Genomic DNA, 56,432 nt, shown 5'->3' with positions numbered 1-56,432 from the left:
GGCGCGCAGCGCCGGCACCGGGCGGGTGGTGATGCCGGCCGCCTGGAGGTCGAGCCGGTACTCGTCCTGCGCGCGGATGCCCAGCACCACCACGTCGACGTCGCGGAAGTAGGGACGTCGCCCCTCGATCGCGGCCAGGTCGGGCTGCCCCCGGCCGGTGACCAGCGCCAGGTCCTCCCCCGCCGCCGCGCCGACGTAGGAGGCGTTGCCGGGGTGCCGAAAGTCGGAGTGGCCGTCCACGAAGACCAGCCCGATCCGCCCGCCCACCGCCTCGCCGAGCCGGTGCATGGCCAGCGCCGAACCGAGCAGCACCGAGCAGTCCCCGCCGAGCACCAGCGGGAACTCGCCACGGTCGATGATCGCGCCGATCCGGTCGGCCAGCGCCGCCGAGTACGTGGAGATCTCCGGCGCGTGGCAGACGCCGTCGCCGGGTCGCCAGTCGCCGGGGTCGTACCGGGGCGGGGTGAGACAGCCGGCGTCGCGGGCGCGCAGCCGGGCCAGCAGGCCGTGGTCGCGCAGCGCGCCGGGCGCCTTGGCGCAGCCGGGAACGGAGCTGGCCGTGGGCGGGCGCAGCCCGAGGTTCGTCGGCGCGTCGAGGACGGCGATCCGGCGCATCATGGGCTCCCGTCCTCGGTGGTCGGGCGGGCCGGCGGCGCGCCGGCCCGCGCGGGCGTACGTCTGGTTCAGAACAACGCGCTGGCCAGTGCGCGTCGGGCGGCGGCCACCGCGGGGTCGTCCGGGCCGGCGATGGTGAACAGGCTGATCAGGTGCTGGCGTGCCCGGTCCCGCTCCTCGCCGGCGGTCCGGCGGACCACGCCGACCAGCCGCTGGTAGGCCTGCTCGGCCAGGCCGCTGAGCACCTCGATGTCGGCGGCCAGCAACTGGGCGTCCACGTCGTCCGGGGCGGCGGCCGCGGCGTCGAGCGCACCCTGCGGGTCGGCGCCGGACACCCGGCGGGCCAACCCGACCTGCGCCAGCCCGGCCTCCGCCGCCGCGTCGGCCGGGGACTCGGCCAGGATCTTGCGGTATTCCGCCTCGGCGGCGTCCAGGTCGCCGCTCATCAGCGCGTCGTCGGCCGCGTCGAGCCGCGGGTCCTCCGGCTCGGCCACGGTGACCCCGGCGGACTTGAGCACGGCCTGGAGCCACTTGCGCAGCTCCGACTCGGGCAGCGGGCCGCCGAAGGCGTCGACCGGACGGCCGCCGACGATGGCGTACGTGGTGGGCAGCGCCTGGAGCTGGAACATCTGCGCGAGCCGGGGCTGCTGCTGCACGTCGACCCGGGCCAGGAGCCAGGCTCCGGCGCCCTCGGCGGCCAGCCGCTCCAGCACCGGGGCGAACTGGTCGCTCTCCGGGTAGCCGGCGGCGCCGAAGAAGACCACGACCGGTGTGCTGAGCGAGCGTTCGAGCACCTCGGACTGGATGTTCGCCTCGGTCACGTCGATCACGGCGGCCGAGCCGGCGGGGCTGCCCGGCAGCCCGGTGGGCGGGCCGCCCTGGGACGGTGTGGCGGGAGAGGTGTCGGCCGGTGCGGGGGTGCGCAGCGCGCTGAGGTCGACCGCGCCGCGGGTGAAGATCGACGAGGTGATCCGTGGGTCGCTCATGGTTGTCTAGTCTCGCACGTGTCGCACCGAACTCCGCTCAGCCGCAACGGCGACGTTGCGACTCTCACCCCCTGCTCAGAGGTGCAAGGAGGGGCCCCCGCTTAACACACGTGTGTTAAGCGGGGGCCCCTCCTTGCACCTAGAAGCGGGCGGGCTCGCGGTAGACGCCCCACTCGGCGCGCAGCGCGTCGCAGATCTCGCCCAGGGTGGCCTCGGCGCGGACCGCGTCCAGCATCGCCGGGATCATGTTCTCCCCGGTCCGGCCGACCTCCACCATCCGGCGTACGGCGGCGCCGACCGCGGCGTCGTCGCGGGCCGACTTGCGCTCGGCCAGCACCCGGCGCTGCTCCAGCTCCACCTCGTGCGAGATGCGCAGGATCTCCAGCTCCTTGGCGACCGTGCCGGTGTGGCAGTTGACGCCGACGATCTTCTTGTCGCCCTTCTCCAGCGCCTGCTGGTAGGCGAACGCCGACTCGGCGATGTGCCCGGTGAACCAGCCGTCCTCGATGCCGCGCAGGATGCCCGAGGTCATCGGGCCGATCTTGTGCGGGCCGTCGCCGCCGAGCTGCTTGATCCGGGCGAAGATCGCCTCCGCCTCGGCCTCGATCCGGTCGGTGAGCGCCTCGACGTACCAGGCGCCGCCGAGCGGGTCGGCCACGTTCGTCACCCCGGTCTCCTCCATCAGCACCTGCTGGGTACGCAGGGCGATCTCGGCGGACTCGTCGGTGGGCAGCGCGAGCGTCTCGTCCAGCGCGTTGGTGTGCAGCGAGTTGGTGCCGCCGAGCACCGCCGCGAGGGCCTCCACCGCGGTGCGTACCACGTTGTTGACCGGCTGCTGCGCGGTCAGCGACACCCCGGCGGTCTGGGTGTGGAACCGCAGCCACTGCGCCTTCTCGCTGGTGGCGCCGTAGACGTCGCGCAGCCAGCGGGCCCAGATCCGGCGGGCGGCGCGGAACTTGGCGATCTCCTCGAAGAAGTCGAGGTGGGAGTCGAAGAAGAAGCTCAGCCCGGGGGCGAAGACGTTGACGTCCAGCCCGCGCGACAGGCCCAGCTCGACGTAGCCGAAGCCGTCGGCCAGCGTGTACGCCAGCTCCTGCGCGGCGGTCGAGCCGGCCTCGCGGATGTGGTAGCCGGAGACCGAGAGCGGCTTGTAGCGCGGGATCTCGGCGGCGCAGTATTCCATCAGGTCGCCGATCAGGCGCAGGTGCGGCTCGGGGTCGAACAGCCACTCCTTCTGCGCGATGTACTCCTTGAAGATGTCCGTCTGGAGCGTGCCGTCCAGCGTGGACAGGTCGGCGCCCTGGCGCTCGGCGGCGACCAGGTACATGCAGAACACCGGCACGGCCGGGCCGGAGATGGTCATCGAGGTGGTCACCCCGGCCAGGTCGATGCCGTCGAAGAGCACCTCCATGTCGGCGGCCGAGTCGATGGCCACGCCGCAGTGGCCGACCTCGCCGAGCGACTGCGGGTCGTCCGAGTCGCGGCCCATCAGCGTCGGCATGTCGAAGGCGACGGAGAGCCCGCCGCCACCGGCGCCGAGGATCATCTTGTAGCGCTCGTTCGTCTGCCGGGCGTTGCCGAAGCCGGCGAACTGCCGGATGGTCCAGGCCCGTCCGCGGTAGCCGGTCGGGTGCAACCCCCGGGTGTACGGGAACTCGCCCGGCCAGCCGATCCGCTCGAAACCGGGGTACGCGGTCCCCTCCGGCGGGCCGTACACCGGGTCGACCGACAGGCCGGAGAGCGTGGTGAAGTCCGCGTCGCGCTTGCGGGCGGCGTCGTAGCGGGCCTGCCAGCGGGCCCGGCCAGCGGCGATCTCGTCAGCGTCCATGCGCGGAGCTCCTCCTCGGGTCCTCGTGAAGACCGAGTGTAGAACGCCAGCCTGAACGATCGCTAAGGATGTGCGTACCGGCCGGTAACCCGGAGCAGCGCTCTTCGGCAGACCATCCGAAGATCGCAGGCATCGCCCGCGCTCACCCCTGCGGAGATCTTGGTATGAGATGGCCCCTCCAGGGGCGCCCCCGTACCAAGATTCACGCCTGGCGGCGGGACCGCCGGTCAGCGCACGGATTCGCCGGGATCGCCGATCGCGACGTCGTCCACCCGGATGTTGATCTCGTCGACGCGCAGGCCGTAGGCCTCGACCGCGGACGTGACCGCGGCCCGCACCCCGTCGGTGACCTGCGGGACCGGGTGACCGCCGTCGATCACGATGACCAGGTTGACCACGGCCGCGCCGTCGGTGACGTGCGCCGAGCAGCCGCGCCGGGCGTCGCCGAGCTGGTCCAGCCCGACCCGGTCGAACACGGCGTTGAAGAACCGGGCCACGTCGCCGCCCAGCTCGGCCACGCCGGGCACGGACTTCGCGGCGGCCACCGCGATCTTCTCCACCACCTCGTCGGCGACGTGCGTCGTCCCGCCCGCCGTGGCGTCCGGCGTCCTCGACAGCTCCTGCGTAGCCTCGTGCTCCACGCCTGATCCCCATCCCCTCGCCCGAACCGACCCCGGGAGCGTACAAGCCCCGGGAGCGTGGTGGGTCAGGAGCCGAGCTGGGCCACCAGTTCGTCGGCCGCCGCGTACGGGTCGGTGGCGCCCTTGGCCACCTGGGCGGCGAGCGTGGCGAGCTGCGTACCGTCGCGCAGCGAGCCGATGCGGTTCCGCAGCGTGCCCAGCGCGATGGCCTCGATCTCGGCGGCGGCCCGCGCCTCCCGGCGGCGGCGCAGCTCGTCGTGGCGCTCCAGCCAGTCGCGGTGCTTGTCGATCGCGGCCGCGATGTCGTCGATGCCCTCGGCGCGGGCGGCGATCGCGCGCACCACCTGCGGACGCCACTCCCCCGGCGCGCGCTCGCCGAGCGCGATCATGCCCTGGATGTCGCGCACGGTGGCGTCGACGCCGTCCCGGTCGGCCTTGTTGACCACGAAGACGTCGGCGATCTCCAGGATGCCGGCCTTGACCGCCTGGATCGCGTCGCCCATGCCCGGGGCGAGCAGCACCAGCGTGGTGTCGGCCAGCGAGGCCACCTCCACCTCGGCCTGCCCGACCCCGACCGTCTCGACCAGCACCACGTCGCAGCCGGCACCCTCCAGCACGCGGACCGCCTGGGGCGTCGCGGCGGAGAGCCCGCCGAGGTGGCCCCGGCTGGACATGGAGCGGATGTAGACACCGGGGTCGGTGGCGTGGTCCTGCATCCGGACCCGGTCGCCGAGGATCGCCCCGCCGGTGAACGGGCTGGACGGGTCGATGGCCAGCACGCCGACCCGGTGACCGCGCGCCCGCAGCGCGCGTACCAGCTCGTTCGTGGTGGTCGACTTGCCCACGCCCGGCGAACCGGTCAGGCCGACCACCTGGGCGTGCCCGGCGTAGGGCGCCAGCGCGGCCGCGACCTGCGGCAGCACCTCGTCGCCGGACTCGACCAGGGTGATCAGCCGGGCGACCGCGCGGGGGTCGCCCGCGCGGGCCCGCTCGACCAGCAGGGGTACGTCCCGGCTGCGGCGCACCGGACCGGTGGCCGGGATGGTCACGTCACTCACGCGTGCGACTCGCCGCCCGTCGGCACGTGGATGATCAGCGCGTCGCCCTGACCGCCGCCGCCGCAGAGCGCGGCCGCCCCGGTGCCGCCGCCCCGACGCTTCAGCTCCAGCGCGAGGGTGAGCACCAGCCGGGCGCCGGACATGCCGATCGGGTGGCCGAGCGCGATCGCGCCGCCGTTGACGTTGACCTTGTCCGCGCTGATGCCGAGGTCACGGCTGGACTGGATGCCGACCGCCGCGAACGCCTCGTTGATCTCGATGAGGTCGAGGTCGTCGAGGCCCAGGCCGCCCTTCTTCAGGGCGTGGTTGATGGCGTTGGACGGCTGCGAGTGCAGGGAGTTGTCCGGCCCGGCCACGTTGCCGTGCGCGCCGATCTCGGCCAGCCAGGTGAGCCCCAGCTCGGTCGCCTTGGCCTTGCTCATCACGACCACGGCGGCGGCGCCGTCGGAGATCGGCGAGGAGCTGCCGGCGGTGATGGTCCCGTCCTTGGCGAAGGCGGGCCGCAGCCGGCCCAGCGACTCGGCGGTGGTGTCCGGCCGGATGCCCTCGTCCTCGCTGATCACCACCGGGTCGCCCTTGCGCTGCGGGATGATCACCGGGGTGATCTCCTCGGCGAAGTGGCCGTTCTTCTGCGCGGCGGCGGCACGCTGGTGGCTGGTGGCCGCGAAGGTGTCCTGCTCCTCGCGGGTGATGCCGTGCCGCGCGCCGTGGCGCTCGGTGGACTCGCCCATCGAGCAGCAGTCCCAGGCGTCGGTGAGGCCGTCGAGGGCCATGTGGTCCTTGACCGTCACGTCGCCGTACTTGTAGCCGGAGCGCTGGCCGAGCAGCAGGTGCGGGGCGTTGGTCATCGACTCCATGCCGCCGGCGACCACGACGTCGAACTCGCCGGCCCGGATGAGCTGGTCGGCCAGCGCGATCGCGTCCAGCCCGGAGAGGCAGACCTTGTTGATGGTCAGCGCCGGGGTGGACATCGGGATGCCGGCCTCCACGGCCGCCTGCCGCGCCGGGATCTGGCCGGCGCCGGCCTGGAGCACCTGCCCCATGATCACGTACTGCACCTGGTCGGGTGCCACGCCGGCGCGCTCCAGCGCCGCCTTGATCGCGATGCCACCGAGCCTGGTCGCCGGGAGGTCCTTGAGGTTGCCCAGCAGGCGCCCCATCGGGGTCCGCGCGCCGCTGACGATCACCGAAGCCATGCCTGCCTCCGAGGGGGGTGCCGACCTGTACGCCTTAACGATTGTTCGGTCAGACTAGCGCCATGGCTGAGAACTCCTCCGTCGAGCCCGCTGCCGAGTTTGTCACAGACATCGGTCTGCGCCGCATCGACCACGTCGGGATCGCGGTCGCGGACCTGGACGCCGCGATCGACTTCTACCAGCGCACCTTCGGCATGCGCTGCGTGCACACCGAGACGAACGACGAGCAGGGCGTACGCGAGGCGATGCTGGCGGTCGGACCGGACGCCTCGGGCGGCATGGTGCAGTTGCTCGCCCCGCTCTCGCCGGACACCACGATCGGCAAGTTCCTGGACAAGCGCGGCCCGGGCATCCAGCAGGTCGCCTACACCGTGGCGGACATCGACGTGGCCTGCGCGGCGCTGCGCGAGCGTGGCGTCCGGCTGCTCTACGAGGCCCCCCGGCGCGGGACGTCGGACTCCCGGGTCAACTTCGTGCACCCGAAGGACGCCGGCGGCGTGCTGATCGAGCTGGTCCAGCCCGCCTGAGGTGTAAGGAGGGGGCCCTTGTTAACACCCGTCTGTTAACAAGGGCCCCCTCCTAACAAGTGGGAAGCCGCGCGGCCATGCGCGGTTTCACGTTCCCACGGACATCTCCACGCATCGGCCGATGCAGTTTTTCACAGAGGGCTTCCCGCCCAAGCTACCGTTCAGTAACGTCCCGCCCCACAGGAGCGCGACCGGTGCCGGATGTGTCGATTGCCGACATGGCGGTCCCGTCGCACCGGCGCCGACGATGGCAGCACCCCTGCCCCCGGTGCGGGTGCTGACGAACGGGAGGTCACCGTGCAGGACATCCTTGAAGCGATCATGGCGGCGGAGGGCTCGGCGCGGCCGGAGCGGGAACTCGCCGGCCTGGCCGGGCTTCCGGTGCCGGAGAGCTACCGCGGCGTGGTGGTCCGGGCCGAGGACACCCGCATGTTCGACGGCATGGCCACCCGGGACAAGGACCCGCGCAAGGCACTGCACGTCCAGGAGGTGCCCACCCCCGAGCTGGGCCCGGGCGAGGCCCTGGTCGCGGTGATGGCCAGCGCGATCAACTACAACACGGTGTGGACGAGCATCTTCGAGCCGCTGCCCACGTTCAAGTTCCTCCAGCGCTACGGCCGGCTCTCCGAGCTGACCCGCCGGCACGACCTGCCGTACCACGTGGTCGGCTCGGACGCGGCCGGCGTGGTGCTGCGGACCGGACCCGGCGTGACCCGGTGGAAGGCCGGCGACGAGGTGGTCGCGCACTGCCTGTCGGTCGAGCTGGAGGACGCCGCCGGCCACGACGACACGATGCTCGACCCGCAGCAGCGGATCTGGGGCTTCGAGACCAACTTCGGCGGCCTGGCCGAGCTGTGCGTGGTCAAGGCCAACCAGCTCATGCCGAAGCCGCGCCACCTGAGCTGGGAGGAGGCGGCCAGCCCCGGGCTGGTCAACTCCACCGCGTACCGGCAGCTCGTCTCGCACCACGGCGCCAACATGAAGCAGGGCGACGTGGTGCTGATCTGGGGCGCCTCCGGCGGCCTGGGCGGGTACGCCACCCAGATGGCGCTCAACGGCGGCGCGATCCCGGTCTGCGTGGTCTCCTCGCCGGAGAAGGCCGAGCTGTGCCGGAAGATGGGCGCCGAGCTGGTCATCGACCGCACCGCCGAGGGCTTCCGGTTCTGGTCCGACGAGAACACGCAGGACCAGGACGAGTGGCGGCGGTTCGGCGAGCGGATCCGCGAGCTGACCGGCGGCGAGGACCCGGACATCGTGTTCGAGCACCCGGGCCGGGAGACGTTCGGCGCCAGCGTCTACGTCGCCAAGAAGGGCGGCACGATCGTCACCTGCGCGTCCACCAGCGGCTTCCTGCACCAGTACGACAACCGCTACCTGTGGATGCACCTCAAGCGCATCGTCGGCAGCCACTTCGCCAACTACCACGAGGCGTGGCAGGCCAACCGGCTGGTCGCGCTCGGCAAGGTGCACCCGACCGTGTCGAAGACGTACCCGCTGGAGCAGACCGGCCAGGCCGCGTACGAGGTGCACCGCAACGCGCACCAGGGCAAGGTCGGCGTGCGCTGCCTGGCGCCCACCGACGGCCTCGGGGTTCGGGACTCCGAGCTGCGCGCCCGCCACGAAAGCGCGATCAACAGGTTCCGCGGGCACTGACCGTACGGCGGGGCCGGATTGCCTTTCCGGCCGACCGTGACGCCATTCGACTGGCGTGAAGACAGTCATGCGGACAAAGGGCCGCGGGTGCCGACCCGCGGCCCTTTCCGGTCACCGCCGCCGCGCACCCGCCGCGCCCGGGACCTGCCAAGATCGCCGGTTGGTCCGGTCCCACCGGTCGTGCGAGTTGACCATGTAAAGAGGACGCGAAAGCTGCCGACCACTCTTGCGAACCACCCTGGGGCGTCTGCGAGTATGTCCCAATGCCCCAGCAGCAGTCCTCCCCTCTTGCGTTCTTCGATAACGCGAACTCACAGCCCGATTTCACTGTTGGCCTGCGCGGATACAACACCAACCAGGTCGACGACTTCATCGGCCGGCTGACCGCCGCCCTGAGCCAGTCCGAGCAGGCCCGCGCCGAGGCCGAGCAGCGGATGAACGACGCCCAGCGCCGGCTCCGGCAGGCCGAGCAGCGCCAGGGCGCACTCGAGCAGAAGCTGACCGAGACCAACAAGCAGCTCGAGGAGAACAGCCGGCCGACCCTCTCCGGCCTGGGCACCCGCGTCGAGCAGATCCTCCGGCTGGCCGAGGAGCAGGCCAACGACCACCGCAACGAGGCCAAGCGCGAGTCGGAGGGCATCCTCTCCGCCGCCCGCCTCGAGGCCCGGGAGATCACCGACAAGGCACGCGCCGAGGCGGCCGCGATGAAGGCCACCGCCGAGCGCGAGGCCGGCAGCGTCCGCACCGCCGCCGAGCGCGAGGCCGCCGAGGTGCGCGTGCAGGCCCGCCGGGAGGCGGACACGCTGCGCGCCGACGCCGACCGCGAGACCAAGCAGCTTCGTACGGTCACCGCGCACGAGGTGGCCGAGCTGAAGTCGACCGTCGAGCGGGAGGTCGCCACCCTGCGCGCCACCGCCGAGCGGGAGATCACCCAGCAGCGGGCCAAGGCGGCCCGGGAGGCCGAGGAGAAGCGGGCCGAGGCGACCAAGCTGCTCACCGACGCCCGTGACAAGCGCGACAAGGACCTGCAGGCCCTGGAGCTGCAGCTCGCCGAGCGGCGCGAGAAGGCCGAGCGCGAGGAGTCGGCGCGGCACGCCGCCCAGGTCAGCCAGACCCAGAAGATGGTCAACGAGGCCGAGCAGCGGGCCCGGGCCGCCCAGGAGCGGGCGAAGGAGATCGAGCAGCGCGCCGAGGCCCGCCGGGTCGAGTCCGAGCGCACCGCCAACGACACCGTCGACAAGGCCAAGGCGCTGGCCGACAAGACGCTGAGCGAGGCCCGGGCCGAGTCGCAGCGGGTGCTCAACGAGGCCCGCACCGAGGCCGAGCTGACCACCCAGGCGGCCCGCCGTGAGGTCGAGGACCTCACCCGCCAGAAGGACGCGGTGACCTCGCAGCTCGGGCAGATGCTCTCCGGCCTGGCCGGCATCGTGCCGGGCGTGCCGGCGGGCGGCAACAAGGCCGAGGCGCCGAAGGCCGACGCCGCCGGGCAGAAGGTCACGGCCGAGTCGGCCGGCTGAGCCACCACCCGCTGACGGGGCATGAGCCGCGGCGCGGGGTGACACCGGGTCACCGGTGCCACCCCGCGCCGTCATGCTTTCTCCGGCCCGTTTCGCCACGAGGGTGAAGTAGGTCCCAGAAGGGGCGTCCGTATCGCCCCCACAGAGCCGGATGCGTGTGAGGATGGGGGCATGTCGCACGGCGAGGAACTGTTCGCGCTCGGCGGGGACGTGACCACGGAACCCAGCTTCGAGTCCGCGCTGCGGGGATATGAGAAACGACAGGTCGACCGCTACGTCGCCCGCGCGGAGCACGAGATCTCGGCGCTGACCACCGAGCGGGAGCAGGCGTACACCCAGATCCACAAGCTGGCCGGCCAGGTCGAGGTGCTGCAACGCGACCTCGCCCAGGTGCGCAAGCAGGTGGGCGTGGTCGACCGCGCCTCGTTCCGCCACCTCGGTCCCCGGGTCGAGCAGATCCTCACCATGGCCGAGGAGCAGGCCGACGACATCCTCGCCGCCGCGAACGAGGAGATCGAGGCCCGCCGGGCCGCCGCCGAGCACATCGTCGAGGAGGCCCGGGAGCAGGCCGCGCAGGCCCTCAAGGACTTCGAGATCGCGCTCGCCGCCCGCCGCGCGGAGGAGGAGCGGCACACCGCCGCCCGCCGGGCCGAGGCCGACGCCACGCTGAAGGCCGCCAAGGACGAGTCCGCGAAGCTGCGTACGGCCGCCCAGGACGAGGCCGAGAAGCTGCGCCGGACCGCGCAGGACGCGCTGGCCAAGGCCCAGCAGGAGGCCACCCAGCTCCGGGACACCGCCAAGGAGATCCACTCCCGCGCCCAGCAGGAGGCCGCCCGGTTGCGCGAGTCGGCCAAGGAGGCGCTGGCCAAGGCGCAGCAGGAGGCCAACCAGCTCCGCGAGGCGGCCAAGGAGGTGCACGCCAAGGGCCAGCAGGAGGCCAAGCGGCTCACCGACGCCGCCGCCGAGGCCGGCCGCGCCACCCACGCCAAGGCGCTGGCCGAGGCGAAGAAGGTCGTGGACGACGCGGAGGAGGCCGCCAAGGCCACCCGCGGCCGGGCCCGCACCGAGGCCAACCGGCTCACCACCGAGGCCGCCGAGGCCGGCAAGCGCAACCGCGCCGAGGTCGAGGCGTACGTGCAGCGGATGCGCACCGAGACCGAGGCGTACGTGCAGCAGTCCCGCGCCCAGACCCAGCAGGAGCTGGGCGCCTGGCGGGCCGGGGTGGAGAAGGAGGTGGCCGGGCAGCGGGAGAAGGCGGAGAAGGAGCTGGCCCAGCGCCGCGCCGCCGCCGAGCAGGAGTTCGCCAAGCGCCGCGACGACCTCGACAAGCAGCACACCAGCCGGCACGCGGAGCTGGAGCAGGCGTACGCGACCCGGCGCGACGAGATCGAGCGGAACGCGGCGAGCATCCGCCAGGCCGCCGAGGAAGACGCGCTGACCATGCGGCAGCAGGCCGAGCTGGAGGCCGCCGAGCTGCTGCGCCGGGCCGAGGCGAGCGCCACCGAGCAGCGCCGCAAGGCAGACGAGCACGTCGCGGCCTCGCGTCGTCAGTTCGAGGAGTACGCGGCCACCACCCAGCAGCACCTGGCCACCACCCAGCAGCACCTCGCCGCCACCCAGCAGGAGGTGGCCGCCGGCCGGCAGCAGCTCGCCGGGGTGATGCTGGAGATCGCCAAGGCGCAGCAGGAGCTGGCCGACCTGCGCACCGAGACATGGAAGTCCCGGCAGGAGTCCGACGACCTGGAGAACCGGCTCACCGCGTTGCGCCGGGACGCCGACTCGGCCGGCATCGCGGCCACCCCGGTCGACCCCGGTGACCTCGCCACCGCCGCCAACGGCGGCCGGCCGACGGGCGACGGCGTGCCCGTGGGCAGCGGGGCCCTGGCCGGCAGCGGCACGGCGAAGGGCACGGCCGCGGTGGCGGCCAACGGCGCCGGGCCGGACAAGGGCGGGGACCGGACGACCGGCGAGCCGGCGGAGGCCGGGCAGGCGAAGCCGATCGCCGAGCCGGTGACGACGATGGACTCGGCCGTCGGCGCGGGTGTCGACGGTGAGCCGACCGTGGCCGCCGTGCCGGGTGAGGGCGGCCGGGACGCCACCCCCACGAAGATCACCAGCACCGGCGAGAACGGCAAGCGCCCGACCAAGCCCACCACGGACGAGCGCAGCGCCAAGCCCAGCGCCGTCACCGTCGACAAGGACTGACCCGGCCACCTCCGAATTGATCAAGGAGTGCATGTCGAAGTCGATCTCCCCCAAGGACGCAAACTCCTTGATCACCCGCCCCCACCCACCCCGGCAGGCCCGCCAGGCTCCGTTGATCATGAAGTTGACCGCCTCGGGAAGCGCTTCCCGCGCCGTCAACTTCATGATCAACCGGGCTGAGCGGGCGCGGAGTGGTGACGGGATGGTCGGCGCGGGTGTCGGCCACTACCCTGCGGGGCGAGGGCCGCGGCGTCGGCAGCGCGCGGGCGGCTCAGGAGCGCTCCGCCGAGCCGGGCGGGGTGACGGGGAGCGGGGAGGCACGGTGTCGCAGGAGGGATCCGCCGCGCCGGAGGACGACGACCCGTTCGAGGCGTTGCGCGAGGAGCCGGGGCCGGCGCAGAACGACCCGGACCGCGCGCCGACACCGCCGGACGAGGCCGCCCCGGCGGACACCGCTCCCGCCCGGCCTCCGGGTTCCGGCGCAGCCGCCCACGCCCGCACCGGAACCGGCCCGGTGACGCCGGTCGGAAGCACCGGCGCCGCCCGCACCGGACCCGGCCCGGTGACCCCGACCGGAAGGACCGGCGCCGCCCGCACCGGACCCGGCCCGGTGACCCCGACCGGAAGGACCGGCGCCGCCCGCACCGCGCCCGGCCCGACAACCCCGACCGGAAGCGACGTCAACGAGGTCGAGCCGGGTGAGTTCGAGCCCTCCGGACGCTTCGGCGTGCCGGGACGACCGCTGCGGCGCAACAGCTTCCTGGTCGGGTTCACCGGCGCGCTCGGCGTGCTGCTGGCGTACGCGGTGTTCCTGGGCGTCCGCAACGCGGCCGGCATCCTGGTCCTGGTGGTGATCGCGCTCTTCCTGGCGGTCGGCCTGCACCCGGCGGTGGTCCGGTTGCAGCGCTGGGGGCTGCCGCACGGGCTGGCCGTGGCGGTGGTGACGCTGACCGTGGTGCTGCTGATCGTCGGCGGGCTGCTGGCGCTGGTGCCGCCGGTGGTGACCCAGTCCGGGCAGTTCGTCCAGCAACTGCCCGGGTACGTGGAGGACCTGCGCCGCAATCCCACCGTCAACGACCTCGTGGTCCGCTACGACGTGATGGAGCGGGTCCGGTCGGCGGCGAACGCGGACACCGTCGGCCGGGCGCTCGGCGGCGTGCTCGGCGGCGCGCAACTGATCTTCGGCACGATCTTCCGGGTGCTGACCGTGCTGGTGCTGACGATCTACTTCCTGGCCTACTTCGACAGGCTGCGCGACCTCGGGTACGCGCTGGTGCCGCGCTCACGCCGGGAGCGGGTGCGGCTGATCGGCGACGAGATCCTCACCCGGGTCGGCGCGTACATGGTCGGCGCGCTGGCCATCGCGGTGCTGGCCGGGGCGAGCACGTTCGTGTTCGCGGTCGTGGTCGGTCTGCCGTACCCGTTCGCGCTGGCCGTGGTGGTGGCGGTGACCGACCTGATCCCGCAGATCGGCGCGACCCTGGGCGCGGTGGTGGTGACCCTGGTCGGCCTCGCCACCGACCTGCCGGTGGGCATCGCCTGCCTGGTGTTCTTCGTGGTCTACCAGCAGGTGGAGAACTACCTGATCTACCCGAAGATCATGCGCCGGGCGGTGTCGGTCAACGAGGTGGCCGCGCTGCTCGCCGCGCTCCTCGGGGTGTCGCTGCTGGGCGTGGTGGGCGCGTTGATCGCCATCCCCACGGTGGCCGCGTTGCAGTTGATCCTGCGCGAGGTGGTGCTGCCCCGGCAGGACTCGCGCTGAGCCGTCAGTCGGCGCTGCGCTGGGCCGGGCCGGGGACCGGGGTGTCGGCGAACGCGGCCACCGTGCGGTCGGCGTACGAGCTGACGTCGCCGGTCTCCATCGGGCCGTCCCAGGTGGTCGGCAGTGGCAGCGGCGCGTCCGGGGCGACCCGCCGGACGATCTCGTCGAGCACCCGCTCCGCGTCGCCCACCCAGAGGTGCTTGGCGCCGTCCACACCGACCACCTCGGCCTGCGGAATCGCGGCGAACCGCCGGCGGGCCTCCTCCGGGCGCAGGTAGTCGTCGAACTCCGGCACCAGGGCGGTGAGCGGCCGGCCCGACTCGGCCCAGACCGTCAGGTCCTCCGGGGCGGAGAAGCGCAGCGGCGGGGAGAGCAGGATCGCGCCGGCCACCGCCGGGTCGCAGCCGTGCTTCAACGCCAGGTCGGTGCCGAACGACCAGCCCACCAGCCAGATGTTGGGCAGCTCGTGGAACTCGGCGTACTCGATCGCGGCGGCCACGTCGAACCGCTCGCCAACGGCGTTGTCGAACGCCCCCTCGCTGGTGCCCCGGACGCTGCTGGTGCCCCGGGTGTTGAACCGGAGCACGGCCAGGTCGGCCAGCGCGGGCAGCCGCCAGGCCGCCTTGCGGAACACGTGGCTGTCCATCATCCCGCCGTGGGTGGGCAGCGGGTGCAGGCAGATCAGCGTGCCGACCGGCTCGCGGTCCAGCGGCCGGGCCAGCTCGCCGACGAGCGTCAGGCCGTCGGCGGTGTGCAGCTCGATGTCCTCCCGGCGGCCGGGCAGGATCGACGACGCGCGGATCGGAGTGCTCACCCCGCCAGTCTCCCGCGTCGCCGGCCCGGCCGCCCGCCGGGGCGGGAACCGGGTGATCCAGATCGCTCAGCCGTGGCGGGGGGCGCCGCGCCCACGCTGGAGGTTGGGGGCGCGGCGTTCCCGGGCCCGCCAGCAACCGCTGTGCCAGTGCCGGCGGTCGGTCAGGTCACCCCGGTCGTCGGCCGGCCAGGCCACCAGGTGCGGCACGCCCGGTCGGATCTCCTGGTCACAGCCGGGACACCGGTACGTCTTGGCGGACGCGCCGCCGCTGATCGCGCGTACCTGCCAGTCGCCGTCGCGCCACTGCTGCACGGTCGGCACGCCGTGCCGGGCTCGTTCGGCGTCCAGGCCGGGGCCTTCTTCCCGGCGGGGCCGATTGCGACGGGGACTCACAGTCGCCAAGCGTACGGTTCGGGTACCCGCCCGGCCCGGGCCGGGCGGGTACCGGCCTCAGTTCCAGGTCGCCGGATCGGTGGGGTTCGACGCGACGTCCGCCCCGCCGAGGACCAGTGCGGCGTCCTGCCGGTCGAAGCCGGACTGCGGCCAGCCGAAGTCGGCCAGCAGGCGCGACTTCGGGAAACCGAGCAGCTCCAACCGGTCCCCTTTCGGATAGAGATAGGCGGGCCGCCCGCCGATGCTCGTGTTGCCGGGTGAGTAGGTCGGCGCGGCTTCGTCCGTGTAGAGGTACGAGACGGTCATCACCTCGTCGCCCGGGCCGCCGACGCTCAACCGGACGTTGAGCAGCTTCGGAAAGGTGTCGACGTCGACTGAGCAACTGGAGAGCCGCGCGCCGTCCGGAAACGCCGAGAGTCGGACCGGAGCGGTGCACCGACGGGCCTCGGTCAGCCGCAGCGCCTCCGCCGCGGTGGCGAGTCCCGCATCAGCGCCGGCCGAGATGCTGGCCCGCGCGTACAGACCAGGTGCGGGCTGCCACTGCCGGACCCAGAGCGGCATGCCCGCGACGGTCAGCCGGGTGGTACTGCCGTCGAACGCCCCCGCCACGGCCAGGCTGCTCACGTCGAACGGCACCCCCTCGGCGCTCGACAGCCGCAGCGCGTCCGGAGAGTTGGTCAGCTCGACGACGACCGGTCGTCCCTCCCCCACATCCAGGCTGACGCTCTCGATGGCACCCGCCACCTGCCACCTCAGGTAGCGCGCCTTGCGCGCGTCGATGCCGAAGTGCAGCACCCCGCCGTCGGTGCCGACCGCCGCCGGCGCCTCGGCGGCCCCCGGCACCGACGGCAGCAGGGGTGGAGCCACCCCGCCCGACCCCGTCGGGAGGAACGGTCGGCCCAGCCCGGGACCGACGGCCGCGGCGCCGCCCAGCAGTGCGATCACGGCGACGCCCACCGCCACCAGCGCCTGCCGTCGACGCCGAAGACGCCGCCCGCCGACGACCGCCCGGGTGGTCAGCCGGCGCATGTCGATCTCCCCGTCGGCGCGTTCCCGCAGCACCGAGGCGATCCGCTCATCGAGGTCGGTCACGGCCGGCTCCCCTTGGTCGTCGGGACGCCGCAGCGCTCCCGGAGGTGGGCGAGCGCCCGCATCGCGTGGGTGCGGACGGTGACCGGGGAGCAGTCGAGGATCTGGGCGATCGTGTGGTCGTCCAGATCCTCGTAGTAGCGCAGCACGAGCACGGCGCGCTGGCGGTCGGGCAGGGCGCGGATCAGCCGCCACATCTCGTCCCGGTCGGCCGCCTCGCCGTCCAGGTCGCCCCGGTGGGGCCGCTCGGCGAACGTGTCCACCGCCAGCTCGCGGCTGGAGCGCCGCCGCCACCAGGAGTTGTTGGCGTTGACCAGCATCCGGCGCACGTAGACGTCGGGCCGGTCCGCGCGGGCGATCCGCCGCCAGTGCACGTACGCCCGGGCCAGCACGTCCTGGGTCAGGTCCTCGGCGCGGTGCGCGTCGCCGGTCAGCAGCCGGGCCAGGCGCAACAGGGCCGGGCCCCGGCTGCCGACGTACTCCTCGAAGGTCACACCCTCACGACGCCGTCACCGGCGCGGGTTGTTGACCCGCTCAGCGGTTGGTGTGGTCGCGGAAGCCCCGGCCGCTCTTGCGGCCCAGGTAGCCGGCGGTGACCAGGTGCTCCAGCAGCGGCGCCGGGGCGAAGCCGGGCTCGCGCAGCTCCAGGTACAGCTCCCGCTGGATGGCCAGCGAGACGTCCAGGCCGACCACGTCGAGCAGCTCGAACGGGCCCATCGGGTAGCCGCAGCCGAGCTTCATCGCGTAGTCGATGTCGTCGGCGGTGGAGTAGCTGGCCTCCAGCATCCGCACCGCGTCGTTCAGGTACGGGAAGAGCAGCGCGTTGACGATGAAGCCGGACCGGTCGCCGCAGACCACGCCGGTCTTGCCCACCGCGGCGCAGACCGCGCGGGCGGTGGCCGACGTCTCGACGGAGGTGCGGATGGTCTGGACCACCTCCACCAGCGGCATGATCGGCGCCGGGTTGAAGAAGTGCAGGCCGATCACGTCGGCGGGCCGCTGGGTGGCCATCGCCACGTCGATCACCGGCAGCGACGAGGTGGTGGTGGCGAGCACCACGCCCGGCTTGCAGATCTCGTCCAGGCTGGCGAACAGCGCCTTCTTGACGCTCAGCTCCTCGACCACGGCCTCGACCACCAGGTCGACGTCGGCGAGGTGCTCCAGCGTGGCGGACCAGGTGATCCGCCCCATCGCGGCGTCCCGGTCGGCCTCGGCGAGCTTGCCCCGGACCACGCCCTTGTTGAGCGAGGTCTTGACCGCCTCGCAGACCTTGGCGGACTTCTCCGCGCCCCGCGTCACCGAGATGACCTCGTAGCCGGCCTTGGCGAAGACCTCGATGATGCCGGTGGCCATGGTCCCGGAGCCGACCACGCCCACCTTGGCGACCACCCGGGCGCCGTCGGCGAGCGCGGCGTCCGCGTTCACCGGCGTCTGCGCGTCGGGTACGACCTTCGGCGAGCCCGGCCGCTCGTAGGTGTAGAAGCCGCGCCCGGACTTCCGGCCGAGTAGCCCGGCGGTGACCATCTGCTTGAGCAGCGGGGCCGGGGCGTGCCGGCGGTCCCGGCCGCCGCGCCGGTACATCGTGTCGAGGATCTCGTACGCGGTGTCCAGGCCGATCAGGTCCATCAGCGCCAGCGGGCCCATCGGCAGGCCGCAGCCGAGCTTCATGGCGGCGTCGATGTCCTCGCGGGTGGCGTAGCGGGCCTCGAACATGCCGACCGCGTGGTTCAGGTAGCCGAAGAGCAGCGCGTTGGCGATGAAGCCGGCCCGGTCGCTGATGGTCACGTCGACCTTGCCGAGCCGCTCGCAGAGCGCCTCCACGTCGGCCACCACCTCGGCCGAGGTGACCACCGTGCGGACCACCTCGACGAGCTTCATCACCGGGGCGGGGTTGAAGAAGTGGATGCCGATGACCTGGTTGGGCCGGGTGGTGGCGACGGAGATCTCGGTGACGCTCAGCGACGAGGTGTTGGTGGCCAGGATGGCCTCGGGCTTGCAGACCCGGTCCAGCTCGGCGAAGATCCGCTGCTTGAGGTCCAGGTGCTCGGGGACCGCCTCGATCACCAGGTCCACGTCGTGCAGGGCGTCCAGCCCGACCCGGAAGTCGACCCGTGACATCAGGGCGTCCCGGTCGGCCTCGGCGAGCTTGCCCTTGGCCACCGCGCGGTCGGTCGAGCCGGTCAGCGTGACCCGGCCGCGCTCCAGCGCGGCGTCGGAGATCTCCACCGCGGTCACGTCGACGCCGTTGCGGGCGAACACCTCGACGATGCCGGCACCCATGGTGCCCAGACCCACCACACCAACCCTGGTGAACTCGCGCGCCACGACCGGCCTCCCTCGGTTGACTCCGCCGTTGCCGACATGAACGGCCGCTAAGGTTATGCGCCGGAGTCTGCCACGTGACGCTGTGTTGTCGAGACGCCGTGGGATATTTCACGCACCCCGCCGTCAGGCGGACGCGACCACCCCGGCGAGCGCCAGCAGTTCGGCGACGAACTCGGCCGGCCGCTCCAGGTGCGGGCTGTGCCCGCAGCCCGGCAGCGCCACCTCCCGGTAGGCGCCGCCGGCCGCCGCGTACCGGTCCAGCACCGCGCGGGTCTGGCCGACCATCGGCTGCGGCGGGCACGCGTCGGCGCCGGGCCAGCCCGGCACGATCCCGAGCTGACCGAGGTACGCCAGGTCGAACAGCGAGGTGTCCGACACGATCACGTCGGCGTCGCCGCGTACCCAGGTCACCGCCGGCTTGACCGGCACGGCGACCAACTCGTCGGCGAGCCGGAAGTGGGCCGGGGCCAGCGCGTTGAGCACGCCGCGCCGCCCGGCGGCGGTGCCCGGCCAGTGGGCCGAGCCGACCGCGGTGCCGGGGTAGTTGTCGTCCCCGGTGGCGGTGGTCAGCATGCTCTCCAGCAGCAGGTCCTCGTGCTCGCCGAGCGACGCCGGGTCGGCCACGTAGGCGGCGCGCAGCACGTTGCGCGGGCTGGTCGGGCCGTCGGCGCCCCGGTCGCCGGCGGCGAGCCGGGCCACGAAGTCGGGGTTCGCGCCGCCCGCCCCGGTGCCGGCGAAGTCGGGCGTGGTGGGGGCGCCGTCGAGGTCCCGGGTGCCGCCGAAGCCGTACGGCGAGACCGGCGCCGCCAGCAGCAGCCCGGCCACCCGCTCCGGGTGGTCGACGAGCAGGCGCATGGCCACCCCGCCGCCGAGCGAGTGCCCGACCACCACCGGCCGGGCGCCGGGCGCGAACAGCCCGGGGGCGTCGAGCAGGGCGGCCACGTCGTCGGCGAAGTCACCGAGCCCTCGGGTGGCGTCGACCGGGACGGTGTCGGTCTCGCCGTATCCGCGCAGGTCGGGGGCGATTACCTGGAGCGTCTCCGGCAGCCGGGGCAGCAGCGGCTCCCAGAACGCCGACGACGAGACGTTGCCGTGCACCAACAGCACCGGCACGCCGTCGACCGGGCCGGCCACCCGGACCGCCTGGGTGATGCCGTTGGCCTGGACCGTCTGCCGTGCGCTCCGCATCCGGGCATGCTGGCACACCAACCGGCCGGTCACCATGTGGCCGGCAGCCATGCCACGCGGTCCGTACCTGTGGCCGAGCCTCCGGTCAGCCGGCGTCGACCGGCTGCGCCTCGCGCGCCTCGATCGACTGCCGCGGGGCCGGCACGGGCAGCGGGAGGGTGGGCCGCTGGTCGCGGCGCGGCTGGCCGAAGCTCATCCCGACCGGGTCGGTGCGGGCCACGCCCGGGTCGTAGAGGCGCAGGTCGGTGCGGCCGAGACGGACCACGTCCCCGTCGGCGATCGGCACGCTGCCGGTGATCCGCCGGTCGTTGAGCCAGGTGCCGTTGGTGGAGCCGAGATCGGTGAGCAGCACCCCCTCGGTGGTGGCCTGGACGCTGGCGTGCCGGCGGCTCAGGTGCGGGTCGGCGAGCACGATGTCGGCGCTCGGCGCCCGGCCGATCACCTGCACGCCCCGCCCGACCCGGAAACTGAGCCCGCGCATCGCCCCGCCCGACACCGTCAGCAACGGCATCAGCTCAGGATGCTCCTCCATGGACAGTCGACCTCCACCCCACATCGCCCCGCGGCGTCAGCCTGCCACCTCACCGTAGTGGCTCCCACCGCCGCGCGGTCACCCCCGCGACCCCGGGTGGTCATCTTGCGTTCGCCGTTCGGACGGCCGGGAAGGGCGCGATCGGCCATTAACTGGTGTCGATATGACGTCCGTCGGTACGGCCAGCGTGCGGCCCCCGCGACACCTACCGGTGAGTAATATTCGGGTCTAGACTGCGGCCATGACCGCCGTGCATGTCCCCGGGAACCCGCTCATCTCCGACGGCCGCCTGGTGTCGACCAGCCCGGCGACCGGCGAGGAGGCCGGCCGACTCCCGGTCGCGACCGAGGCCGACGTGCGCGCCGCCGTCGAGCGGGCCCGCGCCGCCGCCGACTGGTGGGCCGGGCTCGGCTTCGACGTCCGGCGCGACCGGCTCCAGCGCTGGCGCGGCGTGCTCGCCCGGCGCATCGAGGAGCTGGCCGACCTGATGCACACCGAGGGCGGCAAGCCGGTCGGCGACGCCGTGGTCGAGGTCCTCACCGCGCTGGAGCACGTCGACTGGGCCGCGCGCAACGCCCGGCGGGTGCTCGGCCCCCGGCGGGTCCGCTCCCGGCTCATCCTCGCCGAGTTCACCGGCCACCTGGAATACCAGCCGTACGGCGTGGTCGGCGTGATCGGCCCGTGGAACTACCCGGTCTTCACCCCGATCGGCTCCGCCGCCTACGCGCTGGCCGCCGGCAACGCGGTGGTGTTCAAGCCGAGTGAGTACACCCCGGCCGTGGGCCAGTGGCTGGTCGACCGGTTCGCCGAGGTGGTGCCGGAGCAGCCGGTGTTCCAGGCGGTGCACGGGCTGGGCGACGTCGGCGCGGCGTTGTGCCGCTCCGGGGTGGCGAAGGTGGCCTTCACGGGCTCGACCGCCACCGCCAAGAAGGTGATGGCGGCCTGCGCCGAGACGCTCACCCCGGTGCTGCTGGAGGCCGGCGGCAAGGACGCGATGATCGTCGACTCGGACGCCGACCTGGACGCCGCCGCCGAGGCGGCCGTCTGGGGCGGCCTGACCAACGCCGGCCAGACCTGCATCGGCATCGAGCGGGTCTACGCCGTCGACCAGGTCTTCGACGCGTTCGTCGACAAGGTGGTGGCGAAGGCCGGCCGGCTGACCGTGGGCGCCGACGGGGCCGACCTCGGCCCGATCACCATGCCGTCGCAGATCGACGTCATCCGCCGGCACATCGACGACGCGGTGGCCCGGGGCGGCCGGGCGGTGCTCGGCGGGCCGGACGCGGTCCAGCCGCCGTACGTGCACCCGACCGTGCTGGTGGACGTGCCGGAGGACTCGGCCGCCGTGCGCGAGGAGACGTTCGGCCCGACGCTGACCGTCAGCCGGGTCCGCGACGTCGACGAGGCCGTCGAGCGCGCCAACGCGCTGCCGTACGGCCTCGGGGGTTCGGTCTTCGGCCGGGCGCGGGCGGTGGCGGTGGCGCGGCGGCTGCGCTCCGGGATGGCCTCGGTCAACTCGGCACTGACCTTCGCCGGCATGTCCACGCTGCCGTTCGGCGGCACCGGCGAGTCCGGCTTCGGGCGGATCCACGGCGAGGACGGGCTACGCGAGTTCGGCCGCCCCAAGGCGGTGACCCGCCGGCGGGCCCGTTCGCTGCTGCCGGCGATGACGTTCGAGCGCACCCCGGCCGACGTCGCCCGCCTGGTCAAGGTCGCGAAGCTGATGTACGGCCGGAAGCGCTAGAAGAGCGTCAGCTCGTCGCGCTCGATGCCGCGCAGCTTGTCGTAGTCGACCACCACGCAGCGGATGCCGCGGTCGGTGGCGAGCACCCGCGCCTGCGGCTTGATCTCCTGCGCGGCGAAGACGCCGGTGACCGGCGCGAGCAGCGGGTCGCGGTTCATCAGCTCCAGGTAGCGGGTGAGCTGCTCCACCCCGTCGATCTCGCCGCGCCGCTTCACCTCGACCGCGACCGCGCCGGCGTTGGCGTCACGGCAGAGCAGGTCGACCGGGCCGATCGCGGTCATGTACTCCCGGCGGACCAGGGTGAAGCCCTCCCCCAGCGTCCCCGGGTTGGCGGCGAGCAGCTCCTGCAGGTGCGCCTCGACACCGTCCTTGCGCAGGCCGGGGTCGATCCCCAGCTCGTAGGAGGTGTCCTGGAAGATCTCCTCCAGGGTGATGCGCAGCTCCTCGCCGGCCTTGTTGACCACCCGCCACACGCCGGGCGCCTCCTCCAGCCGGCACGGCGGGCTCATCCAGTTCAACGGCTTGTAGGCCCGGTCGTCCGCGTGGATCGACACCGAGCCGTCCGCCTTGACCATGAGCAGCCGGGTGGCCGGCGGCAGGTGAGCCGAGAGCCGTCCGACATAGTCCACCGAGCACTTCGCAATGACCAACCGCACCCGACGAGGGTAGCCGAGGCCCCGACCGGCGCCGACGAGCGCCACTGGCACGGCGGTGCCATATTGAGATCGTGCTCGAAGTCCTCACCGGATCCGGTCTCGCCGCCTCGGCGGGCCTCAACGCCTACATCCCGCTGATGCTGATGGGCCTGCTGGCCCGCTACACCAACCTGATCGAGCTGCCGAGCAGTTGGCAGTGGCTCGGCAACGGCTGGGTCCTGCTGATCCTCGCCGTCCTGCTGGCGGTCGAGGTGGTGGCCGACAAGGTGCCGGTGGTCGACCACGTCAACGACATGGTGCAGACCGTGGTCCGGCCGACCGCGGGTGGTCTGGCGTTCGGCGCCGGCTCCGGGTCGGAGACGGTGACGGTCAGCGACCCGGACACGTTCTTCTCCACCCACCAGTGGGTGCCGGTGGTGGTCGGCGTGCTGATCGCGCTCGGCGTGCACCTGCTCAAGGCCGCCGCCCGCCCGTTGGTGAACGCGACCACGGCCGGCTTCGGCGCGCCGGTGGCGAGCACCGCCGAGGACGCGACGAGCGTGCTCATGTCGGTCGCGGCGATCCTGCTGCCGGTGCTGGTGCTGGTGTTCGCGGTCGGCCTGGTGGCGTTCGTGGTCTGGTTGTTCCGCCGGCGCAAGGACCGGCGCCGGGAACGCGCCGCCGCCCGCGCGGCCGGCTTCCGCGTCTGAGCGGGGGCCGCCCGCTCAGGCGCTCTGGTAGGTCATGCAGTCGGCCATGTCCATGTCCGGGCCGACGGTGATGGCCGGGGCGTGGCACTCCAGGTCGGAGTTGTGCCGGCAGTCGGACCGGGAACACGCGCCGACCTGGGCGATCGACTGCTCGATGCCGCCGCGCACCGGCATGTCCACGTAGGTGTGGCAGTGCGCGTGGTCGCTGCTGCCGATCGTGATGGCGAACGCGTGGCAGTCGTTCGTGTGGTTGTAGGCGCAGGACCGGACGGCGCACTCCTGGACCCGGGGCATCTCCAACGACGCGGTCATTTTTCCGCCCTTTCGTGGTGTCTTGCCCCGACTTTAGGCTTTCCACCGCCTCACCGGGCCGGATCCGGTGTTAAGCAGGGCCCCCGCCACTACCGAATGCGTTAAGCGGGGCCCCCGCCTTACATCCGCTCGCGGATGACGGTGACCAACTCGTCGATGATGCCGGTAAGCGCGAAGTCCTTCGGCGTGAACACCCGCGCCACCCCGGCGGCCCGCAGCTCCTCGGCGTCGCGCGGCGGGATGATGCCGCCCACCACCACCGGCAGATCGCCCCGCCCGGCGGCGCGCAGCCCGTCCAGCACCGCCGGCACGGCGGCCAGGTGCGAGCCGGAGAGCACGGAGAGCCCGACCAGGTCGACGTCCTCCTCCACCGCGGCGGCCACGATCTGCCCGGCGGTGAGCCGAATGCCCTGGTAGATCACCTCGAAGCCGGCGTCGCGGGCGCGGACCGCGATCTGCTCGGCGCCGTTGGAGTGCCCGTCCAGCCCCGGCTTGCCGACCAGCAGGCGCAGCCGCCCGCTGCCCAGCTCGCGGGCGGTGGCGGCGACCCGCTCACGGACCGCCGCGAGGCCCGCGTCGCCACCGGCCCCGGCCGCGCCGGACAGCCCGGTCGGCGCCCGGTACTCGCCGAAGACCCGGCGCAGCGCGCCCGCCCACTCCCCGGTGGTCGCCCCGGCGGCCACGCACGCCAGCGTCGCCGGCATCAGGTTCGTCGTGGTCGCGGCGTCCGCACGCAGCCGGTCCAGCGCGGCGTCCACGGCCGCCGCGTCCCGGTCGGCCCGCCACTGTCGTACGCCGGCCGCGGCGGCCGCCTCGACAGCCGGGTCCACCTGCTCGATCGCCTCGGCGCCGGCCGCGGTCAGCGGGGACGGCTCGGTCTCGGTGAACCGGTTGACGCCGATCACCACGTCGGCGCCGGACTCCATCCGCCGGCGCCGGTCGGCCAGCGAGGCGACGAGCGCGCTCTTCAGGTAGCCGGACTCCACGGCGGCCACCACGCCGCCCATCTCCAGCACCTTGTCCAGCTCGACCCGGGCGCCGGTCACGATGTCGTCGACCAGCGCGGTCATCACGTGCGAGCCCTCGAACAGGTCGGGATATTCGAGCAGGTCCGACTCGTACGCCAGGACCTGCTGCATGCGCAGCGACCACTGCTGGTCCCAGGGCCGGGGCAGGCCGAGCGCCTCGTTCCAGGCGGGGAGCTGCACGGCCCGGGCGCGGGCATCCCGGGACAGCGTCACGCCGAGCATCTCCAGCACGATCCGCTGGATGTTGTTCTCCGGCTGCGCCTCGGTCAGGCCCAGCGAGTTGACCTGCACGCCGTAGCGGAACCGGCGTTGCTTGGCCTCGGTCACGCCGTAGCGGTCGCGGGTGATCTCGTCCCAGAGCGCGCCGAACGCGCGCATCTTGGCGATCTCCTCGACGAAGCGCACGCCGGCGTTGACGAAGAAGGAGATCCGCTGGACCACGTCGCCCATCCGCTCGGCCGGCACCTGGCCGGAGTCGCGCACGGTGTCCAGCACGGCGACGGCGGTGGCGAGCGCGAAGCCGACCTCCTGCACCGGCGTCGCGCCGGCCTCCTGGAGGTGGTACGAGCAGATGTTGACCGGGTTCCACCGCGGCATCTCCCGCAGCGTGTACGCGACGACGTCGGCGGTCAGCCGCAGCGACGCGGCCGGCGGGAAGATGTAGGTCCCGCGGGACAGGTACTCCTTGATGATGTCGTTCTGCGTGGTGCCGGCGCAGCGGCGCAGTTCGGCGCCCTGCTCGGCGGCGGCGGTGCCGTAGAGCGCCAGCATCCACATCGCCGGCGCGTTGATGGTCATCGAGGTGTTCATCTCGGCGAGCGGGATGCCGTCGACGAGCGCGCGCATGTCGCCGAGGTGCGCCACCGGCACGCCGACCCGGCCCACCTCACCGGCGGCCAGCTCGTGGTCGGGGTCGTACCCGGTCTGGGTGGGCAGGTCGAACGCGACCGACAGGCCGGTCTGCCCCTTGGCCAGGTTGCGGCGGTAGAGCGCGTTGGAGGCCGCGGCGGAGGAGTGCCCGGCGTACGTGCGCATCACCCACGGGCGGTCCCGCTCCGGCAGGCGTCCCGGCATCGCGTCGTCCATGGCGGGAGTCTAAGTTACCGTTCAGTAAAAAGAGCTGTGGAAAACCACACAGGCCCATGGAGCGGACCGACGGGCACGAACGGTGCCCGATGTGCGACACCACCACACCCCCGGCCGCCGCCGGACGCGTGACCATCGCACACTTGACGTCATGGAACACGAGCTCGCGATCTCCGTACGGGGACTGCGCAAGACGTACGGCGACAACGTCGCGGTGGCCGGGGTGGACCTGGACGTCCACCGGGGCGAGGTGTTCGCCCTGCTCGGCCCGAACGGCGCGGGCAAGACCACCACGGTGGAGATCCTGGAGGGCTACCGGCACCGCGACGCCGGCGAGGTCCGGGTGCTCGGCGTCGACCCGGCCAAGCCGGACGCCGACTGGCGCGCGAAGGTGGGCATCGTGCTCCAGGGCACCGGCGAGTTCGACGAGCTGACCGTCGGCGAGGTGGTCCGGCACTTCTCCGGCTTCTATCCGGACGCGGACGACCCGGCCAAGGTGGTCGAGCGGGTCGGGCTCGGCGCCAAGGCCAAGGCCCGTACGCACACGCTCTCCGGCGGGCAGAAGCGCCGCCTGGACGTGGCGCTGGGCATCGTCGGCCGCCCCGAGCTGCTCTTCCTCGACGAGCCGACCACCGGCTTCGACCCGGAGGCCCGGCGCGAGTTCTGGGAGCTGATCCGCGACCTCTCCGCCGCCGGCACCACGATCGTGCTCACCACCCACTACCTGGACGAGGCCGAGGCGCTCGCCGACCGGGTCGGCGTGATCGCGGCCGGCCGGGTGGTGGAGGTGGCGCCGCCGAACCGGCTCGGCAACCGCCAGGAGGCGCTGGCGACCGTCTCCTGGCGTACCCCCGACGGGACGCCGGGGTCGGCGGAGACCGCGACGCCGACGGCGCTGGTGGCCGAGCTGGCCGCGCGCTTCGGCGGCGAGGTCCCCGGCCTCGCGGTGAGCCGGCCGACCCTGGAAGACGTCTACCTGCGGATGATCGGACACTCATGACCACCACGACGAAGGCGGCGGCCCCGGTCGCCGCCGCGCCGGCCCGGCGACTCGGCGCGGGCGCCCTGGCGCTGCGCCAGGGCCGGCTGGAGATCACCCAGTTCCTGCGCAGCCGGGAGTCCGTCGTGTTCACGATGGGCTTCCCGATCATCATGATCCTGATCTTCGCGGCGATCTTCAGCGACGAGATCGCCCCCGGCGTCAGCTACACGCAATACTTCATCACCGGCATGATCGCGACCGGCCTGATGACGGTGAGCTTCCAGAACCTCGGCATCTGGATCCCGATCGAGCGGGACCGGGGCGTGCTCAAGCGCTACCGGGGCACGCCGATGCCGAAGTGGGTCTGGTTCGCCGGCAAGGTGCTCATGGTGGTGGTCATCGGCATCGCCGAGACCGCGCTCCTGCTCGCCGTCTCGGTGGCGCTGTTCGACCTGGACCTGCCGCAGACCGCCGCCAAGTGGCTGACGTTCGGCTGGGTCGCCGTCCTCGGGGTCACCGCCTGCACGCTCTGCGGCATCGCCATCTCGTCGCTGGCCCGCACCGCGCGCAGCGGCTCGGCCGTGGTCACCCCGGTCGCGCTGGTGCTCCAGTTCATCTCCGGCGTGTTCTTCGTCTTCACCAGCCTGCCCACCTGGATGCAGCAGGTCGCCGCGCTCTTCCCGCTCAAGTGGATGTGCCAGGGGCTGCGGTCGGTCTTCCTGCCGGACAGCTTCGGCGCCCAGGAGCCGGGCGGCTCGTTCGAGCTGGGCAAGGTGGCGCTGGTGCTCGGGCTGTGGTGCGTGATCGGGCTGGTGCTCTGCCTGACCACCTTCCGGTGGACCACCCGCCGCGACGGCTGAGGTGTTAAGGAGGGGCCCCCGCTTAACGCCTGGCGTATAGGAAGGGGCCCCGCTTAACACGAGGTGGCACACTCGCCGGCATGGGACGCACGTTGAGCCGGCGGGCACTGCTCACCGCCGGAGGCGGGATCGCCGGCGTCGGGCTGATCGGCGGGCTGGCCGCCCGGCAACTGTCCGGGCCCCGGCCCGGGGCGGGCCCCACCCTGCCGGACGCGCCGGCCGGCGACGAGCGGCTGATCCGCATCGCCTCCGCCGCGCGGGGCCGGGAGGTGGACTTCTGGACCGCCGTGCCCGAGGGCTACGGCGATGGCCGGGGCCTGCCCGTCTGCCTGGTCCTGCACGGCGCCTCGGCCACCCCACGCGACTACGGCCGGTTCGGGCTGGCCCGCTTCCTCACCGAGGCGGTACGCCGTGGCGCCCCACCGTTCGCGCTCGCCGGCGCGACCGGTGGCCGGCTCTCCTGGCGACGCTCCGGCGACGACGACCCGCAGCGGATGGTGCGCGAGGAGGTGCCCACCTGGTGCGCCCGGCGGGGCTTCGACAGCAGCCGGCTGGCCGTCTGGGGCTGGTCGATGGGGGGCTTCGGGGCGCTGCTGCTGGCCGAGACGTACCCGGGATGGTTGCGGATGGCAGCGGCCTTCTCCCCCGCGGTGCGCCCGGGGGACGCGGTCTTCACCGGGGTGGACAGGCTGCGCGGCACGCCGGTCGGGCTGTGGTGCGGCCGGCAGGACAACTTCCTGCCCGACGTCCGCGCGCTGGCCCGGGTGCTGCCCGAACGCCCGGTGCGGGCGGCCTGGGCCGACGGGCGGCACAACTTCGGCTACTGGGGCACCGTCATCCCGGACGCGTTCGCGCTGCTCGGCGCCGCGCTCACCCCGCCCCGGACGTGAGTCGTCCAGGGCGGGGCGGTCGCCGTGCTCAGTACGGGTAGAAGCCCTGCCCGGTCTTGCGGCCCAGGTCGCCGGCGGTGGCCATGCGCTGGAGCAGCTCCGGCGGGAAGAACTTCTCGTCGGCGGTGTCGGTGTAGATGTTGCGGGTGGCGTTGAGCAGCACGTCCACGCCGGTCAGGTCGACCGTGGCCAGCGGGCCCATGGCGTGCCCGAAGCCCAGCTTACAGGCGGTGTCCAGATCCTCGGCGGAGATCACGCCGGACTCGACCAGCTTGACCGCCTCCATGGCCAGCGCGCAGATCAGCCGGGTGGTGACGAAACCGGCGATGTCCCGGTTGACCACCACGACGGTCTTGCCGATCTCCTCGGCGAACGCCCGGACGGTGTCCATCGTCGCGTCGCTGGTCTTGTAGCCCCGCACCAGCTCGCAGAGCTTCATCATCGGCACCGGCGAGAAGAAGTGGGTGCCGACCACCGACTCCGGGCGCTCGGTGGCGGTGGCGATCTGGGTGACCGGGATGGCCGAGGTGTTGGTGGCCAGCACCGCGTCCGCCTTGCAGATCTTGTCCAGCGCGCGGAACACCTCGTGCTTGATCTCGATCTTCTCGAAGACCGCCTCGACCACGATGTCCGCGTCCGCCGCCGCCTCCAGCTCGGTGGTCGGGGTGATCCGGCCCAGCGTCGCCTCGACGTCGGACGCCTCGATCTTGCCCTTCTCGGCGAACTTCGCCAGCGACTTCCGGATGCCGTCGACGCCCCGCTTCGTGGCCGCGTCGTCGACGTCGCGCAGCGTCACCTGCCAGCCCGCCTGCGCCGCCACCTGGGCGATGCCCGAGCCCATCAGCCCGGCACCGACGACCGCGAGTCGACCCGCCATCTGCTTCTCCCTCGCCCGTGTCCTACAACGTCTGGGAGAACCCTACTTAACGACGGATAAGGGCCGTCAGATGGCCAGGTCGGGTTCCTCCGGCGCGGTGCCCCGCTCCACCCCGACGCCGAGCGCCCGCAGGTCCGCCACGAAGTCCGGGTAGCCCCGGTCGACGTGGTGCACGTGCGAGACCTCGGTGACCCCGTCGGCGCAGAGCCCGGCGATGATCAGGCCGGCGCCGGCCCGGATGTCGGTGGCACGCACCGGGGCGCCGGAGAGCCGCTCCCGCCCGCACACCAGCGCGTGGTGGCCGTCGGTACGGATCTCCGCCCCGAGGCGCATCATCTCATTGGCGAACATGAACCGGCCGTCGAAGATGTTCTCCGTGATCAGTGAGCCGCCCTCGCTGACCGCGGCCAGCCCGATCGCCATCGGCAGCAGGTCGGTGGCGAACCCCGGGTAGGGCAGCGTGACCACGTCGACGGCCGCCGGCCGGTTGTCCATCCGTACCCGGAAGGCGTCGCCGCGGGTCTCCACCAGGCCGCCGGCCGAGACCAGCTTGTCCAGCGCGACCTCCAGGAAGGCCGGGTCGAGGCCGGTCACGGTGACGTCCCCGCGGGTCATCGCCGCGGCGAACGCCCAGGTGCCGGCGACGATCCGGTCCCCCACCGTGGCGTGCCGCACCGGGTGCAGCTCGGGCACGCCGGCGATGTGCAACGTCGAGGTGCCGGCGCCGGTGATCCGCGCGCCCATCCGGCTCAGCATGGTGCAGATGTCGACGATCTCCGGCTCCCGGGCCGCGTTGTCGATCGTCGTGTCGCCCCGGGCCAGCACGGCCGCCATCACCAGGTTCTCGGTGGCGCCGACGCTCGGGAAGTCCAGCACGATGTCAGCGCCGTGCAGCCCGTCCGGGGCCTCGGCGATGACGAAGCCGTGCTCGCCGGAGATCTCCGCGCCCATCCGGGCCAGGCCGGCGATGTGCATGTCCAGACCGCGCGAGCCGATGGCGTCGCCGCCGGGGTGGGCCACCCGGACGTGACCCCGGCGGGCCAGCAGCGGGCCGAGCACGCAGATCGACGCGCGCAGCCGGCGGACCAGGTCGTAGTCGGCCTCCGCGCCTGGCCGCTCCGGCACGTCGATGACGACCGAGCGGGACCGCTCCCGGCCGCCGCCGGCGACCATCGGATCGACCGGGTCGTCCGGGCCGAAGCGTACGCCGCACCCGAGCCGCCGCAGCACCTCGCCCATGATCGCGATGTCGGTGATCCGGGGCACGTTGGTGATCACGCTGCGGCCGGGCGCGAGCAGCGCAGCGGCCATCAGCTTCAACGCTGAGTTCTTCGCGCCCACCACGTGCACCGTGCCGGCCAGCCGGGCGTTCCCGCTCACCCGGATGACGTCGACGTCGCTGAGCGCCGGGTCGCCGGCGTCACCCGGCCCCACCGCGGTCGGCCGGTCCGGCCGCACCGGGATGGTCAGGTCCGGTATCCGTAGGCTGTGCGTCATGGCCGTCCACCTCACGCGCATCTACACCAAGGCCGGCGACGCCGGCATGACCAGGCTGAGCAACAACGAGCAGGTGCCGAAGACCGATCCGCGGATCGCCGCGTACGCGGACGTGGACGAGTGCAACGCCTCGATCGGCGTGGCGCTCGCCCTCGGGCAGCTCCCCGACGAGCTGCGGACCGTGCTGGAATCCGTGCAGAACGACATGTTCGACGTCGGTGCGGACCTGGCGACGCCGGTGGAGCCGGACCCGAAGTATCCACCGCTGCGGGTCACCGAGGAGTACGTCGAGCGCCTCGAGGGCTGGTGCGACGAGTACAACGCGCGCCTGAGCAAGCTCGACTCCTTCATCCTCCCCGGCGGCACCGCGGGCGCGGCACTGCTGCACGTGGCACGGACGACCGCCCGGCGCGCCGAGCGTGCGGCATGGGCGCTGGTCACCCACGACCCCGATCGGACCAGCACCCTCCCGGCGAAGTATCTCAACCGTCTCTCCGACCTGCTCTTCATCCTGTCAAGAACGGCCAATCCGGGCGGCGATGTGCTATGGGTGCCGGGCGGTAAGCGCTGACCGTCGGCGGCCTGCACCACGTGGAGGTGTGGGTACCCGACCTGGCGGCGGCCAGACGTAGTTGGGGCTGGCTTCTCGGCGAGCTGGGCTGGACGCCGTACCAGGACTGGCCGGCCGGCGTCTCCTGGCGGCACGGGCCCACCTACCTGGTGCTGGAGGAGTCCCCGGCGCTCACCGGCCGGACCCACGACCGGCGCGCGCCCGGCCTCAACCACCTGGCCTTCCACGCCGGGCCGCCGGCCGCCGTCGACCGCCTGACCGCCGTCGCCCCCGGGCACGGCTGGGCGCTGCTGTTCCCCGACCGGCACCCGCACGCCGGCGGGCCCGACAGCTACGCCGCCTACCTCACCGACAACCAGGGGTACGAGGTCGAACTGGTCGCCGAGGCCGACTGAGCGGCGTCCGGACGCGCCGGTCGAGCACCGGACCGCCACCCGCACGCGGCCGGCACCGGTCGACCGCATCTCCCGGGCAGCACCGGTCGGCCGCCGAACCGGGCCGGCCGGTCAGCAGCGATCGACCGCGCCTCGCCGGACGGGGGCGGTCCGGCCCTCGCCGGGGCGGCGGGAACCCGACCGGGGCCGGGCCGATCCCCGCCGGGCCGGGACCGCTCCGGAGCAGGCACGGCGGTTGGTGCGCTGCCGGCGTACCCGAAGGCGCCGGAACCCGACCGCGAGGGCGACCGCCACCACCACCGCCACCCCGGCGGCGGCCGGCAGACCGGGCGGCAGGCCGCCGGCCGCCCAGCCGACCAGCACCGTGCCGGGCACCCAGACCGCCACCGCCAGGCCGTCGACCAGCACGAACCGGCGGTACGGCAGCCCGGCCGCGCCGGCCACCCGGGGCACCAGCGTGCGGGCGAACGCGGTCCAGCGGCCGAGCAGCACCGCGGTTCCACCCCGGGCCGCCACCAGTTCCTCGGCCCGCTGCCAACGCCGCTCCCCCACCCACCGGCCCAGCGCCCCCCGACGCAGCCGGGGACCCAGCAGGCACCCCTCCAGGTAGCCGAGCTGGTCGCCGACGAACGCGGCGGTGGTCGTCACCGCCAGCGCGGCCCCCAGGTCGACACGGCCGGCGCGGGCCAGCAGCCCGACCGTCAGCATGGTGGTCGCGGCCGGCAGCACCAGCCCGACCAGCAGCCCCACCTCGCCGGCGAGCACCGCCGCCGCGACCAGCAGCACGAGGCTCGGCGGCAGCGCGTCGAGCCGGTCCACCAGGGAGTCCAGGAAGCTCATGACCCCAGCGTCGCGCCCGGGCCGGCCGATGACGTCCTGCCCGTGGCCCGGGCGGGTCCTCCGAGTGGCCGCCCGCCGCCCTAGGGTCCCCCCGGATCCGGCACCGGGTTGAACCCGTCGTCGACCAGACCGAGCCGGTGGGCCACCACCGCGGCCTGCACCCGGTTACGCAGCTCCAGCTTCTCCATCGCGGCCGAGACGTGCGTCTTCACGGTGGTCACCCCGAGGTGCAGCCGGGACGGTGTGGGCCAACCTGCCGCCGGCCCTGGTCTACCACTGTCGCCGGCCGGTGAGCCGCTGAAGGCCGGCACCCGTTCCCGGGTGCCGGCCTTCGCGGGTCTTACTTGGTCCAGTGCTGGGCGACCAGGTCGGTGGCCTGATTCTCCCACTGCGCGTACGCGTCCGGGTAGGCGGAGACCTGCACGGTCTGGGCGGCGTCGGTCAGCGGCATCTCCTGCCAGCCGTCGACCTGCTTCAGGCCCTTCAGGAAGGCCAGGGTGGAGTGCTCGGGGTCGGTGATCTCCTCCGGCGTACCCCAACCCGACGAGGGGCGCTGCTGGAACAGACCCAGCGAATCATGGTCATTCTTGTCGCCGAGGTGACCCAGGTTCTCCAGCTTCGACTCCTGCAGGGCGGTGGCGATCGAGATGACCGCGGCCCGCTCGGGCAGGCCGGCCTTCTTCGTCGCGGCGATGATCGCCTTCACGTTGGCCGTCTGCTCACCGTTCAGCGCAATGGTCGACTGCTCACCCTGCACCGTGGCCGTCACCGGCTTGACGGCGGCATGCGCGGGGGTGTCGGCGTGCGCGGCGATCGGACCGGCGAACACACCACCGGTGAAGGCCAGACCAGCGATACCCAGGATGCTCTTACGCAGGATCGTGTTCATGGGGGGCTCCATTCGGGGGTCAACACACCCTCGCGGGGGACGCGGGTGCGGGCACCGTCAGGCGCTCAGAAAGATCAGGGGAATCCGGCGTGCTCGCGGAGCGCAGGGGGCTCGTCGCGGGGGCCGGGAGTGTGTGTAACGACCGGCCGGCCACCACCATTCCCGGGGACCGTCACCATCTTGAGGCGGGGGCTGCGGGTCGGCAGCGCGTGGTGCGCTCGCCTTCCTCGGTCGTTCACCGGGTTACAACGCCCCGCACCCCGCCCCGATTCCACCGCCAGAGTGCCACCCACCACCACCGAACCGGACACCCCACCCACCCGACACACCCGGTCGGATCTCACCGGCGTGTCCCACGCCCATCCGGTCAGCCCGCCCCAGGACTGGAACACCGGGTGCACTCCGACGCCGCCAGAACCCCATGACGCTCCATCCACCAGGCCCACCAGAGCATCATTGGAACACCATGGGTGTCCCAAACTCCCGTTGTACACCCGTGGCGTTCCACTCACCGGCCCCTCGGAGCGTCACTGGAACGCCGTGGGTGTCTCGGGTTCTCGCCGAACAGCCGTAGCGTTCCAGTCACCGGTCAGGCGAGGCACGACTGGAACGCTACGGCTGTCTCAGGCCCCCACAGACAGCCATGACGTTCCACCCACCAGCCGAGCCCCACTGGAGCGACATGAGCGTCTCAGCCCTCGCACCGAGGCAGACCCCCAGCCCCCACTCGTCGATCTTGCACTTGCGGCCCACGAAAGGCCGGACTTGTCCGGGTATGACAGGGCCGAAACTGCAAGATCGACGGGAGGCAGGGGCGCGAGGCAGGGGCGCGGGCGGGGCGGGGCGGGGGTTAGGCGGCGGGCCAGTCCTGGGATGCCATACGCGGCGAGACCGCCCCCGGAGGGGCGGCCTCGAGCCAGGAGAGGAAGCCGGTCACCGTGGACCGCGCCATGGCGATCTCGACCGGAGCATGGTTGCTGGTACAGCGCAGGATCACCCAGTCGGCCGGCATGGAGAAGCGCTCCTGCCCCTCGGGCAGCCGACGCCGCTCCACCGCCAGCCCTTTACGGGAGAGGACCCGCTTCGGGCGCAACGCGAAGCTGAACATGCGGTACCAGCGAAGCTGGTCTCCCGCGAACCGGCCGAAGCCTGGTGACCAGCCGCGGCCGTCGAGCACGGTGGTCACCCGGACGCTCAGCCGGATGATGCCACCGCTACGGGTGAACAGGGCCCGCCGGATGAAGAGGATCAGGAGCGCGACGACGACGACCGCGACGCCGATTCCGATCCCTTCCACGATCTCCATCGGCGGGTCGGCTCAGCGGGCCGGGGTGGCCGGGGTGGCGCTCTCGGCCAGGACGGTAACGCCCTCGCCGGTCACCGACAGGAAGCCGCCGGCGACGTCGTACGCGACCTGCTGGCCGCCGGCCTGCTTGATGCGGACCTGGCTGGGCTCCGCGAGCTGGCCGAGCAACGGCGCGTGCCCCGGCAGCACGCCGAGCTCACCCTCGGTCGTCCGGGCGACGACCATCTCGGCCTCACCGGTCCAGACCTTCTCCTCGACGGCTACGAGCTCGACGTGAAGCTGCTGTGCCACGCTGTCTCCTTGCTGCGGCGGCGGATTGTCGAAAGTCTAGTCGCGCGCCCGTCGCCGACCCAAGGCGGGTGGTGAGAGCCGGGACACGACGCTCCGCACCCGCTCAGGCTACTTGGTCTTCTGCTTGAAGTCGGGGTGCTCCAGCAGGAACGCGTCCAACTGGTCGGTGCGCAGCGCGGCGAAGAAGTCGTCGGACGGTGCGAGCAGTTCCTCGCCCCGGTAGGCACTGCCGCTGCCGATCGGGCCGCCCGGCAGCTTGATCGTCTCGATCGCGTCCGGGCGGATGTCCTTCAGCGCGAGCCCGAAGTCGACGACGCTGTTGCCCCGGCCGTTGAAGATCAGCGACTGCCCGGCCGCGCGCAGCACCCGGTCCAGCTTGACCGGGTTGGCCACCACGTCGGCGCTGAACGCCTGGCTCACCATCGCCTTGACGAACTGCTGCTGGTGCCGCTGCCGGCCGTAGTCCGCGTCCGGCACGCCGTTCTTCGGGTAGCGCTGCCGGACGTAGTCCAGCGCCTGCCAGCCGTTGAGGTGGGCGTCGCCCTTCTGATAGCGCGCCTGCGGGCCGAGGTAGCCTCCGCCGCCGGGCTTGAGCTGGCGCGGCGAGCCGTCCGGCTTGAGGTGCTCGGACTTCACGTCGCGCTCGATGTACATGTCGACGCCGCCCATGGCGTCGACGATCTTCTTGAACCCGCTGAAGTTGATGATCGCGCCGGCGTCGAAGCGCTTGATGCCGGTGACCCCCTGGACCGTCTTGGCGAGCAGCTCGAAGCCCTGCGCGGCGCTCGGGTCCTTGCCCGGCACGTTGCTGCCGTGTGACATGGCGGCGTTGATGCGGTCGGTGCCGCCGGCGTAGTCGGCCTTCGGGAAGGCCGGGACGTCCACCCGCAGGTCCCGCGGGAGGGAGAAGAGGTAGCCCCGGTCCATGCCGGCCGGCACGTGCAGGATCATGATCGAGTCGGAGAGCGGCCGGGTCCTCGGGTTGCGGGGGTCGATGCCGACCAGCAGGATGTTGAGCGGGCCCTTGATGTCGCTCTTCTTCTCCGTGGCGCCGGCGGCCTGGTCGCCGAAGAGGTCGCCCTTGCCGACCGCGCCCTCGTAGCGTGCGACGAGCGTGTGGTAGCCCACCAGCACCGAGCCGCTGAGCACCACCATGGCGATGCCGAGGATGGTGCAGACCCGGGCCCACCGGGGCACGCCACGCCACATGGACCGCTTGCCGCGGCCCGCGCCGTCGCCCTTACCCACGAGCATCTCCAATCGTCGCACCCATGAGAGGAGACGGGCGCGGGGGTCCGTTTCGTTGCAGAGATCAACGCTGGTGACGCGAATTCGTGTCACGAACGGTACCGCGCCGTTCGGTGAACCGCCTGCCGGCGAAACGGGCATCCGGCACCTGAGCGGCCCGGAACGGGCGAAGGCCGCCCCGACATCTCGTCGGGACGGCCTTCGTGGTGTGAGCGGGCTCTCAGCCCTCCTCGGCCATCAGCTCCTCGGCCTTGGCCTTGAGGTCCTCCAGGCCACCGCACATGAAGAACGCCTGCTCCGGGAAGTGGTCGAACTCCCCCTCGCTGATCCGGCGGAAGGCGTCGATGGTCTCCGCGATCGGAACCGTCGAGCCCGGGACGCCAGTGAACTGCTCGGCGGCGTAGGTGTTCTGCGAGAGGAACCGCTCGATCCGGCGGGCGCGGCCGACGGTGAGCTTGTCCTCCTCAGAGAGCTCCTCGATGCCGAGGATGGCGATGATGTCCTGCAGGTCCTTGTAGCGCTGCAGGATCCGCTTCACCTCGGTGGCGACGGCGAAGTGGTCCTCGCCGACGAACTCCGGGGCGAGGATCCGGGACGAGGACGCCAGCGGGTCCACGGCCGGGTAGATGCCCTTGTCGGAGATCGACCGCTCCAGGTTGGTGGTCGCGTCGAGGTGGGCGAACGTGGTGGCCGGCGCCGGGTCGGTGTAGTCGTCGGCGGGCACGTAGATCGCCTGCATCGAGGTGATGGCCTGGCCCCGGACGGAGGTGATCCGCTCCTGGAGCTCGCCCATCTCGTCGGCCAGGGTGGGCTGGTAACCCACGGCGCTCGGCATCCGGCCGAGCAGCGTGGAGACCTCGGAACCGGCCTGGGTGAAGCGGAAGATGTTGTCGATGAAGAGCAGCACCTCCTGCTTCTTCACGTCGCGGAAGTACTCCGCCATGGTCAGGGCCGACAGCGCGACCCGCAGGCGGGTGCCCGGCGGCTCGTCCATCTGGCCGTAGACCAGCGCGGTCTTGTCGATGACGCCCGACTCGGTCATCTCGGCGATGAGGTCGTTGCCCTCACGGGTGCGCTCACCCACGCCGGCGAAGACCGAGGTGCCACCGAAGTTCCGGGCCACTCGGGTGATCATCTCCTGGATGAGCACCGTCTTGCCCACGCCCGCGCCGCCGAACAGGCCGATCTTGCCGCCCTTGACGTACGGGGCGAGCAGGTCGATGACCTTGATGCCGGTCTCCAGCATCTCGGTCTTCGGCTCCAGGTCCGCGAAGGCCGGAGCCTTGCGGTGGATGCCCCACCGGTCGTCGGCCTGGATGGTCTCGCCCTCGGTGAGGTTGAGGCACTCGCCGATCGCGTTGAACACGTGGCCCTTGACCGCGTCGCCCACCGGCACGCTGATCGGCGCGCCGGTGTCGCGGACGTCGGCGCCCCGGACCAGGCCGTCGGTCGGCTGCATCGAGATGGCGCGGACCAGGTTGTCACCCAGGTGCTGGGCGACCTCCAGGGTCAGCGTCTTCTCGCCACCGGAGAGCGTCACGTCGACGTGCAGGGCGTTGAACAGCTCCGGCATGGCGTCGCGCGGGAACTCGGCGTCGACGACCGGGCCGATGACCCGGACCACGCGACCCGTGGCCGTCTTGGTCTCCACTGCGGATACAGTCATCACACTTCACTTCCCGACGCGGCCAGCGCGTTCGCGCCGCCGACGATCTCACTGATCTCCTGGGTGATCCCGGCCTGACGGGCCGAGTTCATCTCACGCGTGTACTTCTCGATCATCTCTTCGGCGTTGTCGGTGGCGCTCTTCATCGCCCGCCGACGGGCGGCCGACTCGCTCGCCGCCGACTCCAGCAACGCCGCGTAGATCCGCGTGTTGATGTACTTCGGCAGGAGCGCGTCGAGCAGCGACTCCGGCTCCGGCTCGAACTCGTACGCCGGCAGCAGCCCCTCGGACCGGGGCCGGTCCTCGACCTGCATCGGACCGACGATCCGGGTCACCGGGTTCTGCGTCATCAGGGACTTGAACTCGGTGTAGACGATGTGCAGCTCGTCCACGCCGAGGATCCCGTCCGCGCCGGCGTGGCCGTCGGTGTCGTCCGCGCCGGCGGTGAACGCCTTGATCAGCGTGTCACCGACCTCGCGGGCGTCGTCGAACGACGGCTGCTCGGAGAAGCCCGTCCAGCTCCCGGCGATCTCCCGGTTGCGGAACCGGTAGAACGCCACGCCCTTGCGGCCGATGACGTAGAGCACCGGCTCCTTGCCGTCGGCGCGCAGCCGGGCGATCAGCGACTCGGCGGTCCGGATCGCGTTCGAGCTGTACCCGCCGGCCAGGCCACGGTCGGCCGTGACCAGCAGGACGCCCGCCCGCCGCACCCGCTCGCGCGGGGTGAGCAGCGGGTGGTCGATCCGCGCGTTCGAGGCCAGCGCCGTCAGCACGCCGGTGATCGCCTCGGCGTACGGCAGCGACGCCGCCACCTTGGCCTGGGCCTTGGCGATGCGGCTCGTCGCGACGAGCTCCATCGCCTTGGTGATCTTCTTCATCCCCTTGGCGGAACGGATCCGCTGTCGGAGAACGCGTACCTGGGCGGCCATCGGATCAGCTCTCGGCCGGGCGGTCGGTGGTGCCGTCGCGGAAGCGGGTCACCGTCTCGCGGGTCTGCTCGCCCTCCAGCGGCTCGGCCGGCGCCTCGTTGACCCGGACCTCGTCCTCCTTGCCCAGGAAGACCTGCTTGAACTCGGTGATCGCGGAGTCCAGCGAGGAGATGATGTCATCGCCCCACTTGTTGTCCGCGATCGAGGCCAGCACGCCCTCGTGCTTGTGCCGGAGGTACTGCAGGAACTCCGACTCGAAGCGGCGGACCTCGCCGACCGGGACGTCGTCCAGCTTGCCCTCGGTGCCGGCCCAGACGGAGACGACCTGCTCGTTGACCGGGTACGGCGAGTAGTTCGGCTGCTTGAGCAGCTCGACCAGGCGGGAACCACGGGCGAGCTGGTTCTGCGAGGCGCGGTCCAGGTCGGAGGCGAAGGCGGCGAACGCCTCCAGCTCACGGAACTGGGCCAGGTTGAGCCGCAGCGAGCCGGCGACCTTCTTCATCGGCTTCACCTGCGCGGCGCCACCGACCCGGGAGACCGAGGTGCCGACGTTGATGGCCGGACGGACGCCCTGGTTGAACAGGTCCGTCTCGAGGAAGATCTGGCCGTCGGTGATCGAGATGACGTTGGTCGGGATGAACGCCGAGATGTCGTTCGCCTTGGTCTCGATGATCGGCAGACCGGTCATCGAGCCGCCACCCAGCTCGTCGGAGAGCTTGGCGCAGCGCTCCAGCAGACGGGAGTGCAGGTAGAAGACGTCACCCGGGTAGGCCTCACGGCCCGGCGGGCGGCGCAGCAGCAGCGACACGGCCCGGTACGCCTCGGCCTGCTTGCTCAGGTCGTCGAAGACGATCAGGACGTGCTTGCCGCCGTACATCCAGTGCTGCCCGATGGACGAGCCGGTGTAGGGCGCGAGGTACTTGAAGCCGGCCGGGTCGGAGGCCGGGGAGGCGACGATGGTGGTGTACTCCATCGCGCCGGCCTCCTCCAGCGTCCCCTTGATGGAGGCGATGGTGGAGGCCTTCTGGCCGATCGCGACGTAGATGCAGCGGACCTGCTTGGTCGGGTCGCCGGAGCGCCAGTTGTCCCGCTGGTTGAGGATGGCGTCCAGCGCGACCGTGGTCTTGCCGGTCTTCCGGTCGCCAATGATCAGCTGACGCTGACCGCGGCCGACCGGGGTCATCGCGTCGATGGCCTTGATGCCGGTCTGCAGCGGCTCGAACACCGACTGCCGGGCCATCACGTTCGGGGCCTGCAGCTCCAGCTCGCGGAAGCCCTCGTTGGCGATGTCGCCGATGGCGTCGATCGGCTCGCCGAGCGCGTTGACCACGCGGCCGAGGAACGCGTCACCGACCGGCACCGAGAGCACCCGGCCGGTGCGCTTGACGCGCTGACCCTCTTCGATCCCGCCGAAGTCACCGAGGACGACGACACCGATCTCGCGGACGTCGAGGTTCAGCGCCACGCCGAGCGTGCCGTCCTCGAACTCCAGGAGCTCGTTGGTCATGGTCGAGGGGAGACCCTCGACGTGGGCGATGCCGTCGCCGGCGTCGGCGACGGTGCCGACCTCCTCACGGGAGACGTCGGCCGTGTAGGAGGAGACGTAGCGCTCCAGGGCGCCGCGGATCTCCTCCGTCGAGATGGTCAGCTCGGCCATCCTCTGCTTCCTTAAAGTTCAGGGGCCCGGGATACCTAGTACCGACCGGTCCGATGGCGTCGAATCAGGGCTGCTAAAGACGCTGGTCAGCGCTTCGCGAGCGCGTTGCGGGTCTCGTTGAGGCGGCGCAGGACGGTGCCGTCGTACAGGTCGGAGCCGACCCGCACGCGCACTCCGCCGAGCACGTCGGGGTCGACCGTCTGCTTGACGGACACCTCCCGACCGTACATCTCGGTGAGGCGGGCACCGAGGCGTCGCTCCTCCTCGTCGGTCAGCGGAGCCGCCACGGTCACGTACGCGACCTGACGGTCCCGCCGGTCCGCGGCCAGCTCGACCAGCCGGGTGAGCGCTCCGACGAAGGAGCGTCCCCCGAAGCCGGCGAGCGCGGCCTCGACGAGTCGGACGGTGACCGGCCGGGCCTTGCCGTCGAGGAGCTGGCCGGTGAGGCCGGCCCGCCGCTCGGCCGGGGCCATCGGGTCGGAGAGCGCGTTGGACAGCTCGGTGGAGCCGGAGACGACCTGCCCGAAGCGGAACAGCTCGTCCTCGACCTCGCCCAGCTCGCCGGCCGAGTCGGCGCTCGCCAGGAGCGCCTCCACGCCGAGCCGCTCGACGCCGTCGAGCAGTTCCGACGGGGTCGACCAGCGGCCCGAGACCAGCGCGGCGAGCAGGTCGAGCGCGTCCGCGCCGACCTTGCCGCTCAGGATCCCGGTGAGCAGCGCGCCCCGGTCCTCGCCGGAGCGGGCCGGGTCGGAGAGCGCCCGGCGCAGCCGCGGCTCGCGCCGCAGCAGGGCGGCGACGGAGAGGATGTCGTCGGCGGTGGTGGCCACCGCCGACGGCTCCGCGCCGCGGACGTACGCGTCGAGGCGCTCGACCCCGGCGGCGTACGACTCCCGGCTGGCGGCCTGCATCAGCGGGCCCCCGTGCTCTCGAGACCGTTCAGGAACCGGTCCACGGTGCCCTTGCGACGCGCCTCGTCGGCGAGCGACTCACCGACGATCTTGCTGGCCAGGTCCACCGCGATGGTGCCCATCTCGGTGCGCAGCTCGCGCACGATGGTGGCCCGCTCGGCCTGGAGCTGCTCCTTGCCGGCGGCGATGACCCGGTCGGACTCCTCGCGCGCCTTGGCGAGGATGTCCTGGCGGATGCCCTCGGCGTCGGCCCGCGCGTCGTCGCGGATCTTGGCGGCGTCGGTGCGCGCCTCGGCGAGCTGCGCGCGGTACTGCTCGAGCAGCTGGTTCGCCTCGGCCTGCGCGGCCTCGGCGCGCTTGATGCCACCCTCGATCGCGTCGACCCGGGCCTGGAACGTCTGCTCCATGCGCGGGAAGACGAACTTCATCAGCACGAAGCAGAGCACGATGAAGGCGATCCCACCGACCACGATCTCCTGCCAGACAGGGATGATCGGGTTGTGGGTCGTCTCACCACCCTCAGCGGCGAGGAAGAACATGGGAAAACCTCCCGGTCAGAGGGGCTGGATCAGACGTTGCCGGCCCAGATGAAGCCGAACGCGATGCCCAGCAGCGCCAGGGCCTCGATGACGGCGAAGCCGATCCAGACGTAGGGCAGGGTCATCCGGGACGACTCCGGCTGGCGGGCGGTCGACTGGATGTAGGCCGAGAAGACCAGGCCAACGCCGATGCCCGGGCCGATGGCCGCGAGACCGTAGCCGATGGCGGCGGTGCTGCCCTCTACCGCGGCGTAGATGTCCATTGGTTGGTTCCTCCTGGTTATCACGCGTGACTCTCACGCGGGACGACAACGGTTGGTGCGGAAGATCGGATCAGTGCTCGTCGGCGAGTGCGCCCTGCACGTAGCTGGCGGTCAGCACCGTGAAGACGTACGCCTGCAGACAGATCACCAGGAACTCGAGGAAGGTCAGCGCGATGGTCATCACCCAGGACAGCACCGACACCGGCGCCAGCCAGACGTTGGCGCTGAGCATGGCGAACCCGCCGAGCGTGAAGACCAGCAGGAGCATGTGGCCGGCGAACATGTTCGCGAAGAGACGGACGGCCAGCGAGAACGGCCGGACGATGAAGGTCGAGAAGAGCTCGATCGGGATCAGCAGCGGCAGGATGTACCAGGGCGCCGGCGGAACCAGAGAGTTCTTGAAGTACTTCACGAAGCCGTGGTGCCGGATGCCGACGTAGTTGAACATCACGTAGCTGATCACGGCGAGGAAGGCCGGGAACGCGATGTGCGAGTTCGGCGAGATCTGGAAGAACGGCAGGATCGCGAAGAAGTTCGTCAGCAGGATGAAGCAGAAGAGCGTGGTGAAGTAGGGAGCGAACCGCACCCCCGCGTGCCCGATCATGTCCACCGCGATGTTGTTCCGCACGAAGCCGTAGATGGACTCGGCGAACCACTGCTTCTTGGTGGGGACCAGCTGCGGCTTGCGGTAGCTGACCAGGAAGAAAATGATCAAGATACCGACGGCGACCCACACCATCGCCGTGATCTTGGTGAACCAGTACGAGTTCTCCGCACCCCAGGGCAGGATGCTGGGCAGGTAGAAGTCCCCCACGCTCGGTGGGAATTCCGCCTGGCCCTGAGCCAGGACGTTCGCCTGTCCGAACACCGCGTCCCTTCCTAAGTAGGCGTGCCCAGCCGGCGGACGACCAGGATGATCCCCCCGGCCATGCCGAGCACGACCCCGATGCCGGTGGCGACGCCGCCGGTATCGAGCCAACGGTCGACCAACCAGCCGATGAAACCCCAGACGAGCATGCCCCCGATGAGGTATGAGAGCGCGGTCCAACCCTGACCGGCACCGGACGGAACGTCGCCCGGGCCGCCAGTGTTGGGGGGTTTCTGGTCACCGGCCATGACGGGGCGAACGATATCAGTCGAGCAGAAGAGGTTGTGCCTCACCCCCCGCACAACCTGGTTGTGTGGGACACGGGCGGGCGAAGTCGTCTGGAGGCACCGTACTCCTCCCCCGCCACTGAGAGAATGACCGATCGCGGACACTCCGGCGCGTCGCCCGAAGGGTGGGACGCGTCAGCCGCGCACCCGTCGCGCGTGGACGGTCGCCAGCCACCAGATGTGCACGCCGGTCCAGACCACGACGCCCGCCGCGACACCCAGGCAGAACGGGATCAGCCCCGGCCACCCGGTCGAGGCGACCAGCACCATCACCCCGCCGAGCGCGGTCATCTTGGCGACGTAGAGGCCCAGCCCGAACGGCAGCACGAGCTGCGGATCCCGGGCGTCGGCCCAGGCCAGCACCACCGTGGTCAGCGTGTAGCTGGCCGCCGTGACGGCCACCCCGGCCGCCGCGCCGAGCGCGCCGTCCGCGCCACGCCACACCCCGCCGGCCACCGCCGCCAGCGCGGCCAGCACCGCCACCGCGGCCAGCAGCACCGGCAGGTGACGCAGTCGCCAGCCGCGGTCCGCGACCGCCTCCGCCGCGCGCGCCCCCGACTCAGCCACGGGGGTACGCCGGGAACGTGCTGACCAGCTCGGTCACGTCGGCGGCCACCCGGGCCAGGTCGTCGGCGCCGCCGGGCGACTCCGGATCGGTGCGTACCGCCCGGCAGATCAACGCCGCGATCCGCCGCATCTCGCCCTCGCGCATGCCCTGGGTGGTGACGCTCGGCGTGCCCACCCGGATGCCGGAGGCGACCATCGGCGGCTGCGGGTCGTACGGAATCGCGTTCTTGTTCAGCGTGATCCCGGCGGCGTCGCAGCGGGCCTCGGCCTGCGCGCCGGTCACGCCGGTCTCCCGCAGGTCGAGCAGGGCCAGGTGGGTGTCGGTGCCGCCGGAGACCGGCCGCAGGCCCTCGGCGGTCAGCCCGTCGGCGAGCGCCCGGGCGTTGGCGACCACCTGGGCCGCGTACGTGCGGAACTCGGGCTGCGCGGCCTCGCGCAGCGCGACCGCCTTGGCGGCGACCGCGTGCATCAGCGGGCCGCCCTGGGTGAACGGGAAGACCGCCTTGTCGATCCGGGCGGCCAGCGACTCCCGGCACAGGATCATGCCGCCGCGCGGCCCGCGCAGCACCTTGTGCGTGGTCGCGGTGACCACGTCGGCGTGCGGCACCGGGGACGGGATCGCGCCGCCGGCCACCAGCCCGACGAAGTGCGCGGCGTCCACCATCAGGTACGCGCCGACCTCGTCGGCGATCTCCCGGAACCGGGCGAAGTCGATCAACCGGGGGTACGCGGTCGCGCCGCAGATGATCAGCTTCGGCCGGTGCGCCCGGGCCAGGTCACGGACCTCGTCGTAGTCGATCGTCTCGGTGTCCGGCCGCACGGTGTAGCCGACCGGGTGGAACCACCTGCCGGAGAAGTTCACCCGGCTGCCGTGGGTCAGGTGCCCGCCGTGCGGCAGGTCCATCGCCAGCACCGTGTCGCCGGGCTGCACCAGCGCCGCGTACGCGGCCAGGTTGGCGCTCGCCCCGGAGTGCGGCTGGAGGTTGGCGTGCTCGGCGCCGAACAACTCCTTCGCCCGGGCGACGCCCAGCTCCTCGGCCCGGTCCACCTCGGCGCAGCCGCCGTAGTAGCGACGGCCCGGATAGCCCTCGGCGTACTTGTTGGTGAGCGTGGAACCCAACGCGGCCAGCACCGCCGGCGAGGTGAGGTTCTCGCTGGCGATCAGTTGCAGGCCGCCGCGCAGCCGTTCCAGCTCCCCCAGCACCACCCCGGCGATCTCCGGGTCGACGGTGCTGAGCTGCTCGAAGTCCGGCCCCCAGAAGGTGTCCCTCGCGTTCTCCACAGCGAAGGAGTCTACGGAGCCGCACACTGGAGCCCGTGAGATGCCTCGTCACCGGTGCCACCGGCTACATCGGCGGGCGCCTCGCGCCCCGGCTCCTGACCGAGGGGCACACGGTGCGCTGCCTGGCCCGCAAGGCCGGGCGGCTGCGCGACGTGCCCTGGGCCGCCGAGGCCGAGATCGTCGAGGGCGACCTGCGCCGGCCGGAGACGTTGCCGGCCGCGTTCGAGGGCGTGGACGTCGCCTACTACCTGGTCCACTCGCTGGGCCAGCGCGGCTTCGAGGCGGCCGACCGGGAGGCCGCGACGAACTTCGCCGAGGCGGCCCGCGCCGCGGGCGTACGCCGGATCGTCTACCTGGGTGGGCCGGAGCCGGCGGAACGGAACGGCCTGCCCTCGGCGCACCTGCGCTCGCGCGCGGAGGTGGCCCGGATCCTGCTCGACAGCGGCGTGCCGACCGCGGTGCTGCGGGCGGCGGTGATCATCGGGTCCGGCTCGGCCTCGTTCGAGATGCTGCGCTACCTGACCGAGCGGCTGCCGGCGATGGTCACCCCGCGCTGGGTGCGCAACCGGATCCAGCCGATCGCGGTCCGCGACGTGCTGCGCTACCTGGCCGGCTGCGCGCACCTGCCCGCGGAGGTGAACCGCGGCTTCGACATCGCCGGCCCGGACGTGCTGACGTTCGCGCAGATGATGCAGCGCTACGCCCGGGTGGCCGGGCTACGGCCGCGGATCATCCTGCCGGTGCGCCCGCTCACCCCGGGGCTCTCCTCGCACTGGGTCGGCCTGATCACCCCGGTGCCGAACGCGATCGCCCGGCCGCTGGTGGAGAGCCTGATCCACGAGGCGGTGGCACACGAGCACGACATCGCCCGGTACGTGCCCGACCCGCCGGAGGGACTGACCGGCTTCGACCAGGCGGTCGGGCTGGCGCTGACCAAGGTGCGCGACGCGCAGGTCGAGACGCGCTGGTCGAACGCCAGCGGGCCGGACGCGCCGGCCGAGCCGCTGCCGTCGGACCCGGACTGGTCCGGCGGCACCGCCTACACCGACGTGCGGGAGCAGGCCGTCGGTGCGCCGCCGGCCGCGTTGTGGCGGGTCATCGAGGGCGTCGGCGGCGAGCACGGCTGGTATTCGTTCCCGCTGGCCTGGTCGGTGCGCGGCTGGCTGGACCGGCTGGTCGGCGGCGTGGGGCTGCGCCGGGGCCGGCGCGACCCGCACCGGCTCCAGGTCGGCGAGGCGCTGGACTTCTGGCGGGTCGAGGAGATCGTGCCGGGCGAGCTGCTGCGGCTGCGCGCCGAGATGCGGGTGCCCGGCCGGGCCTGGCTGGAGATGCGCGCCGAGCCGGCCGGGGCCGGCCACAGCCGCTACGTGCAGCGCGCCGTCTTCCTCCCGCACGGGCTCCCCGGCCACCTCTACTGGGCCTCGGTCGCCCCGTTCCACGCGGTCGTCTTCGGCGGCATGGCCCGCAACATCGCCCGCGGCGCCGAACACCCGACGGGGTAAGGCGGGGCCCCTTCCTATCGCCTGGGCGATAGGAAGGGGCCCCGCCAATCAGCTCAGTTGCCGGTGCGCGGGCTGGTGTGCTGGAAGGCGACCGCCTCGCCGGGCGGGACGAAGTCGCGTACCGGCTGATCGCGCAGCGCCCAGGCGAGGATCCGCCCGACGGCCGGGATCTGCCGCTTCTGCACGCCCCCGCCGACCGCGTCGCGGGGGTCGTCCGGGTTCGCCGCGATGGTCGCCACGGCGAGCTGCGGGGTGAACGCCACCACCGTCTCCGTGGCGTTCCGCTCCGAGCTGCCGGTCTTGCCGCCCAGCGGCCGGCGCAGGCCGGGGGCCAGTTCCTCGGCCGTGCCGCCGGCGCAGCGCCGGTACATCGTCTGGTCGCCCACCGGGCAGCGGCTGGCGTCGGCCGCCGCGCGGGCCACCTCGGTGTCGAGCACCTGCCGGCAGTCGGTGTCACCGGCGGCCACCCGCCGGCCGGTCGCGTCCGTGATCGAGGTGACCGGGGTGGGCCGGCACCAGGTGCCCTCGGCGGCCACCGTGGCGTACGCGTTGGCCAGGTCCAGCGGCGTGGTGGCGGAGACCCCGAGGGTGAACGGCCCCCAGCTCGCCGCCCCGTCGTGGGCCATCTTCGCGTCCTGCGGGGCGCGGAACACGATGCCCAGCCGCTCGGCCATCTCGACCACCCGGTCCGCGCCGACCCGCTCGGTCAGCCAGGCGAAGTAGGTGTTCACCGAGCGGCCGAACGCGTCCCACATGTCCCGGTCGCCGTCCATCCAGTAGGTGTTGGCGTTCGCCGGGCACCACCGGCCGCCGCAACTGGCCGGACCGCCGTCGATCGGGTACTTGGTGACGTAGACCCGGGGCGCGTCGAACTCGGTGTCCAGCGGCATCCCGGCCTCCAACGCGGCCAGCAGGGCGAACAGCTTGAACGTCGAGCCGGCCTGGTAGCCGGTGATGCCGCCGCCCCCGGCCACGAGCTGGTTCACCGTGTTCGGGTAGTTCTGCTGCCCGGCCGGGTTCCCGCCGACCCCGTACGCGCGGTTCACGGCCATCGCGAGCACCCGCCCGGTGCCGGGCTGCACCACGGCGGTCGGCGCGGCCCGCGGGATCGTCTCCGGGTAGATCGTCCGCACCTGCTCGCTCGCCTTGGCCTGCACGTCCGGGTCCAGTGAGGAGACGATCGACCAGCCGCCGCGGCGCAGCGTGCGCTGCCGCTCGTCGACGGTCTGGCCGAACGCCGGCTGGGCGTTCCACCACTGGGTGAACCAGTCGCAGAAGAAGCCCCAGTCGTTGTGGCCGGCGGGCACCGCGGCGCAGTCGTTCGGGGTGGCGCTGGGCTTCAGGTTCAACGGCGTGGCCTTCGCCGCCGCCGCGTCCGCCGCGCTCACCCGGCCGGTCTCCGCCATCCGGTCCAGCACGTACGCGCGACGGTCCAGCGCCGCGCCGGAGTCGCCGTTGATCGGGTCGTCGTGGTCCGGCGCCCGCACCAGCCCGGCGAGCATGGCCGCCTGGCCGAGCGTGAGCCGGTCCGGGGTGGTGGAGAAGTAGCGCTTGCTGGCGGCGGCGATGCCGTACGCGCCGGCGCCGAAGTAGGCGATGTTCAGGTAGCGCCCGAGGATCTCGTCCTTGCCGATCCGCCGTTCCAGCGTCAGCGCGTACCGCATCTCGCGGATCTTGCGGCCGGCGGTGATCTCGGTGGCGGCGGCCCGTTGCTGCTCGGTCAGCCGGGGGTCGCCGGCCAGCGCGTTGCGCACGTACTGCATGGTCAGCGTGGAGGCGCCCTGCCGGGTGCCCTCCTTGCGGTTGGCGGTCAGCGCCCGCACCACGCCGCGCACGTCGACGCCGTGGTGCTCGTAGAAGCGCGCGTCCTCGGCGGCCACGATCGCGTCGCGCATCACCGGCGCGACCTCGCCGACCGGCACGTCCACCCGGTCCTCGACGTAGAACGAGGTGACCAGGGTGCGGCCGTCGTTGGCGTACAGGTTCGAGCGCTGCGCCGGCTGCGGCGCCTTCAGCGCCTCCGGCAGCTCGGTGTACGGCATCAGGTTCTTCACGCCCAGCCCGAAGACCAGCGCGGCCGGCAGCGCGGCGGCGGCCAGGGCCAGCCCGGCGAGCACGCCGGCGAGCAGAACGGTGAACAGCTTGTCGAGATGGGCGCGGTTCATCAGCTCTCCCCGCAGGAGCCGGCCGTACGGACCCGTCAAGAATGACCGGATTCGCCCCTTTAGCCGACAGCTTCGGGGAAATGCGCAGGAAGTTCGCGAGAAAGGATGAACGTCAGGGCAGCAGCACGGCGGCCAGCGGCTGGACCGTCTCCTCGATCTCGTCGGCCACCCGGCCGAAGCACTGGTCGCCCCGGCCCCACGGGTCGTCCAGGTCGTCCGTGGGCAGCGCGGAGGCGCCCTGCCGGGCCGCCTCGGCGGCCGCCACCAGCGCGACGCCGCGGGCGTGCACCGCCTCCGGCGTCGGCTCCCCCGGCGGCAGCGCGGACCGGTCCAGCGCGCCGAGCAGCCGCCCGAACTCCCCCAGCACGAACGTGCGCCCGGCGGCGTCCGGCCGCAACGCCACCACGTACTCCTGCTGGTCGGCGGTGGCGGTGAGCACCAGGTCGGCGGCGTCGATCAGGTCCGAGCGCAGCCGACGCGCGGCGAACCCGGTCACCTCGCCCCCGCGCGCGGTGACCTGCCGCGCCGCCGGCGGGTTCATCTCCTCACCGGCGTGCCACCCGCCGGTGCCGGCGCTGTGGCTGTGCACCAGCGCGTCCGAGCCGGCCGGGTCGACGTCGAGGCGGGCCAGCCGCTCCCGGACGGCGAGCAGCAGCAGCCGCTCGGCCATCGGCGACCGGCAGATGTTTCCCATGCAGACGTGCAGGACGGTGAACGGCGGCACTCAGAACCCCCGCTCGTCGAGGATGCCCGGCGCCACCTCGCGCAGCTTCGCCAACGTCACCGCGCCCTGCCGCAGCACCCGCGGCACCTCACCGGTCACGTCGACGATGGTGCTCGGCACCGGGTCCACCGCCGGCCCGGCCTCCAGGTAGGCCCGGACGCCGTAGCCGAGCTGGTCGCGGGCCTCCTCGGCGGTCAGCGCGGCCGGCTGGCCGATCTTGTTGGCCGAGGCCACCGCCATCGGCCCGGTCTCCCGCAGCACCTCCAGCGCGACCGGGTGCAACGGCATCCGCACCGCCACCGTGCCGCTGGTGTCGCCCAGGTCCCAGGCCAGGCTCGGCGAGTGCTCCACCACGATGGTCAGCGCGCCCGGCCAGAACGCCTCGACCAGGTCGCGGGCCGCCTGCGGCAGCGAGAAGACCAGGCCGTCGAGCGTGTGCCGGGAGCCGATCAGCACCGGGGGCGCCTGCCGGGCGCCACCCTTGGTGTCGGCGAGGGCCTTCACCGCGTACGGGGTGAAGGCGTCCGCCCCGATGCCGTAGACCGTGTCGGTCGGCAGGACGACGAGTTCGCCGTTCTTGACGGCCTCGATGGCAGCGGCGATGCCGCGGTCCCGGTCGGCGGGCGACCGACAGTCGTAGAGCATCACGAGGAGTCAGTCTGCCACGCCGGGGCGGGGTCGGCGGAACGGCCGTCCGCCCGCCGGGACGCGCTCGCCCACCGGGGCCGCCCGGTCAGGTCCCGGTGCTCCTCGACCCGCTCGTAGCGGCCGTCGGCGGAGAACACCGCCGGCACCGCGCCGGCGTGCGTGTCGTCGTGCTCGACGCCGATCACCCCGCCCGGCCGCAGCAGCGTCGCGGCCCGCGCCACCACCGGCCGGATCACGTCCAGCCCGTCCGCGCCGCCGAACACCGCCTCGTCGGGGTCGTGACCGGCCACCTCCGGCGGCACGGTCACCGACCGGGGCACGTACGGCGGGTTGCAGAGCAGCACGTCGACCCGGCCGGCCAGCTCGGCCAGCAGCTCCGGGCCGGTGACGTCGGCGACGACCACCTCGACCGGCCGGTCCCCCGCGTCGGCCCGCGCGGCGGCGTTGCGGCGCAGCCAGGCCAGTGCGGCCGGGGACCGTTCCACCGCCACCACCCGGGCCGCCGGCACCTCCTGGGCGACCGCGAGCGCGATCGCGCCGGAGCCGCTGCACAGGTCGACCACGAGCGGCGCGGCGAGCCGGCGGGCCACGTCGATCCCCCAGCCGGCCAGCAGCTCGGTCTCCGGCCTCGGCACGAACACCCCGGGACCGACCGCCAGTTCCAGGTGCCGGAAGCCGGCCGTGCCGGTCAGGTGCTGCAACGGCTCCCGGGCCACCCGCCGGCCGACCAGCGCGTCGAGGCGGTCGCGCTGCGCCGGGGTGAACCCGTCGGCCAGCGCCAGCCGGCCGCGCGGCACCTGGAGCACGTACGCCGCCAGTTGCTCGGCCTCCGCCCGGGGCGACTCGACACCGGCGGAGGCCAGCGCCCGGGCCGTGCGGGCGACCACCACCGAGGCACGTTCGCGTTCTGTCCCTTCGGACGGGTGTTGCGGGAGTGTGCTCACGCAATAATCATGAAGCGTCGCGGGTCGCCACACGAGCGGGTGCGTCCGGGCGCACACGGCAGGGAGGTCGCGAGTGGGCTGGCTCGACCAGGTCGAGGACCAGGTTGACGCCCTTCGGAGCGCGCGCGCGTTGCAGGAGGCCAGCCGCTCCGCGGAGGCGTGTGTCCTGCTGGAGCGCGTGATCCGCACCACCGCCGACCCCTACGCCCGGGCCGACGCGCTGGTGCAGCGCCTGTCCGCGCTGATCAATCTCGGTCGAACCGCCGAGTTCACCCGGGCCGTCGAGGACGCCTCCGCCGCCGTGCGCGACCTGGCCGAGCCCTATCTGCACGGGCACCTCAACGCGCTGGCCGCGCTCGCCGCCCACCACCAGGGCGCGCTCGACAGGTGCGTCATGCACCTGGTCCGCGCCGCCCGCGCGCTGGGCGCCGACGACACCCCGGACCGGGACACCGCCTGGGGCTGGCACGACCTGGCGATGGCCTACTCCTACCTCAGCTTCCACGGCCACGCGCTCGGCGCGATCGAGCGGGCCCGCGAGGTGGGGCTGAGCGCCGGCATCCCCGAGGAGACGTTCGCCGCGCCGGGCATCCGGCTGCGCAACGCGGTGGCGCTGGACCACAACGGCGACAGCGACGGCTGCCTGCGGGTGCTGCGGGACGTGGCCGGCGACCTGGCCCGGTTCCTGCGCGGCGGGCGGGCCGGCAACATCCGGCCCAGCAGCCTGGCCGCCTATGGGTACGCTGCCGCCCGGCGGGCCGCGCTCGGCGACCGGGTGGAGTCGGCCGGGGACGCCGACCCGAACCGGCTGCTCGGCCACGGCGGGGACAGCGCCCGCGCCCGCGACCTGCGCCAGCTCGGCCAGGTCTGCCTGGCGGTCGCCGCCGGACGGCCGATCGAGGCGGTCACCCGGCTGGACGCGATCCGGGTCTCCGACGAGACGCTGGGCGCGGCCGAGGCGCCCCGGCTGCGCAGCATCGCACTCGCCCGGGCCGGCGACCATGCCGGCGCGCACCGCGCGGACCGGCACGCGTTCCGGCTCGCCGCGCGGCGCAGCGACCGGCTGCGCGACGTCTACATCGACGGCATCGCCGCCCGGATCGACCACGAGGAGATGCGCCGCGAGGCCGCCCGGTACGAGGGCGAGGCGCTCACCGACCCGCTCACCGGGCTGCCCAACCGGCGCCGGCTGGAGCGCTACCTCGGCGCGGTGGTGTCGCGGGGCGAGCGGGTGGTGATCGGCGTCTGCGACCTGGACGGCTTCAAGGCGGTCAACACCCGCCACGGGCACCACTCCGGCGACCTGGTGCTGCAACGGGTGGCCGGCGTGATCAACCGGGTGATGCGGCGGGGCGACTTCGTGGCCCGCTACGGCGGCGACGAGTTCGTGGTGGTGCTGCCCGACACCGGCATGTCGGAGGCGGTCGAGGTGGCCCGGCGGATCGAGGCGGCCGTGCGCACCGAGGACTGGGAGTCGCTGGTGCCGGGCACCCCGGTCGGGGTGACCATCGGCTTCGCCGAGGTCGACGGCAGCACCACGATCAGCGTCCGGGAGGCGCTCGGCGCCGCGTTCGAGCTGGCCGACCGGGAGATGCTGCGCGCGAAGGACCGCCTCCGCGCGAGCTGAGGTGTAAGGCGGGGCCCCCGCTTAACGCTTTTGGTAGAGGCGGGGCCCCCGCTTAACACCCCAGCGGTCAGCGGCGGAACAGCTCGGTCCCGCCGGCCAGCCGCGCTGCCCGGTCCGCCTCGGCCAGCGCGTCGAGCACCCCGTCCAGCTCGCCGGCGAGCGCCAGGTCGAGGTTGTACGCGGTGTAGCCGATCCGGTGGTCGGTGATCCGGTTCTGCGGGAAGTTGTAGGTGCGGATCCGCTCCGACCGGTCCACGGTGCGGACCTGCGCCTTGCGGGCGTCCGAGGCGGCCGCGTCGGCCTGCTCCTGGGCCGCGGCGAGCAGCCGGGCACGCAGGATCCGCATCGCCTGCTCGCGGTTCTGGAGCTGCGACTTCTCGTTCTGGCAGGACACCACGATGCCGGTCGGCACGTGGGTGATCCGGACCGCCGAGTCGGTGGTGTTGACCGACTGGCCGCCGGGCCCGGACGAGCGGAACACGTCGATCCGCAGCTCGTTCGGGTCGATGGTGACGTCCACGTCCTCCGCCTCGGGCAGCACCAGCACGCCGGCCGCGCTGGTGTGGATCCGGCCCTGCGACTCGGTCACCGGCACGCGCTGCACCCGGTGCACGCCGCCCTCCCACTTGAGCCGGGACCAGACCCCGTTGCCGCCGTCGGGCACGCCCTTGGTCTTGATCGCCAGGGAGACGTCCTTCACCCCGCCGAGGTCGGAGTCCTGGGCGTCGATGACCTCGGTGGTCCAGCCCCGCCGCTCGGCGTACCGGGTGTACATGCGCAGCAGGTCGCCGGCGAACAGGGCCGACTCCTCGCCGCCCTCGCCGGCCTTGATCTCGACGATCACGTCCTTGGCGTCGTGCGGGTCACGCGGGATGAGCAGCTCGGCGAGCCGCTCCTCCAGCCCCGGCAGGGTGGCCGCGAGAGTGTCCGCCTCGGCGGCGAACGAGGCGTCCTCGGCGGCCAGCTCGCGGGCGGCGACCAGGTCGGCGCGGGCCTGCTCCAACTCGCCGGCCGCCTTGTGCAGCGGGACCAGTTCGGCGTACCGCCGGCCGACCCGCCGGGCGGTGCCCTGGTCGGCGTGGATGGCCGGGTCGGCCAGCCGCTTCTCCAGCTCGGCGTACTCGTCGAGGAGGGCGGCCAGGCGCTCACTGCTCATGCTGCGGGGGCTCCTTCGGATGAAACCGGCGGAAACGGACGAACGCCCGCGTCCGGCACGGAGCCGGACACGGGCGTCGTCGAGGGAGCTACTTGGCCTTCTTGGCCTGAACCTTGGCGTACTTCTGCTGGAACTTCGCGACCCGACCGGCGGTGTCCAGCACGCGCTGCTTACCGGTGTAGAACGGGTGGCAGGCGCTGCAGGTCTCGACGCTGATGGCGCCGCCCTTGGCGGTGCTGCGGGTCGTGAACGTGTTGCCGCAGGAGCAACGGACCTCGGTGGTCGTGTACTCCGGGTGGATGTTGGGCTTCATGTCGCCTCGGTCCTTTCGTGGGTGGTCGCCGGGTCGCCCTCGGTGCGTCCCGTCATCGCGACGGGCTCGGGCGTGAACCGGAACCGGTGGCCGATTGACCAGTGTGCCATGGGCGTCGGCCGGCCGGCACAGCAGGTCCGCCAGCCGTAACACCCCCCCCCCCTGACATTCCCACCCTCCGCCCCACCACTCCCGCCACCTCTGTCGATCATGAAGTTGACCGCGAGTCCTGTCCGTTTTGTCGCCGCCAACTTCATGATCGACGAGGCCCGGGCGGGGGCTCCTCCCCCAGGTCGAGGAGCCCCCGCCGGGACCTCACGCGGCGGGGCGCGCCTGCGCCGCCGCGGTGGTGGTCACCGTCGCCTCGGCGCGCACGCCGTTGACGGTGACCGTGAGCAGGATCCGACCGCCCGGGCGCAGCGCGGTGAGGCGGCCGGTCGCCGGATCGAACCGGGCCACGTGCCAGGGCCGCACCCCGGACGAGTCGCCGATGTGCAGGTTCGGGGAGCCGGCCCAGTCGGCGCTGACCGGCGCGGCCACCGGCACCTGCCGGCCGCCGGGCTGGGTGAGCGTGGCCGTCACGTCCGCCGGGGCGCCGAGGCGCACCTCCGACGGCGCGCTCAACGCCAGCCGGTCGACGTGCGCGTGGATCTCCGCGCTGATCCACTCCGGCCCCTCCGCCAGCGGGTCCCGGCGGGCCCGGTCCGCCTCCTGCGGCGTCACGGGGTCGACCCCGAACTCGGTCCAACCGGTGAACCCGCCGAGGCCGGCCGGCGTGGACGGGTCCTTGCCCGCGTTGCCGTTGACCACGTACGGCACGCCGTCCACCCGGTCGGCGTGGAACGTGCCCACGTGCCCGTTGACCATCAGCGCGCCCTTGCCGGTGCGGTGCTGGAAGTCGGCCAGCCACTGCTCGACCAGGGCGGCCTCCTTCCGGTCGCCGAGCTGGCTGGCCTTGGCCGGGCTCGGGTCGCGCGGCGGGTGGTGGAACAACACCGTGACCGAGCCCACCGACCGGTCGGCGGCCGCCTCGTCCAGCGTCCGGCGCAGCAGCTCCACCTGGTCGAACCCGCCCCCACGCAGCGAACCGGTGGCCGTGGACAGGGTGACGAAGCGGGTGCCCCGGTGGTCGAACACGCGGGACGTGTCCCCGAAGACGCTCCGGAAGTTGTCGATCGGCGCGCCCATGATCTCGTGGTTGCCCGGCACGTAGTAGTACGGCACCTGGCCGCCCAGCTCCTCGTCCAGGATCCGCTTGGCCAGCGCGAAGTCGGCCGGATAGGCGGTGTCCACGAAGTCGCCGTCGATGACCAGGAAGTCCGGCCGGGCGGCGCGGACCTCGCGCAGCGTACGGCGGGCCTGGGCGACCAGCTCGCTGTCCGGGTCGGCGGCGACGAACTGGGCATCGGAGAGCACCGCGAAGCGCCAGGGCGCGCCGTCCACGGTGCCGTCACGCAGCACCACCCGGTCGGTGCGGTTCGGCTCCGGCGGGGCCTGCACGTCCGGCGGCACCCGGGCCACCAGGTCGTCGATGATCACCTCGCTGCGGTACTGCTTGGCCGGGTCGGTCTCGGCGACGTAGAACCGGCGCACCCGCACCGGGTACTGCACACCCGGCGGGACGGCGAACTCGACGTACTTCCAGCCGGTCCAGTCCAGGTAGGGGCCGCGCAGCACGAACTGGGTGTCCTGCGCGTCGTGCAGGTGCAGGCTCGGCCACTCGCCGGTGCCGTTGGCCTTGATCCACATGCCGAACGCCTGCGGCTGGCCGGGCACGTCGATCCAGGCCGGCGGGTCGGCGTACGCGGCCCGGGTGCCGGTGGACTGGTCGAAGTCGTACGACATCCGCAGGCCGGTGCCGGTGTGCCCGTCGGCCGGGGCGACCGCGCCGGCGGCC

General features: G+C 72.7%; 55 protein-coding genes (2 of these 55 only partly in view). 14 read left to right on the top strand and 41 right to left on the bottom strand.

Going from position 1 to position 56,432, the window contains the following annotated elements:
• The 6 genes from H1D33_RS30070 to H1D33_RS30045 form a co-directional block, all read right to left on the bottom strand.
• Positions 1-618: the 5' portion of an arginase family protein gene (locus H1D33_RS30070; protein WP_246411782.1), read on the bottom strand. It extends 597 nt beyond the left edge of the window; 618 of the gene's 1,215 nt are visible here — the first part of the coding sequence; its start codon is at positions 616-618; its stop codon lies beyond the left edge, outside the window.
• A 65-nt stretch (positions 619-683) separates the two neighbouring features.
• Positions 684-1,601, bottom strand: a complete 918-nt coding sequence (locus tag H1D33_RS30065) for a tetratricopeptide repeat protein (protein WP_181569999.1) — start codon at positions 1,599-1,601, stop codon at positions 684-686.
• 139 nt (positions 1,602-1,740) lie between these two features.
• Entirely contained in the window at positions 1,741-3,429 is a 1,689-nt protein-coding gene (locus H1D33_RS30060; protein WP_181570000.1) for a coenzyme B12-dependent isobutyryl-CoA mutase large subunit, read from the bottom strand.
• 227 nt (positions 3,430-3,656) lie between these two features.
• On the bottom strand, positions 3,657-4,070 hold the full coding sequence (locus tag H1D33_RS30055; RefSeq protein ID WP_181570001.1) for an Asp23/Gls24 family envelope stress response protein: 414 nt from the start codon (positions 4,068-4,070) through the stop codon (positions 3,657-3,659).
• 65 nt (positions 4,071-4,135) lie between these two features.
• Entirely contained in the window at positions 4,136-5,119 is a 984-nt protein-coding gene (gene meaB, locus H1D33_RS30050; RefSeq protein ID WP_246412111.1) for a methylmalonyl Co-A mutase-associated GTPase MeaB, read from the bottom strand.
• A 5-nt stretch (positions 5,120-5,124) separates the two neighbouring features.
• Positions 5,125-6,324 carry an acetyl-CoA C-acetyltransferase gene (locus H1D33_RS30045; protein WP_181570003.1) on the bottom strand — a complete coding sequence of 400 codons (1,200 nt, stop codon included), beginning with the start codon at positions 6,322-6,324 and terminating at the stop codon, positions 5,125-5,127.
• A gap of 62 nt (positions 6,325-6,386) precedes the next feature.
• Here H1D33_RS30045 and mce point away from each other — a divergent pair, with 62 nt between their 5' ends.
• The 5 genes from mce (at position 6,387) to H1D33_RS30020 (ending at position 13,988) form a co-directional block, all read left to right on the top strand.
• On the top strand, positions 6,387-6,851 hold the full coding sequence (gene mce, locus H1D33_RS30040) for a methylmalonyl-CoA epimerase (RefSeq protein ID WP_181570004.1): 465 nt from the start codon (positions 6,387-6,389) through the stop codon (positions 6,849-6,851).
• 297 nt (positions 6,852-7,148) lie between these two features.
• The gene (gene ccrA / locus H1D33_RS30035; protein WP_181570005.1) at positions 7,149-8,504 is read left to right on the top strand and encodes a crotonyl-CoA carboxylase/reductase; all 1,356 of its coding nucleotides are present in this window, start codon (positions 7,149-7,151) and stop codon (positions 8,502-8,504) included.
• 263 nt (positions 8,505-8,767) lie between these two features.
• Positions 8,768-10,021, top strand: coding sequence for a DivIVA domain-containing protein (locus H1D33_RS30030; RefSeq protein ID WP_181570006.1), 1,254 nt, complete (start codon positions 8,768-8,770; stop codon positions 10,019-10,021).
• A gap of 171 nt (positions 10,022-10,192) precedes the next feature.
• A complete protein-coding gene (locus H1D33_RS30025) occupies positions 10,193-12,226 on the top strand; it encodes a coiled-coil domain-containing protein (protein ID WP_181570007.1) in 2,034 nt (677 codons plus the stop codon).
• 562 nt (positions 12,227-12,788) lie between these two features.
• The gene (locus H1D33_RS30020) at positions 12,789-13,988 is read left to right on the top strand and encodes an AI-2E family transporter (protein WP_181572532.1); all 1,200 of its coding nucleotides are present in this window, start codon (positions 12,789-12,791) and stop codon (positions 13,986-13,988) included.
• Positions 13,989-13,992: 4 nt separating this feature from the next.
• Here the strand turns inward: H1D33_RS30020 and H1D33_RS30015 are convergent, their stop codons facing one another.
• The 7 genes from H1D33_RS30015 to H1D33_RS29985 form a co-directional block, all read right to left on the bottom strand.
• Positions 13,993-14,802, bottom strand: coding sequence for an alpha/beta hydrolase (locus H1D33_RS30015; RefSeq protein ID WP_181570008.1), 810 nt, complete (start codon positions 14,800-14,802; stop codon positions 13,993-13,995).
• Positions 14,803-14,868: 66 nt separating this feature from the next.
• Positions 14,869-15,195, bottom strand: coding sequence for a hypothetical protein (locus tag H1D33_RS30010; protein ID WP_396765263.1), 327 nt, complete (start codon positions 15,193-15,195; stop codon positions 14,869-14,871).
• 57 nt (positions 15,196-15,252) lie between these two features.
• A complete protein-coding gene (locus tag H1D33_RS30005) occupies positions 15,253-16,287 on the bottom strand; it encodes a hypothetical protein (RefSeq protein ID WP_181570009.1) in 1,035 nt (344 codons plus the stop codon).
• Entirely contained in the window at positions 16,284-16,778 is a 495-nt protein-coding gene (locus H1D33_RS30000; protein WP_181570010.1) for a SigE family RNA polymerase sigma factor, read from the bottom strand. Before H1D33_RS30000 ends, H1D33_RS30005 begins: the two co-directional genes overlap by 4 nt.
• 40 nt (positions 16,779-16,818) lie before the next feature.
• Complete coding sequence (locus H1D33_RS29995) at positions 16,819-18,609, bottom strand: 3-hydroxyacyl-CoA dehydrogenase family protein (RefSeq protein WP_181570011.1); 1,791 nt, start codon at positions 18,607-18,609, stop codon at positions 16,819-16,821.
• A 123-nt stretch (positions 18,610-18,732) separates the two neighbouring features.
• Positions 18,733-19,797, bottom strand: coding sequence for an alpha/beta hydrolase (locus tag H1D33_RS29990; protein WP_181570012.1), 1,065 nt, complete (start codon positions 19,795-19,797; stop codon positions 18,733-18,735).
• Between the two features lie 85 nt (positions 19,798-19,882).
• Positions 19,883-20,329 carry an FHA domain-containing protein gene (locus H1D33_RS29985; protein WP_181570013.1) on the bottom strand — a complete coding sequence of 149 codons (447 nt, stop codon included), beginning with the start codon at positions 20,327-20,329 and terminating at the stop codon, positions 19,883-19,885.
• Between the two features lie 241 nt (positions 20,330-20,570).
• Here H1D33_RS29985 and H1D33_RS29980 point away from each other — a divergent pair, with 241 nt between their 5' ends.
• Entirely contained in the window at positions 20,571-22,073 is a 1,503-nt protein-coding gene (locus tag H1D33_RS29980) for an aldehyde dehydrogenase family protein (RefSeq protein ID WP_181570014.1), read from the top strand.
• Here the strand turns inward: H1D33_RS29980 and nucS are convergent.
• Positions 22,070-22,729, bottom strand: coding sequence for an endonuclease NucS (gene nucS / locus H1D33_RS29975; protein ID WP_181570015.1), 660 nt, complete (start codon positions 22,727-22,729; stop codon positions 22,070-22,072). The two genes, H1D33_RS29980 and nucS, sit on opposite strands and share 4 nt — an antisense overlap.
• A gap of 71 nt (positions 22,730-22,800) precedes the next feature.
• On the opposite strand from nucS, the gene H1D33_RS29970 reads away from it, so the two are divergent.
• Positions 22,801-23,418: a DUF4126 domain-containing protein gene (locus tag H1D33_RS29970; protein ID WP_181570016.1), complete on the top strand. Its 618-nt coding sequence runs from the start codon at positions 22,801-22,803 to the stop codon at positions 23,416-23,418.
• Between the two features lie 15 nt (positions 23,419-23,433).
• Here H1D33_RS29970 and H1D33_RS29965 read toward each other — a convergent pair whose 3' ends face one another.
• Entirely contained in the window at positions 23,434-23,730 is a 297-nt protein-coding gene (locus H1D33_RS29965; RefSeq protein WP_181570017.1) for a DUF1540 domain-containing protein, read from the bottom strand.
• 119 nt (positions 23,731-23,849) lie between these two features.
• On the bottom strand, positions 23,850-25,844 hold the full coding sequence (locus H1D33_RS29960; RefSeq protein ID WP_181570018.1) for a protein meaA: 1,995 nt from the start codon (positions 25,842-25,844) through the stop codon (positions 23,850-23,852).
• Between the two features lie 151 nt (positions 25,845-25,995).
• Here H1D33_RS29960 and H1D33_RS29955 point away from each other — a divergent pair, with 151 nt between their 5' ends.
• The 3 genes from H1D33_RS29955 to H1D33_RS29945 all read left to right on the top strand — a co-directional run bounded on the left by H1D33_RS29955 (position 25,996) and on the right by H1D33_RS29945 (position 28,576).
• The gene (locus H1D33_RS29955; RefSeq protein WP_181570019.1) at positions 25,996-26,844 is read left to right on the top strand and encodes an ABC transporter ATP-binding protein; all 849 of its coding nucleotides are present in this window, start codon (positions 25,996-25,998) and stop codon (positions 26,842-26,844) included.
• On the top strand, positions 26,841-27,686 hold the full coding sequence (locus H1D33_RS29950; RefSeq protein WP_181570020.1) for an ABC transporter permease: 846 nt from the start codon (positions 26,841-26,843) through the stop codon (positions 27,684-27,686). Before H1D33_RS29955 ends, H1D33_RS29950 begins: the two co-directional genes overlap by 4 nt.
• An 80-nt stretch (positions 27,687-27,766) precedes the next feature.
• On the top strand, positions 27,767-28,576 hold the full coding sequence (locus H1D33_RS29945; RefSeq protein WP_181570021.1) for an alpha/beta hydrolase: 810 nt from the start codon (positions 27,767-27,769) through the stop codon (positions 28,574-28,576).
• Positions 28,577-28,604: 28 nt separating this feature from the next.
• Here the strand turns inward: H1D33_RS29945 and H1D33_RS29940 are convergent, their stop codons facing one another.
• Both H1D33_RS29940 and murA read right to left on the bottom strand, forming a co-directional pair.
• A complete protein-coding gene (locus H1D33_RS29940) occupies positions 28,605-29,453 on the bottom strand; it encodes a 3-hydroxyacyl-CoA dehydrogenase family protein (protein WP_181570022.1) in 849 nt (282 codons plus the stop codon).
• A 66-nt stretch (positions 29,454-29,519) separates the two neighbouring features.
• Complete coding sequence (gene murA / locus H1D33_RS29935) at positions 29,520-30,950, bottom strand: UDP-N-acetylglucosamine 1-carboxyvinyltransferase (RefSeq protein ID WP_181570023.1); 1,431 nt, start codon at positions 30,948-30,950, stop codon at positions 29,520-29,522.
• On the opposite strand from murA, the gene H1D33_RS29930 reads away from it, so the two are divergent.
• On the top strand, positions 30,949-31,521 hold the full coding sequence (locus H1D33_RS29930; RefSeq protein WP_181570024.1) for a cob(I)yrinic acid a,c-diamide adenosyltransferase: 573 nt from the start codon (positions 30,949-30,951) through the stop codon (positions 31,519-31,521). The two genes, murA and H1D33_RS29930, sit on opposite strands and share 2 nt — an antisense overlap.
• Positions 31,518-31,916, top strand: coding sequence for a VOC family protein (locus tag H1D33_RS29925; RefSeq protein ID WP_181572534.1), 399 nt, complete (start codon positions 31,518-31,520; stop codon positions 31,914-31,916). Before H1D33_RS29930 ends, H1D33_RS29925 begins: the two co-directional genes overlap by 4 nt.
• Before the next feature lie 111 nt (positions 31,917-32,027).
• Here H1D33_RS29925 and H1D33_RS29920 read toward each other — a convergent pair whose 3' ends face one another.
• The 16 genes from H1D33_RS29920 to H1D33_RS29845 all read right to left on the bottom strand — a co-directional run bounded on the left by H1D33_RS29920 (position 32,028) and on the right by H1D33_RS29845 (position 45,456).
• Positions 32,028-32,756 (bottom strand): DedA family protein, encoded by a 729-nt coding sequence (locus tag H1D33_RS29920; RefSeq protein ID WP_181570025.1) that lies wholly within the window; start codon positions 32,754-32,756, stop codon positions 32,028-32,030.
• A gap of 80 nt (positions 32,757-32,836) precedes the next feature.
• The gene (locus H1D33_RS29915) at positions 32,837-33,067 is read right to left on the bottom strand and encodes a response regulator transcription factor (protein WP_307755283.1); all 231 of its coding nucleotides are present in this window, start codon (positions 33,065-33,067) and stop codon (positions 32,837-32,839) included.
• Between the two features lie 29 nt (positions 33,068-33,096).
• Positions 33,097-33,645, bottom strand: a complete 549-nt coding sequence (locus H1D33_RS29910) for a hypothetical protein (protein WP_181570026.1) — start codon at positions 33,643-33,645, stop codon at positions 33,097-33,099.
• An 850-nt stretch (positions 33,646-34,495) separates the two neighbouring features.
• Positions 34,496-34,951 carry a DUF2550 domain-containing protein gene (locus tag H1D33_RS29905; protein ID WP_181570027.1) on the bottom strand — a complete coding sequence of 152 codons (456 nt, stop codon included), beginning with the start codon at positions 34,949-34,951 and terminating at the stop codon, positions 34,496-34,498.
• A gap of 12 nt (positions 34,952-34,963) precedes the next feature.
• Positions 34,964-35,242 (bottom strand): F0F1 ATP synthase subunit epsilon, encoded by a 279-nt coding sequence (locus H1D33_RS29900; protein ID WP_047893558.1) that lies wholly within the window; start codon positions 35,240-35,242, stop codon positions 34,964-34,966.
• A 108-nt stretch (positions 35,243-35,350) separates the two neighbouring features.
• Positions 35,351-36,496 (bottom strand): LCP family protein, encoded by a 1,146-nt coding sequence (locus H1D33_RS29895; protein WP_181570028.1) that lies wholly within the window; start codon positions 36,494-36,496, stop codon positions 35,351-35,353.
• 214 nt (positions 36,497-36,710) lie between these two features.
• Positions 36,711-38,156, bottom strand: coding sequence for a F0F1 ATP synthase subunit beta (gene atpD, locus H1D33_RS29890; protein WP_181570029.1), 1,446 nt, complete (start codon positions 38,154-38,156; stop codon positions 36,711-36,713).
• Positions 38,156-39,085, bottom strand: a complete 930-nt coding sequence (locus tag H1D33_RS29885; RefSeq protein WP_181570030.1) for a F0F1 ATP synthase subunit gamma — start codon at positions 39,083-39,085, stop codon at positions 38,156-38,158. Before H1D33_RS29885 ends, atpD begins: the two co-directional genes overlap by 1 nt.
• 4 nt (positions 39,086-39,089) lie before the next feature.
• Entirely contained in the window at positions 39,090-40,742 is a 1,653-nt protein-coding gene (gene atpA, locus H1D33_RS29880) for a F0F1 ATP synthase subunit alpha (protein ID WP_181570031.1), read from the bottom strand.
• 86 nt (positions 40,743-40,828) lie between these two features.
• On the bottom strand, positions 40,829-41,650 hold the full coding sequence (locus H1D33_RS29875) for a F0F1 ATP synthase subunit delta (RefSeq protein ID WP_181570032.1): 822 nt from the start codon (positions 41,648-41,650) through the stop codon (positions 40,829-40,831).
• Positions 41,650-42,189 (bottom strand): F0F1 ATP synthase subunit B, encoded by a 540-nt coding sequence (locus H1D33_RS29870; protein ID WP_181570033.1) that lies wholly within the window; start codon positions 42,187-42,189, stop codon positions 41,650-41,652. The genes H1D33_RS29875 and H1D33_RS29870 overlap by 1 nt, the downstream gene beginning before the upstream one ends.
• Before the next feature lie 29 nt (positions 42,190-42,218).
• A complete protein-coding gene (locus H1D33_RS29865; RefSeq protein WP_181570034.1) occupies positions 42,219-42,452 on the bottom strand; it encodes an ATP synthase F0 subunit C in 234 nt (77 codons plus the stop codon).
• A 70-nt stretch (positions 42,453-42,522) separates the two neighbouring features.
• Positions 42,523-43,320: a F0F1 ATP synthase subunit A gene (gene atpB / locus H1D33_RS29860; protein WP_181570035.1), complete on the bottom strand. Its 798-nt coding sequence runs from the start codon at positions 43,318-43,320 to the stop codon at positions 42,523-42,525.
• Positions 43,321-43,331: 11 nt separating this feature from the next.
• Positions 43,332-43,568 (bottom strand): AtpZ/AtpI family protein, encoded by a 237-nt coding sequence (locus H1D33_RS29855; RefSeq protein ID WP_181570036.1) that lies wholly within the window; start codon positions 43,566-43,568, stop codon positions 43,332-43,334.
• Positions 43,569-43,742: 174 nt separating this feature from the next.
• Positions 43,743-44,174: a hypothetical protein gene (locus H1D33_RS29850; protein ID WP_181570037.1), complete on the bottom strand. Its 432-nt coding sequence runs from the start codon at positions 44,172-44,174 to the stop codon at positions 43,743-43,745.
• A complete protein-coding gene (locus tag H1D33_RS29845; protein ID WP_181570038.1) occupies positions 44,167-45,456 on the bottom strand; it encodes a serine hydroxymethyltransferase in 1,290 nt (429 codons plus the stop codon). Before H1D33_RS29845 ends, H1D33_RS29850 begins: the two co-directional genes overlap by 8 nt.
• 35 nt (positions 45,457-45,491) lie before the next feature.
• On the opposite strand from H1D33_RS29845, the gene H1D33_RS29840 reads away from it, so the two are divergent.
• Positions 45,492-46,958 carry an SDR family oxidoreductase gene (locus tag H1D33_RS29840; protein ID WP_181570039.1) on the top strand — a complete coding sequence of 489 codons (1,467 nt, stop codon included), beginning with the start codon at positions 45,492-45,494 and terminating at the stop codon, positions 46,956-46,958.
• A gap of 53 nt (positions 46,959-47,011) precedes the next feature.
• On the opposite strand, the gene H1D33_RS29835 is transcribed toward H1D33_RS29840, so the two are convergent.
• The 4 genes from H1D33_RS29835 to prmC form a co-directional block, all read right to left on the bottom strand.
• Entirely contained in the window at positions 47,012-49,123 is a 2,112-nt protein-coding gene (locus H1D33_RS29835; protein ID WP_181570040.1) for a transglycosylase domain-containing protein, read from the bottom strand.
• 112 nt (positions 49,124-49,235) lie between these two features.
• Complete coding sequence (locus H1D33_RS29830) at positions 49,236-49,847, bottom strand: arsenate reductase/protein-tyrosine-phosphatase family protein (protein WP_181570041.1); 612 nt, start codon at positions 49,845-49,847, stop codon at positions 49,236-49,238.
• Positions 49,848-50,492 (bottom strand): L-threonylcarbamoyladenylate synthase, encoded by a 645-nt coding sequence (locus H1D33_RS29825; protein ID WP_181572536.1) that lies wholly within the window; start codon positions 50,490-50,492, stop codon positions 49,848-49,850.
• Entirely contained in the window at positions 50,492-51,382 is an 891-nt protein-coding gene (gene prmC / locus H1D33_RS29820; protein ID WP_181572535.1) for a peptide chain release factor N(5)-glutamine methyltransferase, read from the bottom strand. Before prmC ends, H1D33_RS29825 begins: the two co-directional genes overlap by 1 nt.
• A gap of 130 nt (positions 51,383-51,512) precedes the next feature.
• On the opposite strand from prmC, the gene H1D33_RS29815 reads away from it, so the two are divergent.
• A complete protein-coding gene (locus H1D33_RS29815) occupies positions 51,513-53,066 on the top strand; it encodes a GGDEF domain-containing protein (protein WP_181570042.1) in 1,554 nt (517 codons plus the stop codon).
• 67 nt (positions 53,067-53,133) lie between these two features.
• On the opposite strand, the gene prfA is transcribed toward H1D33_RS29815, so the two are convergent.
• From prfA to H1D33_RS29800, 3 genes are all read right to left on the bottom strand, one after another.
• On the bottom strand, positions 53,134-54,222 hold the full coding sequence (gene prfA, locus H1D33_RS29810; protein WP_181570043.1) for a peptide chain release factor 1: 1,089 nt from the start codon (positions 54,220-54,222) through the stop codon (positions 53,134-53,136).
• 88 nt (positions 54,223-54,310) lie between these two features.
• Positions 54,311-54,535: a 50S ribosomal protein L31 gene (gene rpmE / locus H1D33_RS29805; protein WP_181570044.1), complete on the bottom strand. Its 225-nt coding sequence runs from the start codon at positions 54,533-54,535 to the stop codon at positions 54,311-54,313.
• Positions 54,536-54,850: 315 nt separating this feature from the next.
• Positions 54,851-56,432, bottom strand: the 3' portion of a protein-coding gene (locus H1D33_RS29800; RefSeq protein ID WP_181570045.1) for a phosphodiester glycosidase family protein. It continues 1,856 nt past the right edge of the window; the window shows 1,582 of its 3,438 coding nt (coding positions 1,857-3,438); the start codon falls outside the window, past its right edge — the gene reads right to left on this strand; it ends in the stop codon at positions 54,851-54,853.

The organism is Micromonospora ferruginea (assembly GCF_013694245.2).
Classification (GTDB): Bacteria; Actinomycetota; Actinomycetes; order Mycobacteriales; family Micromonosporaceae; genus Micromonospora; species Micromonospora robiginosa.
This window is presented reverse-complemented; position numbering and strand designations above follow the sequence as displayed.

Bases quoted from the DNA above. Each gene is read 5' to 3' on its own strand.
- H1D33_RS30065 (WP_181569999.1), bottom strand. From the start codon at position 1,601: ATGAGCGACCCACGGATCACCTCGTCGATCTTCACCCGCGGCGCGGTC.
- H1D33_RS30060 (WP_181570000.1), bottom strand. From the start codon at position 3,429: ATGGACGCTGACGAGATCGCCGCTGGCCGGGCCCGCTGGCAGGCCCGC.
- H1D33_RS30045 (WP_181570003.1), bottom strand. From the start codon at position 6,324: ATGGCTTCGGTGATCGTCAGCGGCGCGCGGACCCCGATGGGGCGCCTG.
- mce (WP_181570004.1), top strand. From the start codon at position 6,387: ATGGCTGAGAACTCCTCCGTCGAGCCCGCTGCCGAGTTTGTCACAGAC.
- H1D33_RS30030 (WP_181570006.1), top strand. From the start codon at position 8,768: ATGCCCCAGCAGCAGTCCTCCCCTCTTGCGTTCTTCGATAACGCGAAC.
- H1D33_RS30025 (WP_181570007.1), top strand. From the start codon at position 10,193: ATGTCGCACGGCGAGGAACTGTTCGCGCTCGGCGGGGACGTGACCACG.
- H1D33_RS29990 (WP_181570012.1), bottom strand. From the start codon at position 19,797: ATGCGGAGCGCACGGCAGACGGTCCAGGCCAACGGCATCACCCAGGCG.
- H1D33_RS29985 (WP_181570013.1), bottom strand. From the start codon at position 20,329: ATGGAGGAGCATCCTGAGCTGATGCCGTTGCTGACGGTGTCGGGCGGG.
- H1D33_RS29980 (WP_181570014.1), top strand. From the start codon at position 20,571: ATGACCGCCGTGCATGTCCCCGGGAACCCGCTCATCTCCGACGGCCGC.
- H1D33_RS29965 (WP_181570017.1), bottom strand. From the start codon at position 23,730: ATGACCGCGTCGTTGGAGATGCCCCGGGTCCAGGAGTGCGCCGTCCGG.
- H1D33_RS29960 (WP_181570018.1), bottom strand. From the start codon at position 25,844: ATGGACGACGCGATGCCGGGACGCCTGCCGGAGCGGGACCGCCCGTGG.
- H1D33_RS29955 (WP_181570019.1), top strand. From the start codon at position 25,996: ATGGAACACGAGCTCGCGATCTCCGTACGGGGACTGCGCAAGACGTAC.
- H1D33_RS29950 (WP_181570020.1), top strand. From the start codon at position 26,841: ATGACCACCACGACGAAGGCGGCGGCCCCGGTCGCCGCCGCGCCGGCC.
- H1D33_RS29945 (WP_181570021.1), top strand. From the start codon at position 27,767: ATGGGACGCACGTTGAGCCGGCGGGCACTGCTCACCGCCGGAGGCGGG.
- H1D33_RS29940 (WP_181570022.1), bottom strand. From the start codon at position 29,453: ATGGCGGGTCGACTCGCGGTCGTCGGTGCCGGGCTGATGGGCTCGGGC.
- H1D33_RS29930 (WP_181570024.1), top strand. From the start codon at position 30,949: ATGGCCGTCCACCTCACGCGCATCTACACCAAGGCCGGCGACGCCGGC.
- murA (WP_181570023.1), bottom strand. From the start codon at position 30,950: ATGACGCACAGCCTACGGATACCGGACCTGACCATCCCGGTGCGGCCG.
- H1D33_RS29920 (WP_181570025.1), bottom strand. From the start codon at position 32,756: ATGAGCTTCCTGGACTCCCTGGTGGACCGGCTCGACGCGCTGCCGCCG.
- H1D33_RS29910 (WP_181570026.1), bottom strand. From the start codon at position 33,645: ATGAACACGATCCTGCGTAAGAGCATCCTGGGTATCGCTGGTCTGGCC.
- H1D33_RS29905 (WP_181570027.1), bottom strand. From the start codon at position 34,951: ATGGAGATCGTGGAAGGGATCGGAATCGGCGTCGCGGTCGTCGTCGTC.
- H1D33_RS29895 (WP_181570028.1), bottom strand. From the start codon at position 36,496: ATGCTCGTGGGTAAGGGCGACGGCGCGGGCCGCGGCAAGCGGTCCATG.
- atpD (WP_181570029.1), bottom strand. From the start codon at position 38,156: ATGACTGTATCCGCAGTGGAGACCAAGACGGCCACGGGTCGCGTGGTC.
- H1D33_RS29885 (WP_181570030.1), bottom strand. From the start codon at position 39,085: ATGGCCGCCCAGGTACGCGTTCTCCGACAGCGGATCCGTTCCGCCAAG.
- atpA (WP_181570031.1), bottom strand. From the start codon at position 40,742: ATGGCCGAGCTGACCATCTCGACGGAGGAGATCCGCGGCGCCCTGGAG.
- H1D33_RS29875 (WP_181570032.1), bottom strand. From the start codon at position 41,650: ATGCAGGCCGCCAGCCGGGAGTCGTACGCCGCCGGGGTCGAGCGCCTC.
- H1D33_RS29870 (WP_181570033.1), bottom strand. From the start codon at position 42,189: ATGTTCTTCCTCGCCGCTGAGGGTGGTGAGACGACCCACAACCCGATC.
- H1D33_RS29865 (WP_181570034.1), bottom strand. From the start codon at position 42,452: ATGGACATCTACGCCGCGGTAGAGGGCAGCACCGCCGCCATCGGCTAC.
- H1D33_RS29855 (WP_181570036.1), bottom strand. From the start codon at position 43,568: ATGGCCGGTGACCAGAAACCCCCCAACACTGGCGGCCCGGGCGACGTT.
- H1D33_RS29835 (WP_181570040.1), bottom strand. From the start codon at position 49,123: ATGAACCGCGCCCATCTCGACAAGCTGTTCACCGTTCTGCTCGCCGGC.
- H1D33_RS29825 (WP_181572536.1), bottom strand. From the start codon at position 50,492: ATGCTCTACGACTGTCGGTCGCCCGCCGACCGGGACCGCGGCATCGCC.
- prfA (WP_181570043.1), bottom strand. From the start codon at position 54,222: ATGAGCAGTGAGCGCCTGGCCGCCCTCCTCGACGAGTACGCCGAGCTG.
- rpmE (WP_181570044.1), bottom strand. From the start codon at position 54,535: ATGAAGCCCAACATCCACCCGGAGTACACGACCACCGAGGTCCGTTGC.